The sequence below is a fragment of the Altererythrobacter sp. H2 genome (assembly GCF_035319885.1).
In the GTDB taxonomy this organism is placed as follows: Bacteria; Pseudomonadota; Alphaproteobacteria; order Sphingomonadales; family Sphingomonadaceae; genus 34-65-8.
On the sequence record NZ_CP141285.1, the window covers coordinates 560,390 to 616,982 of the forward strand.

A 56,593-nucleotide genomic window follows, 5' to 3' on the forward strand; every position below is an offset into this window, starting at 1 on the left:
ATCATCAGCGGGTAGTTCCACGGCGCGATGCCGACGCATACGCCAAGCGGGTCGCGCCGCAGCATGGAGGTGAAGCCGGGCCGGTATTCTCCCGCCGGCACCCCGTGGACCGTGCGCGCGGCCCCGGCAAAGAAGCGGAACACATCGATCGTGTTGCCGACATCGACTGCGCGGGCAGTGCCGATCGGCTTGCCGCAATTGCGCATTTCCACGTCGGCAAATTCGCCTGCTCGCTGCTCAAGCCGGTCGGCAATCCGCAGCATCCGCAGCGATCGCTCCTTGGGCGCCATGCGCGACCACACGGGATAGGCCATCTTCGCCGCTGCGACGGCGGCATCGACCTGGTTGCGGCTGGCACTGGCGAGGCTGGCCAGCTCCTCACCCGTTGCCGGGTTGTACGCGACCTCGGGCGCTTCCTCGCCCGCCGACCACTGGCCGGCAATGAACTGTCCCTGCGTGTAAAGCATCCTGCGTTCCCTTGTCAGTCCAGGCCCCGGCTCTTGCCTTTAAGACAGCAACACCACCGGGCTGTCAGCACGCCAATGCATCGATACCCGGTCATTCCATTCGAAGTCTTCCTGGTCGTGCCGCGACAGGTTGGGGCGGGAGACCCTGATGGTCGCCCCGTCGTCCAGCTTGATATCGAACAGGGTTATGTCACCAAGATAGCTCATCCCGGTAATGCGCCCGCGGGCAAAGTTGTGCCCTTCGGGCGCGTCCTGTGCAGCTGATTGCACGGCCTTGCCCTGGCCGGGCACGTGCAGATAGATTTTCTCCGGCCGCAGCGCGACCCACACGTCTGCCCCGTGCGGGCCGGTGACGCCGTGGTTGAGGTAGATCTTGCCCACGCCTGCGCAGTCGACCGCCGCACGATCGGGTTCATCGATGATCAGCTTGCCTTCGAACAGGTTCACCGATCCGACGAAATCGGCCACGAACCGGTTGGCCGGGTATTCGTAGAGGTCCGACGGGGTAGCCAGCTGTGCGATATCGCCCTTGTTGATCACGGCTATGCGGCAGGCCATCGACAACGCCTCGTCCTGGTCGTGGGTCACGGTGACGAAGGTGATTCCGACCTGGTCCTGCAGGTCGGCCAGCTCAAACTGCATCTGCGCCCGCAGCTTGGCGTCGAGCGCGGAGAGCGGTTCATCGAGCAGCAGGACCTTGGGCCGCATCACCAGGCTGCGTGCCAGCGCCACGCGCTGGCGCTGGCCACCCGACATCTGATCCGGCTTGCGCTCCTCGAAACCGCCCAGCTTGACCAGATCGAGCGCTTCGCGCACCCGCTCGTCACGCTCGGCCCGGCCGACCCCGGCGATCTTCAGCCCGTAGGCGACGTTGTCGGCCACCGACATGTGCGGGAACACGGCGTAGCTCTGGAATACCATGTTGACCGGGCGGCGATTGGGCGGGACCCGGGCCATGTCCTGCCCGTCGATCAGGATCTGGCCCTCACTCGGCATTTCGAACCCGGCGATCATTCGCAGCAGGGTGGTCTTGCCGCACCCGGAGGGGCCGAGCAGGACGAAGAATTCCCCCGCCAGAATGTCGAGGCTGACTTTGTCGACCGCGGTGACCTTGCCGAACCGCTTGGAAACGTTGCGGATCTCGATAATCGGGCTTTTGTCGCTCATGAATGGTGGCTCACAGTCAGGTTGCGGGCGCCCTGCACCTTGAGCGCGATGGCGGTGAGGACGACGGTCAGAACGATCAGCAGGGTCGAGGCGGCCTTGACCTCCGGTGTGACCGAGAAACGGACCATCGAATAGACCTTGACCGGGAAGGTGATCGTGTCCGGCCCGGCGGTGAAGAAAGTGATCACGAAATCGTCGAGGCTGAGGGTGAAGGCGAGCAGGGCGCCTGCCACCAGCGCCGGGCGCATGTGCGGCAGCAGCACGTCACGGAAGGCCTGCCACTCGCTCGCCCCGAGGTCTTTCGCGGCCTCTTCCTCTTCCTTGTTGAAGCTCGCAAGCCGCGCCCGCACCACCATGGTCACGAACGGGAAACAGAAGGTGATGTGGGCGATGGTGATGGCCGACAGGTTCAGCGGCCAGACCAGGTTGGACGGCCAGTCGACCCAGGCAAAGAAGATCAGCATCGCGACGCCCAGGCAGATTTCCGGCACGATGATCGGCAAGGAAATGGTGCCATCGACCACCCCCTTCAGCCGGAAGCGGAACCGCCACAGCATGACCGCCGCCATCGCCCCGATGACCAGGCTGAAAGCAGTGGCAAGCGCGGCGATGGTCAGCGAGTTGATCAGCGCCTCGACCAGCGTGTCGTTGTTCAGCGCCTTTTCGTAGTACTTGGTGGTGAAGCCGCGCCACACCACGTTGCGCTTGGAATCGTTGAAGCTGAAGATCATCAGCACCAGCAGCGGCGCGTAAAGGAACACCAGCACGCTGCCGACCCACAGCCGCATCCACAGGGTGCGGGTGTATTCCAGCGGCGCGCGCGGGGTGCGGGTGAGCAGGCCCATCAGCGTGCCTCCCCGCCCTTTGGCCGCCGCAGGCTCTGCAGCGCGATCAGCACGAACATGGCGTAGATCAGCAGGAAACTGAGCGCCGCACCGAACGGCCAGTCATTGGCACGCTTGAACTGGCGTTCGATCACGTTGGCGATCATCTGGCTGTCGGTCCCGCCCATCAGGTCAGGTGTCAGGTAGGCGCCGAGGGCGGGGATCAGGGTGATCATCACCCCGGCGATCACGCCCGGCATGGCCAGCGGCAGGACCACCTTCATCAGGGTGCGCAGGTGCCCCGCGCCGAGATCGAGGCTCGCTTCGATCAGGCTCTTGTCGAGCCGGTCCAGCGCCGAATAGAGCGGCAGGACCATGAACGGCAGGTGGACATAGACCAGCCCCAGCACGACCGCGAAATTGTTGTACAGCAGCTGGACTGGCTCCCACGTGGGCAGCGGCTGGAGACCGACCAGCACCTTCAGCCAGCTCGCCCCGTCCCACAGCCAGCCCAGCGTCTTGTTGGCATAGCCCTGGGTGCCGAGCAGCATCATCAGCGCATAAGTGCGGATCAGGAGGTTGGTCCAGAACGGCAGCATGATCCCGAGCAGGAGCCAGGGGCGCCATTTCTCGGACGCGAAGGTCAGCGCCATGGCGACCGGGAAACCGATGATCAGGCAGATCACGGTCACCAGGGCAGCGACGGCGAAGCTCTTGAGGAAAATCGAGATGTAGAGCCATTCGGTGGCGCGCTTGTAGTTGTCGAGCGTGCCGGAAATCTCGATCTCGGCCAGGCCGACGTTGCTGCCGAAGCTATAGAGCCAGACGAAGCTCATCGGGACGAGGAAGAAAAGCGCCACCCACAGCAGCGGTGTGGCGGAAACCGCCCAGAATGCCTGTCTGTTGTCCTTCCAGTCCTGCTCAGCCACGCGCGCCTCCGCCACCGGGTCGGCATCTGCCGGGCAGAATGCCGACCCGTCCCACGATTACTGTTTCATGTCCCCGACCAGGGACGATCAGGACGCGCGGATGCGGGTGAACGCCTCTTCATAGAGCGGCTGGAGCTCGGGGTTGAACTTGGCATATTCGCACTTCGCCAGCACGTCGGCCGGCGGGAAGATCACCGGGTTGCTGCCATAGTCGGCCGGCATCAGCGCCTTTGCCGCAGTGTTTGGCGTGGGGTAGAGGATCGTCTCGGTGATTTTCTTGCCCGCTTCTGCATCAAGCAGGTAGTTGATGAAGGCGTGTGCGTTCTTCGGGTGCGGGGCATCCGTGGGGATGCACAGATTGTCCGAATTGAGCTGGCTGCCTTCCTTGGGAATGACGAAGCCGATGTCGTCATCCTCGACCATCGCCTGCGCGATGTCGCCGTTGTATTCCAGCACCAGGTCGACATCGCCCTTGAGCAGCAGGTCCTGCCCGTCGTCCTCGTGGAACTTCTTGATGAACGGCTTCTGCTTGACCATCATCGCCTCGATCGTCTTGATATCGTCGGGCGTAAGGTCGTTGACCGACTTGCCGAGGTACTTGGCGTGGAGGCGGAACATGTCGCCGGCCTCGCTCAGCACGGCAATTCGGCCCGCGTATTCGTCGGAATCGAACAGCACCTTCCAGCTGTCAGGCGGGGTCGGTACCTTGGACTTGCGGTAGCCGATGCCCAGCGTCAGCCAGGTGTAGGGAATCGAGTACTTGCGGCCTGGATCGTAATCGACATCGATGAAGGTCGGGTCGATGTTCTTCAGGTTGGGTATCTGGGCCTGATCGAGCTCCATCAGCATCCCGGCCTGGATCATCCGTTCGACGAAGTCATTCGAGGGCACGATCACGTCATAGCCAGGGTTACCGGCGCGGAACTTGGCAAACAGCACGTCATTGCTGTCGAACAGGTCCATCTTGACCGAAATGCCGCTCGCTTCCTTGAAATCGTCGAGCGTGGTTTCGCCGATGTAGGTATCCCAGTTGTAGAAGTTGAGCTCGGCAGCTTCTCCGGTGGAGGCGGTTTCGGCTTCCTTTGTGCAGGCGCCAAGTCCGGTCACGGTGATGCCGATCGCGGCCACGCCCATGCCCTGGAGCAAAGTGCGGCGGCCCAGTTGCCGTCCCAGTCCCCGGCTCAGATCAATCCCGGTCGAATCGAATTTGCTCATGGAAATCCCCCAGATGTTTGCGCAGCCCCGAAGGGCCACCTTGCGGCGGTTGCGTCGAATCCGTCTCCCAGCGCAACATGAAGCACTTCCCCCGCGCTCTAATCCAGCATATATTTCGTACCGGCAGCTATCGGAAAAACCGATGAACATCACTTTCCGCCAGATTCGCTACTTCATCGCGGTGGCGGAGGCGCGCTCGGTTTCGGCAGGCTCGACCGCCGTGGGGATTTCCCAGTCGGCGGTGACCGACGCGATCCGCACGCTGGAGTTCGAAACCGGGGTCAAGCTGTTCTACCGCCACCCCAAGGGCGTGACCCTGACGCGCGAAGGGCACAAGTTCCTGCGCCATGCCCGCTCGATCATCGGCGCGGTGGCGGACCTCGCCGGCGGAGTGGGGCACGAGCAGGCCACCGCGACCGGATCAGTCCGGATCGGGGTGACCCCGGTGGTGACCGGCTATTTCCTGTCCGACATCCTTTCCCGTTTCCGCCGCATGTTCCCGCAGATCACCGTCACGATTGTCGAGGACAAGCGCGACTATATCGAGCACCTGCTGGTTGGCGGCGAGATCGACCTGGCGGTGCTGATCGTCTCCAACCTCGTCCAGACAGCCGCGATCGACTACGAGGTGCTGCTGCGGTCAGACTGCCGCGCATGGCTGGCCCCCTGGCACCCGCTCTCGGAAGTGGACGTGCTGAGCCTGTCCGACCTGGAAAATGAGCCGGTTATCGCCCTTGCGCTCGACGAGATGGAGGGGCTGATCGAGGGTATCTGGTCCAAGTTCAGCCATCCCCCCCAGATCGCCTACCGCACCAGCTCGATGGAGGGGGTGCGCAGCCTGGTCGGCACCGGGGCGGGGATCACCATCCTGCCGCAGCTGGTCTACCGCCCGTGGAGCCTCGACGGCGACCGGATCATCGCCAAGCGCCCGCGCGAGGCGCTGCCGACGGTCGACATCGGCGTCGCCTGGAGGCGGCTCACCCGCCACAGCGAACCGGCAACGCTGTTCATGGAAGCGGTGCAGGAACAGCGGCGGTAAGGGCCGCAGTTTCGCACCGGCCCCTCACGCGTTATGCATATACCACGCGTAGTCGAGCTCGGTCACTTCGCCGAAGAAGCGGGCCATTTCGACCTCTTTCACCGTGCAGTAGTGCGTCACGAACCGGCCGCCGAGATAGTCGCGCATCCGGCCTGAACTCTTGAACGCTTCGATCGCCGCGGCCCAGTGGTTGGGCAGGCGGTAGTCCTCCGGGGCCTGTTCATACCCGTTGCCAACGATGGCCGGGCCGGGGTCGACCTTATGCGTCATGCCGTAATGCATTCCGGCCAGCACGGCGGCCATGGCGAGGTAGGGGTTGGCGTCCGCGCCGCAGATGCGGTGCTCGACATGGCGCGAGGCGGGCGGACCGGCCGGGACGCGCAGCGAAACCGTGCGGTTGTTGACCCCCCAGGTCGGCGCGACCGGGGCGTAGGAATTGGCCTTGAACCGGCGGAAGCTGTTGGCGTTCGGGGCAAACACGCCCATCGATTCGCCCAGCAGCTCCTTCATCCCGCCTATGGCGTGGCGCAGGATCGGCGCGCCCGCCGGGTCCTCGCTGGCAAAGGCATTGGCGCCGCTCTCGTCTGCCATCGAGACATGGAGGTGCATGCCGCTGCCGGCCTGCTCTGCGAACGGCTTGGCCATGAAGCTGGCGATCATGCCGTGGCGCGCGGCCACACCCTTGACCAAGCGCTTGTACATCAGCGCATCGTCCGTCGCGCGCAGGGCGTCGGCCTTGTGCCGCAGGGTCAGCTCGAACTGGCCCGGGGCATATTCGCTGATGGCGGATTCGAGCGGGATGCCCTGCACATCGCACGCGGCATAGAGATCGTCGAAGAACGGCTTGAAGTCCTCCATCTCGCGCAAGGAGTAGACCTCGTTGAACTGCGGCCGTGCCCCGCTGTTCAGCCCGCGCGCGATCTTCGGGCGGCCTTTCCCGGCTTCGAGCAGGAAGAACTCCAGTTCGACCGCCACCACCGGGGTCAGTCCGTCCGCTACCAGCCGGTCGACCACCCGACCGAGCACGTGGCGCGGGTCGAGATCATTGGGAGTCCGGTCCAGTTCGTAGAAACTTGTGGTGAACTGCGCCGCGTGCTCGCCCAGCCAGGGCGCGCGGACCAGCGTGCCCGGCACCGGCAGGCACACCCGGTCGGCATCACCGTCGTCCCACACCAGCCCGGTTTCCTCGCAATCGAGCCCGGTGATATCGACCACCAGCACCGATCCGGGCAGGAACCGCCCGTTCTCGTACACCGCGAGCACCTCGTGCTGGCGCAGCCGCTTGCCGCGCGGCACGCCGGACAGGTTGGTGAAGATCATGTCGATCGCGTCGATATCGGGGTTGGTGGCGAAGAACGCCTTGGCCTCGTCAAGGCTGGCAACATGGCTGGAACTGCGCGGGGAAGTCTGGGTCATCGTGTCAGGGCCTTCAGGCATTGATCGAGGGCTGTTGCCAACCGACCGACCTGGGCGTCGGTGGTGGCGGGGCAGACCAGCATCATGTTGTGGAACGGCGCTATCAGCACGCCGCGGTTGGTCAGGTAAAGATGGATTGCGTGTTCCAGCGCGCCGTGTGTCGCCGCGCGCGCCTCGCTGCCATTGCGGGGCGGGGCATCTGCGCACAGGAATTCGACCCGTGCGCCGACGTGCAGCACCGGCCAGGGCAGGTCATGCGCGCGGATCACTTCCTGCAATTCCTCGGCCAGACGGGCTGCCAGCGGCAACATGTGGTCATAAGCCTCCGGCGTCATCACCTCGGTCAGGCAAGCGCGCATGGCGGCAAGGGCAAGGGCATTGGCCGAGAGGGTGGTGCCGATGCCGGAGTGGCCGGTCTCGCCCGCCGCGCGCGCCGCCTCCATCCGGGCGGCCACTTCAGCGGTGAAGCCATAGACTGCGCAGGGGACGCCCCCGCCGACCGGCTTGCCCAGCACGAACAGGTCCGGCTCCGGCCCGAAGGCGCGGGTATGGCCGCCATGACCGCTGGAGATGGTGTGCGTTTCGTCGAACACCAGCAGCGTGCCGTGGCGGCGGGTCAGATCGCGTACCGCCTCGAGATAGCCGGGGTCGGGCAGGACCATGCCGACATTGGTCATGGCCGGTTCCATCAGCAGTGCGGCAACATCGCCCGGGGCGAGCGCGGCCTCCAGCGCGGCAAGATCGTTGAACTCGATCACGCGGGTGTGCTGGCGTACATCGTAGACCTGCCCCACCAGCGAGCGGCGCAGTTCCGGCACGCCGTCCCTCAGGTCCACGAACACATCATCAACCGCGCCATGGTAGCAGCCGTTGTAGACCAGCAGGGTCTTGCGGCCGGTAATCGCGCGGCACCATCGGATCACCGCGCGATTGGCTTCGCTCGCGGTCGAGGTTACCTGCCAGAACGGCAGGCCGAACCGTTCGGCCAGGGCATCTGCCACGGCCGGCGCATCTTCGGTGCCGAGCATCATGGTCAGGCCCCGGCCCGCCTGTCGGGCAATGGCCCGCGCGACCGGCGGCGGCGAGTGGCCGAACATTGCCCCGGTGTCCCCGAGGCAGAAATCGTCGTAGCGGTGCCCGTCCACGTCCCACAGTTCGGCCCCGGCGGCGCGCTCGGCAAACAGCGGGAAGGGCGTGCCCCAGTCGATCATCCAGTGGAACGGCACGCCCCGATACCAGTGCCGCCCGGCCTGGTGCGCCAGCGATCGCGAGCGCGGGTTGGCGGCGCGGAAGTGGTCCTGCTCAGCGGCCAGCATGGCCCGGATGGCGGCATCGGTAATCACAGGCGGTCCTTCAGCGCATACCACAGCATGCCGGCAACATGGAGCGGGTGGCGCAGCAGGCGCCCTCCAGGGAAAGGCTGGCGGGGCAGGGCTGCCATCAGGTCAAACCGCTCGGCGGTGCCGCGCATCGCCTCCACGATCAGTTCCCCGGCCAGGGTGGTCAGCAATACGCCATGGCCCGAATAACCGTGGGCGTAGAACGTGTTTCCGGTCCGGCCAAACTGCGGCAGCCGGTTGAGCGTGACGCCCACCATGCCGCCCCAGCCGTAGTCAATCGGAACGCCGCGCAGTTGCGGGAAGATCTGCTCCATGAACGGGCGGACGAAGCCGGGAATGCTGGGGGGCGGGGTGGGCGTGTATTTCTCCCCCCCACCGAACAGCAGGCGGTTGTCGGCGGTGAGGCGATAGTAGTTGAGGACGAACCGGCTCTCGGCAATCGAGGCATTCGACAGGATCAGGGCCTGCGCCGCCGCTTCCCCCAGCGGTGCGGTCGCTACGTTGTAATTGGCAATCGGCATCATTGCCGAGCGGAAGGCTGGTTCGATCTGGCCCACGTCGCTGTCACAGGCGAGCACGCCCATGCGGGCGCTGACCGTGCCGCGAGGCGTGGTGACGCGCACCGGGGTGCCGTGGTCCATCGCCGTCGCCGGGCTGCCCTCGAAAATCCGCACGCCCGCTGCCAGCGCGGCGTCAGCCAGCCCGAGAGCGTAGTTGAGCGGATGGAGGTGCCCGCCGCCCGGATCGTAAAGCCCGCCGTGATAGGCCTCGCTCGCCACGTAATGAGGCACATCGGCCCGCTCGACCACGCTCAGGTTCTGGCTCCCGGCAAGGCGTTCCAGAACTTCGCACTCGCGCTTCATCGTGTCGAGGTGCGCCGGTTTCCAGGCCGCGTGGAAATGCCCGTCGCGCAGGTCGCATGCGACGCCGTGGCGGGCGATGCGGGTGCGGACCCGCTTGCTCGCCTCCAGGCCAAGCGCGACCAGCGCCCTGGCCCGATCCTCGCCGAATTCGCTGAGCAGGTCGGCAGCCGACCAGCGCATTCCGGGGATCATCTGCCCGCCATTGCGGCCCGACGCGCCCCAGCCGATCCGCTTCGCTTCCAGCAGCACAACCGAATAGCCCGCCTCCACCGCGCTCAGTGCCGCGGACAGCCCGGTAAACCCGCCGCCGACCACCACCACGTCGGCTGTCACCTCTCCGGCCAGCGCCGGATGGCGCGGGGCGGAGTTGGCGGTGGCCGCGTAATAACTGGGCGCGTGCTCGCTCACCGGCTGGTCACCCGGGGGCTCAGACGCGCAGCAACAGGTGCTCGCGCTCCCACGAGCTGATCACCGACTGATAGGCGAAGAGTTCGGTTTCCTTGATCGCGTAGAACACCTCGAAGAAGTCTTCGCCGATATACTGGCGCACCTGCTTGCACTTGCTGAACCGTTCGAGCGCGCCTTCCAGCGTGCGCGGCAGGGTGCGGGCACGATTGTAGGCATTGCCGGTCATGCTCTTGGGCGGCTGCATCCGCTCGACCATGCCGACATAGCCGCAGATCAGCGATGCGGCGATGGCGAGGTAGGGGTTGGAATCGGCCCCTGGCAGGCGGTTCTCGATCCGCCGGTTGCGGCCATCCGAAATCGGAATGCGCAAGCCGCACGAACGGTTGTCGCTCCCCCACTGGACGTTGATCGGCGCGGCGTTGTCGGGTCGCATGCGGCGAAACGAATTGACGTTGGGCGCGAACATCGGGGTGATCTGCGGAAGCAGGCGCACAAGACCCGCGATGTGGCTGCGGAACAGCGCGCTGTCTCGCCCGTTCTGGGTCGAGAATACGTTGCGCCCGGTCTCCATGTCGAGGATCGACTGGTGGATGTGCATGGCGCTGCCCGGCTGGTCCTGCATCGGCTTGGCCAGGAAAGTGCCATAGACCCCGTGCTCCAGCGCCACCTGGCGGACGATCCGCTTGAACAGCAGGACCTGGTCCGCCAGCTCCAGCGCATCGCCATGGACGAAGTTGACCTCGAGCTGGGCGGCACCGGCTTCGTGGATCATCGTGTCGATGTTGAGCTCGGCTTTCTCGCAGAAATCATAGATATGCTCGATGATGTCTTCGAACTCGCTCAGCGCCTCCAGCCCGAACGGCTGGCTGGCACTTTCCGGACGGCCTGAACGGCCGGCGGGCGGCTGGAGTGGGAAGTCCGAATCGATGTTCTTGGAAACGAGGTAGAATTCCACCTCCGGCGCGATCACCGGCCGCCAGCCGCGTCTGGCGTAAAGCTCGAGCACCCGTTTCAGGATCATCCGGGGGGCGATCTCCACGGCCGCGCCGGTGCGGGTGAAGGCGTCGGCGATCACATAGGCTGTCGGTGTCTGGAAGCCCGGCGCCTCGCGCAGGGTGCTGGGATCGGGCACCAGCATCATGTCCGGGTCGAACGGGGGCACCACGTCGTCGACATCGTCAGGGTATTCGCCGGTCACGGTGACGGAAAACACGCTCACCGGGATACGCAGGGACCGGTCGGTGAGTGATTTGAGGAACTTGTTGGCGGGCAGCACCTTGCCCCGCTGGATCCCGTTCATGTCGGGTACGATGCATTCGACTTCGCTGATGCCGCGCTCGCTGATCCAGGCGGCGATGTCGGTACTCATGATGTCCCTTCCCGTGCGGCCGAGGGCGGGCAATGATGCGCCCGCCGACCGCGCCCTGTCAAAAACGGGCGGCGATGACCTTTCATGATCACCGGCCTGCCCCGGTCATTAAGCCGTCCCGCGAGGCAGCCCCGTCATACCGGGCAGGATATTGTCCGAAAAACCGGGCCCGGCCACCAAGATAAATCGCGACGATTGCCATCGATTTTTCCGATGCCTTGCTGTTCTGCAATCCTGCTGGACGCCCCGTCAGCGCTTACCTAGCCATGGGTGCCAGAGTTCAGAGCGGAAAGCCACCCATGACCGAACCCAACGACCTGTCTGCGTTCTGGATGCCGTTCACCGACAACCGGGGTTTCCGCCAGCATCCCCGCATGTTCGTGGCCGCGCAGGACATGCATTATACGGCTTCGGCCGGGCACACGGTGCTCGACGGCACCGGCGGGCTGTGGTGCGTCAACGCCGGTCACTCCCGCCCGAAAATCGTCGAGGCGATCCGCAAGGCGGCAGGCGAGCTCGATTTCGCACCGACCTTCCAGCTGGCCCACCCGCTCGCGTTCGAGGCGGCATCGCGCCTGGCGATGATCATGCCGGACGGGCTCGACCGCATCTTCTTCTGCAATTCGGGTTCGGAAAGCGTCGACAGCGCGCTGAAGATCGCGCTCGCATACCAGCGGGCCCGCGGGCAGGGCAGTCGCACCCGGCTGATCGGACGCGAGCGTGGCTATCACGGGGTCGGCTTCGGCGGCATTTCGGTGGGCGGGATCGTCGGCAACCGGCGCCAGTTCGGCACGCTGCTGGCGGGTGTGGACCACATGCGGCACACGCATGATCTTGCCCGCAACGCCTTCACCCGGGGCCTGCCCGCACATGGGCCGGAACTGGCTGACGATCTGGAACGGATTGTCGCCCTGCACGGGGCGGACACGATCGCGGCGGTGATCGTGGAGCCGGTGGCGGGTTCTACCGGGGTGCTGATCCCGCCGCAGGGCTATCTCCAGCGCCTGCGCGATATCTGTGACCGGCACGATATCCTGCTGATCTTCGACGAGGTCATCACGGCCTTCGGCCGGGTCGGCGGAGCCACGGCGGCGGAACGGTTCGGGGTCACCCCCGATCTCATCACCATGGCCAAGGGGCTGACCAATGCCGCCGTTCCGATGGGGGCGGTGGCCGTGCGGCGCGAGGTCCACGATACCGTGGTCAACAATGCGCCCGCCGGGATCGAGCTGTTCCATGGCTACACCTACAGCGCCCACCCGCTGGCGGCCGCCGCCGCAATCGCCACGCTTGATCTCTATCGCGAGGAAGGGCTGTTCGAGCGGGCGCTTGAGCTGGAGGACTACTGGGCTGACGGCGTCCACTCGCTCAAGGGCACGCGCCACGTGATCGATTGCCGCAACGTCGGCCTGATCGGCGGGATCGAACTGGAACCGCGGCCCGGCGCGCCGACCGAGCGCGCAATGGAGGTGTTCCACCGCGCTTTCGATAGCGGCCTGCTGATCCGGGTGACGGGTGACATCATCGCCCTGTCCCCGCCGCTGATCCTGGAGAAGGCGCACATCGACGAGATCTTCGGCAAGCTGGCCGAACTCATCGCCAGCGTGGATTAGCGCCTACTCTCCCAGCACTTGCTCCACTGGCACGTAGTCATAGCCCAGATCGCGCGCGACCGCTTCGTAAGTGATCTGCCCCTCATGCACATTGAGCCCGGCTGCCAGGTGCGGGTTGGCCTTCAGCGCCGCCTTCCACCCCATGTTGGCGATCCGCAAGGCGTGCGGCAGGGTCACGTTGTTGAGCGCATAAGTGCTGGTCCGCGCCACCGCGCCCGGCATGTTGGCGACACAGTAGTGCACGATACCGTCCACGACATAAGTCGGGTCGGCATGGGTGGTGGCATGGCTGGTTTCGAAGCAGCCGCCCTGGTCGATGGCAACGTCGACCAGCACCGCGCCGGGTTTCATGGTCGCCAGCATGGCGCGGGTTACCAGCTTGGGTGCGGCGGCGCCGGGCACCAGCACCGCGCCGATCACCAGATCAGCCTCGGCAATGGAATCGGCGATATTGGCGTGGTTGGAAAAGCGCGTCTTGGCGCGGCTTTCGAAATACATGCCCAGCCGTTCGAGCTGTTCCGGATCGCGGTCGAGGATGGTCACATCGGCGCCGAGGCCAACCGCCATCTGCGCCGCGTTCCAGCCGACCACGCCGCCTCCGATGACCACGACCTTGCCCGGCATCACGCCCGGAACGCCGCCCAGCAGCACCCCGCGCCCGCCGTGGGCCTTCTCCAGCGCCGTTGCGCCCGCCTGGACCGACATCCGGCCGGCAACCTGGCTCATCGGCTTCAGCAGCGGCAGGCTGCCGCCAGGGCCGGTGACCGTTTCGTAGGCAATCGCCGTTACGCCGGATTTGACCAGATCGGCGGTCTGCTCGGGGTCCGGAGCGAGGTGGAGGTAGGTATAGAGCACCTGGCCGGGGCGCAGCATGGCCCGCTCGCCCGCCTGCGGTTCCTTGACCTTCACCACCATCTCGCACTCGGCGAACACTTCGGCGGCGGTAGCGCGGATGCTCGCGCCGGCTGCCTGATAGTCGGCATCGGTCACCCCGACCCCCAGCCCGGCCCCGGTCTCGACCCAGACCTCGTGCCCGTTGAGGGAGAGTTCGCGGACGCTTTCAGGTGTCAGCCCGACGCGATATTCGTGGTTCTTGATTTCCTTGACGGTGCCGACGCGCATTGCAGATCTCCCGCAGATTTTCGTGATCGCATGATACCGGGTTTGGCGCGGTAAATCCTTCCGGAGTTGCGAACCGGGCTGCCTTGTGGCAGGAAAAAATCCTCATTTTCTCCCTAATTGCAGGATATTCCGTCATGGATAGGACTGATAAGCGTATCCTGTCCCTGCTGCAGCAGGATTCCACTTGCTCCATTGCCGACCTCGCCGCAGCGGTCGGCGTTTCCAGTTCGGCCTGCCACCGGCGGATCAAGGCCCTGGAACAGCTGGGTATCATTGCCGGATATGCTGCCCGGCTCGATCCGCGTGCGCTCGGTCTCAAGCTGCAGGCCTATGTCGAGATCACGCTGACCAGCCAGAGCGAGGAATCGATGGAGCGGTTCGAGCAGGCGGCAGCCGGGTTCGAGGATATTCTGGAATGCCGGCTGATGTCAGGCGCGGCGGATTACCTGCTGCGGGTCGCCGCGCATGACCTGGAGCATTTCGACCAGATCCACCGGGCCTGCCTTTCCCGCCTGCCGGGGGTATCCTCGATGCGTTCGAGCTTCGTCATCCGCACCACCAAGGGCTGGGCAGGTTATCCGGTCAGGGGTTGATGGCCGGAATAGCAAAGGCCGGACATGGCGGTTCGAAAACCAACATGCCCGGCCCCTGCGACCCGAAAAGCGCGCGAGGCTCTTTTCGAGCGCCTGCCTTTAGGGCCGGGCCATGAACAGGGCCTGTCAGCGACAGGCGGTTCGCGATGGATCAGCTTTGGGGGGCGGCGAGTGGCATATTGTCGATCAGCCGCGTGCCGCCGATCCGCGCCGCAACCAGCAGACGCACCGGGCGCCCCGCCACCTGATCGACCGGGGCCAGCGAGGCGGCATCGGCCAGGCCGGCATAGTCCACCTGATGAAAGCCGGCAGCACCCAGCGTGTGCTTGAGCTCGTCCAGGGCCGGAGCGGCGATCTCGCCCCCCTCAATCCGGGCGATCGCATGGCGCATCGCCCGGGGCAGGCTGGCCGCCGCCGCGCGCTGTTCGGGCGTGAGATACCGGTTGCGGCTGGACATGGCGAGGCCGTCCGCCTCCCGCACCGTCGGCACGCCGAAGATGGCTTCGGGTTGCGGCGCACCAAGGTTGAGATCGCGGGCCATCTGGCGGATCACCGCCAGCTGCTGCCAGTCCTTCTCGCCGAAGAAGGCGAAATCGGGGAGCACCTGGTTGAACAGCTTGCACACCACCGTGGCGACCCCGTCGAAATGGCCCGGCCGGGCCTCCCCGCAGAAATGCATCGAGACTGCGCGCACGCTGATCGAGCTGGCAAAACCTTCGGGATACATTTCGCTGACGGTTGGCGCCCACAGCAGGTCTACCCCTTCCGCTTCCAGCAGGCGCTGGTCCTCGTCCAGGACGCGCGGGTAAGCGTCGAGATCCTCGTTCGGGCCGAACTGGGTCGGGTTGACGAAGATCGAGACCACCACCCGCTCGGCCCGCTTCTTCGCTTCGCGTACCAGAGTAAGATGGCCTTCATGCAGGGCGCCCATGGTCGGCACCAGGGCCAGCCGCGCGCCGCCCCGCCGCAAGTCGGCCACGGCGGTTCTCAACATGTCGAGGCGGGAGACTGTTTGCACGGATTCGGCCCCTCGGATAGAACGCAGGCGGGGCGCTGTTGCACACTGGCACCTCGCTATCAACCAACAGGAAGGCCAGTACCCTTGTCCAGCACCCGCCCCCACCGCATTGTCTTCGCCAACGAGAAGGGCGGCACGGGCAAGTCGACCACGGCGGTCCATGTCGCCGTTGCGCTTGCCTATCGCGGGGCGCGGGTGGCTGCGATCGACCTCGACCCGCGCCAGCGCACCCTGCACCGCTATTTCGAGAACCGGGCAGAGACGGCGCAGCGGCGCGGGATCACGCTTCCGACCGCCCGCTGCGAGGTGTTCCACGGCAGCACCATCGAGGAACTGGACGCGCTGTTTGCCGAACTGAGCGATGATGTCGATTTCATCATCGTCGATACCCCCGGACGGGACGATGTGTTCGCCCGCCACGCCGCGGTAGAGGCCGATACGCTGGTCACTCCGCTCAATGACAGCTTCGTCGATTTTGACCTGATCGGCCAGGTCGATGCCGAAACCTTCAAGGTCCGCCGACTGAGTTTCTATGCCGAACTGATCTGGGAAACCCGCAAGAAACGCGCGCTGGAGCGGCGCCAGGAAATCGACTGGGTGGTGGTGCGCAACCGCACCGGCCACGTCGAAGCGCGCAACATGATCCGCATCGAGAAGGCGCTGGGTGAACTGAGCAAGCGGGCCGGCTTCCGGGTGGCCAGCGGCCTGTCGGAGCGGGTGATCTATCGCGAGCTGTTTCCCTCCGGCCTGACCCTGCTCGACAAGGGGCACCTGGGCGAACTCGGCACCAGCCACCTGGTCGCGCGGCAGGAACTGCGCGGTCTGGTCCAGGGGCTTAACCTGCCCGCCGGGGCGAAGCGCACGTTGGAACTGGAACCCGCCTGATGCGCTTGTTCATCCTGTTGGCACTGGCGTCGCTCGCCTGCCGCTGGATGCTCGGAAAGTGGCCGTGGGAATATCTCAAGGGCACTTCCACCCGCCAGCAGGCCGTGACCCGGGCACGCACTCTGCTGGGTGTCCCGCCCAGTGCTAACCGGAGTGAAATAATCGCCGCGCATCGGCGGCTGGTCGCCATGGTCCACCCGGACCGGGGCGGCACTGCAGAGCAGGTGCACGAGGCGAATGCCGCGCGCGATCTGCTGCTGGCCGCCTTGCCCGACGAAAGCTGAAAGACCTGCCATGAATCATACTTTCCACCCTTCCGTCCTGCGGGAATACGATATTCGCGGCATTATCGGCGAAACCCTGGGGGCCGACGACGCCCGTGCCATCGGGCGCAGCTTCGCCACCCTGCTGCGCCGTGCCGGCGGCAGCCGCGTGGCGGTGGCCTATGACGGGCGGGTCAGCTCGCCGATGCTCGAGCACGCCCTTGTCGAAGGGCTGAACGCCAGCGGGTGCGACGTCGTCCGGATCGGGATGGGCGCCACCCCGATGCTCTATTATGCCGAAGCGTCAGCCGAAGATGTGCATGGCGGCATTCAGATAACCGGCAGCCATAACCCCGCCAATTACAACGGCTTCAAGATGGTATTCCAGGGGCGCCCGTTCTTTGGGGAGGATATCCAGACCCTCGGCCGGATGGCGGCTGCCGGAGACTGGGACAGCGGTACGGGTGCGGTCGAGGATCGCGCTCTGCTGGAAGCCTATGTCGAGCGGATGCTCGAGCCGCTCACCGGGCTGGACCCCGCCAGGCTCGCGGGCCTGCGGATCGGCTGGGACGCAGGCAATGGTGCCGCCGGCCCCGCGCTCGAACTGCTCGCCGCCCGCCTGCCGGGGGAGCATCACCTGCTTTATACCGAAGTCGACGGCCATTTTCCCAATCATCATCCCGATCCCACGGTCGAAGCCAATCTGGCGGACCTGCGTGCGCTGGTCGCGGACAAGAACCTCGACTTCGGCGTGGCTTTCGATGGCGATGGTGACCGGATCGGGGCGATCGACGGGGAAGGCCGGGTAATCTGGGGTGACCAGCTGCTGATGATCTACGCCGAGGACCTGCTCGCCCGGATGCCCGGCGCGACGGTGATTGCCGACGTCAAGGCCAGCCGCGCGCTGTTTGACCACGTCACCGCGCATGGCGGCAAGCCGGTCATGTGGAAGACCGGCCATTCGCTGATTAAGTCCAAAATGAAGGAAACTGGCGCGCCGCTGGCAGGCGAAATGAGCGGCCACGTATTCTTTGCTGACAGCTATTACGGGTATGACGACGCGCTCTACGCCGGGGTCCGGCTGATTGCGGCGGCAGCGCGCCTGGGCCGCTCGGTTACCCAGTTGCGCTCGGCCATGCCGGCCATGCTCAACACGCCCGAACTGCGCTTCCAGGTCGATGAGACCCGCAAGTTTGCCGCGATCGACGAGGTCAGGGCACGGCTGGCTGCCTCGCCCGCCGAGGTCAACGATACCGATGGTGTGCGGGTAACCACCGCCGATGGCTGGTGGTTGCTGCGTGCCTCCAACACGCAGGACGTGCTGGTCGCGCGGGCGGAAAGCGACAGCGAAGCGGGGCTGGCGCGCCTGCTTGAACAGATAGATGAACAGCTTGCCGCAAGCGGCCTCGAACGGGGTCCTCAGGCAGGGCATTGAGAGGGACGGAATGAAAAAGGGGGTCGCACTTCTGGTCGGCGCGATGGCGCTGGCGATCGCACAACCGGCAGCCGCACAGGACCCGGCACCGGATTTCTCCGCGCTCAGGTCCGCAATGGGCGAGATGTTCACGGCCGAGCCACTTACCGCAGAGCAGCAGGCCCGCGTGCCCCAGGCCGAACAGGTCGTCGCGCAGCTGTTTCCCGCCGGTACCTATCGCAAGATGATGGACCAGATGATGGGGCCGATGATGGACGGGATCATGGGTTCCATCCAGAACGTCCCGCTGGCCGACCTCGCCCGTCTCGGCGGAGTGGACGAAAGTGCACTGAGCGCGATGGGCGATGCCCGGCTGGGCGAGCTTTCCGCCATTCTCGATCCCGCTTACGAAGAACGCAACCGCATCATGGGGCAGGTCTCGGTCGATATGGTCACCCGCCTGATGGACCGGATCGAGCCGGGTTACCGCGCAGGGCTCGCGCGGGCATTCGCGACCCGCTTTACCGCAGCGGAGCTGGGCGAACTGCATGGCTTCTTCGGCACGCCGGTCGGCGCGCGTTATGCCGGGGAATCGATGCTGATCTATGCCGATCCCCAGGTCATGTCGGCGATGAATGAAATGATGCCCGCCATGCTCGACATGATGCCGGCAATGATCGAGGAAATGCAGGCCAAGACCGCACATCTGCCTCCGGCCCGCACGGCTGCCGAGCTTGGTGACAGCGAACTGACCCGGCTTGCGGAGTTGCTCGGGGTGCCGGCCGACGATCTGAAGGCGCAGGCCCTCAACTCGTCTGAAGAGCCCGCCAACGCGGCGTGGTAGCGCGGTCCAAACCGCTGGAAAGAGCGGTTTGCGCTGCTAAGAGGCGGAAGCACAGAGCAGGGGTCTTAGCCAGAACATGCTGATCGGGATCGATCTCGGCACCACCAACAGCGCGGTCGCCGTGTGGCGAGACGAGCGGTCGCAGCTCGTGCCCAACGCGCTGGGCGAGCTGCTGACCCCATCGGCGGTGTCGATTGACCGAACCGGCCAGGTCTGGACGGGGGCTGCGGCGCTCGACCGGATGGCCACCCACCCCGAGGAAACCGCCACCAGTTTCAAGCGGATGATGGGCACCGAAGCGACCGTGAAGCTGGGCAAGCGCAGTTTCACCGCCGAGGAGCTTTCGGCGGTGGTGCTGACGTCGCTGGTCGAGGACGTGGAGCAGGCGTTCGGTGAACGCCCGACCGAGGCGGTGATCACTGTCCCCGCCTATTTCAACGAGAAGCAACGCCGCGCCACCCGCCGCGCCGGCGAGATTGCCGGGCTCGAGGTGCGCCGCCTGATCAACGAGCCGACCGCTGCCGCGCTCGCCTATGGCTTGCAGGATCGCGGTGACCGCGAGCCATTCCTGGTGTTCGATCTTGGCGGGGGAACGTTCGATGTCTCGATCGTCGAGATGTTCGACGGGATCGTCGAAGTGCGGGCCTCGGCAGGTGACAACCGGCTCGGCGGGGACGACTTCAACCAGATCATGATCCAGTTGATGGAGCCCTGGCTGGGCGAGGGCGCTGCTGCCGCGCTGGCTCGTCTCTCTCCCGAACGGCGCAAGGCGTTGCTCAATCTGGCGGCGGAGAAGGCCCGCCGTGCGCTGTCGGACCAGGCGGAAGCCGATTTTGCCGTCACCGTCGGCGATGACCGGTTCGCTGCAACGGCAGGCGGCGAAGCATTCGAGGAGGCAGCCCAGGGCCTGATCAAGCGGCTGCGTGACCCGGTCATCCGCAGCTTGCGCGATTCCGGCATCGACCTGAAGAGCCTGTCGGAAATCGTGCTGGTTGGCGGGGCAACGCGGATGCCGGTGGTGCGCAAGGCCCTGACCCGGATGTTCGGCCGGTTCCCCAACCATTCTGTCCATCCTGACCATGCGGTGGCCCTGGGGGCAGCGGTGCAGGCGGGCCTGCTGGCGAAGGACGGCGGGCTCGATGAAATCCGCATCACCGATGTCGCGCCGTTCACACTGGGCGTCGACACTTCCACCCATGACCGCTTCGGCAATCTGCAGACCGGGATCTTCGCCCCGATCATCGAGCGCAACACGCCGGTGCCGGTCAGCCGGATGGAATGGTTCTCGACCATTCGTGACAACCAGCGCGAGGTCGAATTCAACGTCTATCAGGGCGAGGCGCGTGACGTTGCCCAGAACGTCAGGCTTGGCACCACCCGGATTACCGTGCCGGCCAAGCCCGCCGGGCAGGTGGGGATCGAAGTGCGCTTCACCTACGATACCAGCGGGCTGCTGGAAGTCGACGTGACGGTGCCGGAAAGCGGGCTGCACAAGAACCTGGTGATCGTGGACGAGGAGGACGGGCGTACTTCGAAGGACCTCGACGCGAGCCGGAAGGCCTTGCAGGCGCTCAAGGTCCACCCGCGCGACGAGGCCGAGAACGTCGCTGCCATGGCCCGCGCGGGGCGCTGCTACGAGAGCTTTACCGGGCATGTGCGCCAGACCATCGGTGACTGGATCACCGATTTCCAGGGCGTGATCGACAAGCAGGACAAGCGGTTGATTGCCGAGGCGCGCGAGCAGTTGCTGGCCGCGCTCGACCGGCTCGAGGAAAACCCGCCGCTGTGACCGCGTTCAGGGCAGGCTGAGCATGGCGCGCAGGCACTGGCCATGGGACGTGCTCGGCATTGACCCGACCGCGGACAAGGCCGCTATCCGCAGCGCCTATGCGGTGCGGCTGAAGGCAATGGATGTCGACCTCGACATCAGGGGCTTTGCCGACTTGCGCTCGGCCCGCGATGCGGCACTGCGGGAGGCTGCTTATGTCGGGCAGGAAGACCGGGTTGACGATCTCCTGTTCGATGCCGGGCCGGACCTGCGGGAAGACCCCGGCCCTTCCGGCAAGGACAGGGCAACCGACCAGCCGGTCGTCTCCTTCGCTCCGGCTGGCTGGGAAAACACGTTTACCGCCGAAAGCGATGAGGAACTCAGCTGGGACAACGAATTCGGCTATGGCACCGGCGCTTTTGCCAACCCCCACAGCCGGATCGATGCAGGCGACGACCAGGCGTGGGGCAATGGGGGCGATGCAGCGGACGTGCAGCTCGCCCGCCTGCTCTATCCGGGCGGTGCCCACTCGGAGGAAGCCTTCAGCGAGGAAGAATGCACGCAAGCAGAGACCTGTCTCGATACCCTGATCGCTGACGCCCGGGGCGGCGATCTGGGGCGTGAGCAGGCGATCGATGGCTGGCTCGCCGAGCTGCTGGCGGAAAGCTGGCCGCGCTCCGCTCCGCTGCTCGAGCAGGCAGCCGAGGCCTTCGACTGGCTGGCCCAGTCAGGCGAGATCGGTGAACGTCTGGCGCTGCAGTTCCTCAACCCGCGCCTGCGGGGCATGCGCTTCGTGGCCAAGGTCGGGCAGTCGGGCCATCCCTTGCACAAGGCCTGGACCGAATTGATGCGGCCCGGCAAGCGCAGCTTCTTCGACCGTTTCCGGATCAAGCGCGACGAGGTGGAGACATTGCTCGGCGGGATCCGCACCCGCTACCCCGAGGTGGAAAGCCACCTCGATGCCGAGCGGGTCGCCTCATGGGAAAAGCCTGCCCCCAGCTGGATCGTCTGGGTGATCCAGCGGGTCTTCATTTTCATCGTGGTGATCCAGGCGCTGGCCCTGTGCGGGCGGGCGCTGGACGACAACGACCTTCCGCCAGAGGATGTGGACCGGATCGTGGCCGAAGCGTTTGGCCCCGGGCGGACGATGGCTGAGCTTCAGGCTGCCGACCCCAAGCTGGCCGATATCGTCTATGCGACGATTGAAGCGGCGGACGACCCCGAGGAACCCGTCGATGGTGCCGGCCAGCGGGTCGCGGCGCGGCTGCGCGGGCTTGCCGGTATCGCGATGCAGGACGCGCCGAGGCAAGACGTGCTCGCCATCCTTGCCGTGCGGCGGGACCTGTTCGAGGCGGCGGGCGGGGCCGGAACGGAGGCCTGTTCGGAACTGCTCAAGCTCGGCGGACTGCCTTCGGGCGTCACCCTGACCGAGGAGGTGCGCGCGGGGGAGCGGGCGCTGGCCTGGCGACTGGCCCAAGCCGGGCTGCTCAGTGGCAAATGGGAAGCCAGCGAGACCCGCACCATGCCCCTGCCCCCATGGGTCGGGCCGGGCGTTGCCGAGCGGACCGGTGTGTCCGCCGAGCGGATCAACGCGGTGCTGCGCGGGGAAAAGACCGCTGACCTGTGCGCGGTGCGGATTGCGCTGATCGATACCCTGCTGTCCCGCCCGGACGATGCGCCGATAGAGCTCTTGCGGTTCATGTAGCTTGCGGGTGGGGGCCGCGCAGCCCATGTCCCGCAGGATGACCCCAACCGCCATCCCCCCTGAGCTGGGAGCCTGGTTCGCAGGGCGCGGCTGGCGCGTGCGGCGGCACCAGGCGGAGATGCTCGGCGCGAGTGATGCGGGTCAGCACGCCCTGCTGGTGGCGGACACCGGGGCGGGCAAGACGCTGGCCGGGTTCCTGCCGACCCTGGCGGCGTTCTGTCCTTCGCGGTCGGAAGATGACCCTCCGCCCGAAGGGCTGCACACGCTCTATGTCTCGCCCCTGAAAGCACTGGCGCATGACGTGCAGCGCAACCTGCTGACTCCGGTGAGCGAGCTAGGGTTGCCGGTGCGGATCGAGACCCGCAGCGGCGATACCCCGTCTGATCGCAAGAAGCGCCAGCGGGTCAAACCGCCCCACGTTCTGCTGACCACGCCCGAATCGCTCTCGCTCCTGCTGAGCTATCCTGAGAGTGCCGACCTGTTCGCCGGGCTGAAGCGGGTGGTGATCGACGAGGTCCATGCCTTCGCCACCGGCAAGCGCGGTGATCTCCTCGCGCTGTGCCTCGCCCGGTTGCAGGCCCTTGCGCCGCAGCTCCAGCGCGCTGCTCTGTCGGCTACTCTGGCGGATCCGGAGAGCTACCGCGCCTGGCTGGCACCGTGGGGCGAGGTGGATACGGTCACGCTGGTCGAGGCTGAGCCCGGCGCGCCGCCGGTGGTCGAGATCCTGCTGCCTGAGGAAGAGCGGGTGCCGTGGGGCGGCCATGCGGGGCGATGGGCGATCCCGCAGCTCTACGAGGAGATCCGCCGCAACCGGACCACTTTGGTGTTCACCAACACCCGCTTCCTGGCGGAATTCGTGTTCCAGCTGCTGTGGGAGGCGAACGAGGACACCCTACCGATCGGCATCCACCACGGCTCACTGAGCACCGAGGCGCGGCGCAAGGTCGAAGGGGCCATGGCGCGCGGCGAACTGCGCGCGCTGGTCGCCACCGCCAGCCTCGACCTCGGGGTCGACTGGGGCGATATCGACTGCGTGGTGCAGATGGGCGCGCCCAAGGGTTCCAGCCGCCTGCTCCAGCGGATCGGGCGGGCCAACCACCGGCTCGACAGCCCCAGCCGCGCGATCCTGGTGCCCGGCAACCGGTTCGAATTCCTCGAGGCGATGGCGGCGCGTGATGCGGTGGACGAGGGACAGCGCGATGGCGATCCCTTCCGCCCCGGCGGGCTCGATGTGCTGGCGCAGCACGTGATGGCCTGCGCCTGTGCCGGGCCATTCCAGGAGGCGGCACTGCTGGCCGAGGTCCGCTCCAGCCTCGCCTATGCCTGGCTGGACGAGACGGCGTGGGGCCGCATCCTCGGCTTCGTGGCCAATGGTGGCTATGCTTTGCGCGCCTATGACCGCTTCAGGCGGATCGTGCGCGACAAGACGGGCGTCTGGCGCCTGACCCATCCCGAACACGCTGCCCGCCACCGGCTGAATGCCGGGATCATTGTCGATTCGGAGATGCTCACCGTCCGCTTTCGGAACGGCCGGCAACTGGGCAAGGTGGAGGAGCGCTTCGCTGCCTCGTTCTCGCCGGGGGATACCTTCTTTTTCGCCGGGATGAGCCTGGAGGTCGAGCTGGTGCGCGACATGGAGGTGATCGTGCGGGCGGCGAAGAAATCGGCTACGATCCCGTCCTATGGCGGACAGCGGCTGGCGCTGTCGACGCATCTGGCCGGGCGGGTGCAGGAAATGCTGGCGGACCGTGCGGGGTGGGGCCGCTTCCCTGACGACGTGCGCGAATGGCTGGAAGTGCAAGACTGGCGCAGCCGCCTGCCAGCCCCGGGCGAACTTCTGGTCGAGAGCTTCCCCCATCACGGCAAGCACTACAGCGTCTATTATACCTTCGAAGGCTGGAATGCGAACCAGAGCCTGGGGATGCTGATCACCCGCCGGATGGAGGAGCAGGGCCTGCTGCCGGGCGGGTTCGTGGCCAATGACTATTCGCTGGCGGTCTGGTCGCTCAAGCCGGTCTCCGACCCGGTGCCGCTGCTGTCACCGGACATTCTTGCCCACGAATTTGTCGAGTGGGTGACGGAATCGCATCTTCTGCGCCGGGCATTCCGGGAGGTCGCGGTGATTTCCGGCCTGGTCGAGCGGCAGCATCCGGGCAAGCGCAAGTCAGGCAAGCAGGTCACCTTCTCGACCGATCTGATCTACGATGTGCTGCGCAAGTACGAACCGGACCATCTCCTCCTCGAGGCAGCCTGGGCCGACGCGCGTGAGCGGCTGACGGATGTCGGGCGGCTCGCCGATCTGCTCGAACGGGCGGCGGGGCAACTGGTCCATGTCACGCTGGACCGGGTCAGCCCCCTGGCGGTGCCGGTGATGACGATGATCGGGCGCGAAGCCGTGCCGCAGGGTGCGGTGGACGAGGAGCTGCTGCTTGAGGCGGAAACGCTGGGAGCAGAGGCGATGCGGGTCGGACCCGGGGGAGGCGGTCAGCGTGCGGGGAAGTGGCGATAGGACTCACTTTCCATTGCGCCGCACCGGATGGCGCTACTCCGCTGATCGCCGGGGGCACAAAAAAGGGGGCGGATTTCTCCGCCCCCTCCTTGATTGGTGTCGGCTACTTGCCTGAAGGCCGTGCGCCTATTCCTTGCTGAAGGAACGGTACTGTTCGTTGCCGACGAACCCGAACTTGGTCACGCCGGAGACCTTGATGATGTTCAGCACGCGGGCCGACAGATCGTAGCTGGCCTGGGCTTCGGGCTCGAACTGAAGTTCGGGCTCCGGGTTGATGCCCTTGGTCGCGTTGAGGTTGCGGACCAGTTCGCCCGAATCGATCGCCGCGCCGTTCCACAGGATCTGGTTATCCGGCGTCAGGACGATCTTGTTCTTGATCGGGTCGATCATGTCCTCCGGCGGAGGGTTGGGGTTCGGCACGGGCAGGTCGATATCGACCGAGTGGGTCGCGACCGGGATGGTGATGATGAACATGATGAGGAGGACGAGCATGACGTCGATCAACGGCGTCGTGTTCATCTCCATCATCGGCGATCCATCATCCTTGCCGCCTGACATTGCCATGGTGTGTTACTCCTGAAGTTCTTCGGACCGGTTGATCAGTTCGGATCGACCGGGGTCGAGATGAACCCGACGGTGGGATAACCCGCTGCCTGGACGTTGTAGATCGTCCCGGCCACGCAGCGCCACGGGGCATTGACGTCGCCGCGAATGTGGACCTGCGGGATCAGGGCCGGATCGGCCATGAGCGCCTCGGGGCCACCGGCGCGCTGGACAATGCTGTCAAGCCGCTGGAAGGCCTGGTCGTAAAGCTCTTCCGAAGATACCAGCGTGGTGTTGTTGATGTAGACCCGGCATGCCCCTTCCCGCGTGGCGCCGCCAAAGCCCGTCTTCTGGACGGACGCTGTGCGGCCTTCGGCATCGGTGGTGGTGACCGTGATCAGCAGGTTTTCGACCTTGTTCTCCGATTCCGTCGACACCATGACCGGGACCCGAAGGTTCTCGATCTGCTGGATGGCGACCGGAATGGCGATCAGGAAGATGATCAGGAGCACCAGCATCACGTCGACCAGCGGCGTGGTGTTGATGTCCGACATCGGCGTCTCAGCGCCGCCGCCTCCCATCGAAATGGCCATGACTTATCCTATCCTAAGACGTCTGTTCGTATGGTGCGGGCCGGAGCGAGGTGCGTCCGGCCCGCATTTGCTTGGTCAATCAGGCCTTCGGCGCGGTCGAAACGCCGCCGGTGGTGGTTGCCGGCTTGGCAGCAGCAGGCTTCGCAGCCGCGGCAGCCATGGCAGGCTTGACCGAACCCTTGGAGTTGATGTTGGCAAGAATGTCAGTCGAGAAGCCGTTGAGCAGCTCGCCGATGCGCTTGTTGCGCGACTGCAGCCAGTTGTAGGCAAGCACGGCCGGCACGGCGACGAGCAGACCGATCGCGGTCATGATCAGCGCTTCACCAACGGGGCCGGCGACCTTGTCGATCGAGGCCGAACCTTCGATGCCGATGTTGATCAGCGCGCGGTAGATCCCGATAACGGTACCGAGCAGGCCGATGAACGGTGCGGTCGCACCAACCGAAGCGAGGAACGGCAGGCCGCCGGCGAGCTTGGCGTTGATCGAGTCCTGCGAACGCTGGAGCGAGCCGACCATCCAGTCGTGCGCTTCCAGGCTGTCAGTCATCTTGCTGTGCGATTCCTCGGCAGCCAGGCCATCGTCGACCAGCTGGCGCCATGCGCTGTTCTTTTCCAGCTTGTTGCGGCCGTCAGCCAGCGAAGGCGCGCGCCAGAAGTTGGTGCGGACTTCGTTGTACTGCTTGAAGATCTTCTGCTGCTCGAGCAGCTTGGTGATCAGGATGTAGAACGATCCGACCGACATGATAACCAGAACGCCGAAGATCGACCATGCGATCACGCCGCCCTGGTTCATGGCTTCCATGAAGCCGAACGAGTTCTTGGGGGCTTCGCCTGCCGCCGCGGTAAGAATTTCAGTAATCATTGCGAAAGTCCTCTCAAATGAGTCTGGTGTCGAAGAACCCCGCCCGCAGGCGGGATGGAAAGGTTATTGCGGAATCTCCCAGCGGACCGCGCTGGCCCAGCTGCCTGACGTCGGATCACCGTTGCCATCCGTTGCCGGCCGGAAACGGGCGCGGCGCTGGATGAGGCTGCAGGTGGTCGAGTCAAGATCGCTGTGGCCGCTGGAACCGGTGACCTGGCAGCTCGTGACACGGCCGTCCGGGCCGATCTGGACGCTGAACCGGGTCACGCCTTCACGCTCTTCCCGCAGGGCGCGGGAAGGATAGTCATTGGCGTTGGCCCAACTGCCGGGATTGCCCCGGGGCTCGGCGGCCTTGGGTTGCACGCGCGGCGGCGGCGGAGCTGGCGGCGGCCCGGGAGGGGCCGGCGGCGGCACGCGCAGCGCGGGCGGAGCCGGCGGCGGAATGGTCGGCTGCGTCTGGATCGTGGGCGGCGCCGGCGAAATGTTGATCGGCGGCGGCGGAGCCACGATGGGCGGCGGTGCCGTGTTTTCCTGCGGCGGGGGAGGGGGAACCTCCTCCTCGGGCGGCGGTGGTTCTTCGATGTCCACGGTGGTCACCCGCTCGACCACCTTCTGGACTGCGTCATACGCAAGCCCGGTGATCAATGCGTAGCCGAGTGCCACATGGATCAGCGCCACAATGATGATTGCAACAACCTTGTTGCCGCTCATCTGCTGGTCAGCGTAAGCCATTCAGTTGCATCACTCCATCATCAGGTGCCGGAAACCCTTCCGGCGAAACTTTCTTGCCGGCACGGTGTTCCAACCTGCCAAAAAGAAACGTCAGCTGTCCACCCTGTAGTGTCTTCACACCCTGGGACCCGAAGCCGGGCAGGGCTTGCCTGCCCCATCCCAGCCAGCCTGGAAAGTTAATTTTGTGCTGTCCCCAAGCTTGGGCTCGCTTTAGCTTCGATGCCCGAGGGGCGCAAACGCTTTGTCGGTTCAGTACCAATTCACGCCACGGGCGCGATCAGGCACGCCAATCGAAGCCGGTCGCAGATTATCGCAACACATCGTCAGGTCAGAGAAAAACAGTATGAAATCAGGTGTTAAACACGCAATCGGGGCTCTGCTTGCCGGCGCCGCGCTGGCCTCTGCCCCCCTTGCCCTGGCTCAGGATGGGGCAGGCACCGCACCACCAACCTACGCCGACCTGGCTGACCTGGCCGATCCTGCCGACGCGGTCATCCGCGTGCAGATTCGCAAGCAGGCCGAGGTCGAGCCGGAGCGTTCGCCCGGTTTGCGGGAAGGCCATGTCCGGCTTTACATCGAAGCGCGCACGGTTGCCCTGCTCAAGGGTTCGCGCGCGGTCGGCGAATCGCTGCGCTATCTGGTTGACGTGCCGCGCGATGCGAACGGCAAGGCGCCGCGCCTGAAAAAGCGCGAGGTGATCCTGTTCACCCGGCCCAGCAGCGGCCGCGCAGGCGAGATTGCCCTGACCGGCCCCAATGCCCAGATTGACTGGACCCCGGACGTCGAGCAGCGCCTTCGCCCGATCCTGACGAGCCTCTCCGCGCCCGACGCACCGCCCGCCATCGTCACCGTGCGCGAGGCGCTCTCGGTGTCAGGAAACCTGGTGGGCGAATCGGAGACGCAGTTCTTTCTCTCCACGACCTCGCGCGAACCGGTCTCGATCAGTGTGGTCCGCCGGCCCGGCATGGCGCCCAGCTGGGGCGTGGCATGGGACGAGATCGTGGACCAGGCGGCCAGCCCGCCGCAGCCCGAGACACTCGAATGGTACAGGCTTGCCTGCTTCCTGCCCGACGCCCTGCCGCGCGCGGCCAATATCTCGGCTGACGCGAGCGGGCGCAGCCGTGCCGAGACGGATTACCGTTTCATCCGCGCTGAACTGGGGGACTGCCCGCGCAATCGCAACTAGCGCGCGGGCAAGACAAACTGGTTCCCAAGCGGTGCCTGGCCAGTCTAGGGCGAGGCGATGAAACGCTCTTTCCTGACGATGGCTGGCCATGGCTGAGCCACTGCGTATTGCCCTGGCCGGGCTCGGCACTGTCGGTGCCGGAGTCATCCGCCTGCTCGACACCAACGCCGCCCTGATTTCTGCCCGGGCTGGCCGACCGCTGCAGGTGGTTGCCGTCAGTGCACGCAGCCGGGGCCGCCAGCGGGGCGTGGACCTCTCCGCGTTCGCCTGGGTTGATGACATGGCAGAGCTGGCCCGGCGCGACGATGTGGATGTGGTGGTGGAACTCGTCGGCGGGGAAGATGGTCCTGCGCTGGCGCTTGCCCGGGCCGCGATCGGAGCGGGCAAAGGGGTGGTCACGGCCAACAAGGCGATGATCGCGCATCACGGGCTGGAGCTGGCCGAAGCCGCCGAGGCTGCAGGCGTCCCGCTCAAGTTCGAGGCGGCGGTGGCGGGCGGCATTCCGGTGGTCAAGGGCCTGCGTGAAGGGACTGCGGCCAACGCGATCGAGCGGATCTACGGCATTCTCAACGGCACTTCCAATTACATCCTGTCGACCATGGAGGCGACCGGGGCCGACTTCGGCGATACCCTGGCCGAGGCCCAGCGTCTTGGCTATGCGGAGGCTGATCCCACGTTTGACATCGAAGGCACCGATGCCGCCCACAAGCTGGCGATCCTGGCCTCGATCGCGTTCGGCTCGCGGCTCGATTTTGCCGGGGTCGAGTGCGAGGGGATTGCCCGGGTGCGGGCGGCCGACATCGCCCAGGCGGAGCGGCTCGGCTACGTCATCCGGCTGGTCGGGATGGCCGATTGCGAACACGACGAGGCCGATGTGCTGAAGCTGCTGCAACGGGTCAGGCCCTGCCTCGTGCCCAAGGGCCACCCCCTGGCCCATGTGACCGGGGCGACCAATGCCGTGGTCGCGGAAGGCAATTTTTCCGGGCGCCTGCTGTTCCAGGGCGCCGGGGCCGGCGGCGGCCCGACCGCCAGTGCCGTGGTGGCTGACCTGATCGACATCGCCCGGGGCGAAGCCGGTCCGCCGTTCTCGGTCCCCGTGGCCGATCTCGTGCCGATGGAGCCGGCCCAAAGCGGTGGCCGGACAGGCCGGACCTACCTGCGCTTCACCGTGGCGGACCGCCCCGGCGTGCTGGCTGAAATGACCGCCGCGATGCGTGATGCGGGGGTCTCGATCGAAAGCCTGATCCAGGACGGCAGGCCCGAAGAAGGCGGCGAGGTGCTGGTCGCCATGGTCGCCCACGAAGGGCCGGAGCGCAGCATTGCCCATGCGCTGGACCTGCTGGCCGGATCGGACAGCCTGACTGCGCCTCCGCTGGCGATGCAGATCATCGTCTAGTCAGGCTCCGGTTGGGCAGGTTCTGTTAGCGCAGGCTCAGCCAGGGCAGGCTCAGCTAGGGCAGTTTCGGGTTGGGCCGGTGCGCCGGTCTCGTTGCCGACCGGCGGCAAGCCGCGGGCAATCCGGTCCGCATCGCTGCCGGGCGGGGCTTGCGGCAATTCCGCAAAATCGACCGAAATGGCCGGCGGGCGCGGGCATTTCTGCAAACCGGGAATGCACATGCCGCCAACAGTGGCCGGACCACGAAAGATGCCCGGGCCCGCCACGTCGGGCGCTTGCGGATCGCCCTGGAACATCGTTTCGCGGGCGTAATCGTCTTCGGCCTGCTTGTCGGACCGGATGCGGAATTGCGACTGCTCCTGCTCGCGCGCGCAGACCACGATTTCCCCTTCTCCGCCGTCGCCGCAGGCGGGCTCGGGCGCGGCCGGACCGTAGGTGCTGCTGGCCGCAGACAGCGCTTCCTCGGCACTGCCGGGCTGCTGCGCAGCCGCGATTGCGGGAACCAGCACTGCAAGTGGCACGGCTCGGCGCAGATACCACAGGACATTTCTCGACAAGCGCGCACTCCCCGTCTAACCGCGCCTCAAGCAGGCTAAGAGGGCTGAATTCGACATGAACAAACCGACCCGATCATCCGTTCTGGAGCGCGTCCTGGTGCTCGAAATGGTCCGTGTCACCGAGGCAGCTGCCATTGCCGCCTCCAAACTGATCGGGCGCGGGGACGAAAAGGCAGCCGATGCCGCAGCGGTGGAGGCGATGCGCAAGGCCTTCGACGATCTCTATATGGACGGTACCGTGGTGATCGGCGAAGGCGAGCGGGACGAGGCCCCGATGCTGTTCATCGGCGAGAAGGTCGGCGGCGCGCCCGGCAAGGGGCCCAAGATCGACATCGCGCTCGATCCGCTCGAAGGCACCACCATCACCGCCAAAGCCGGGCCGAACGCCATGGCCGTGCTCGCCGCTGCCGAAGAAGGCTGCCTGCTGAACGCGCCTGATACCTATATGGACAAGCTGGCGATCGGCCCGGGCTATCCCGAAGGCATCATCAGCCTCGACAAGAGCGTGACCGAAAACGTCACGGCTGTGGCCGAGGCCAAGGGCGTTGCTCCGTCCGACATTATCGTCTGCGTGCTCGACCGGCCGCGCCATGCCCAGATCATTGCCGAACTGCGCGGCTTGGGCTGCGGCGTGGTGCTGATCGGCGACGGCGACGTGGCCGGGGTGATCGCCACCACCGATCCTGACACCACGATCGACATGTACATGGGCCAGGGGGGCGCGCCGGAAGGCGTGCTGGCCGCCGCGGCGCTGCGCTGCGTCGGCGGGCAGTTCAACGGCCGGCTGGTGTTCCGCAACGAGGACGAAAAGGCGCGCGCGCGCCGCCTGGGCATCACCGACTTCGACCGGATCTACAAGCTGGAAGACCTGGCCCGGGGCGACTGCATCTTCGCCGCCACCGGGGTGACCGCGGGCTCCCTGCTCGACGGGGTCAAGCACCTGCGCGGCGGCAAGATGACCACCGAAAGCGTGGTCATGCGCGCCAGCAGCGGCACCGTGCGCTGGATCAGGGGCGAGCACCGGATCGACTAAAGTCCGGGCCTCGCGCCTGACACCCGCTTGACGAAATTGACACCCTGTCAAGCGGGGTTTCCTGCGTTTTTCCTTTGCATTTGCAATGGCTTGATGCGATTGGTCCGCACTTGACACAGTGTGCCTCCGGGGGGCGGGGGGTAGGCGGTCATCGGCATCGATAAGGCCACGCTGCCACACCGCGCCGATGTAGGAAAGCGTTTCAGCCACCGGGAAGACTGGCCGCGATTTTCCCGGTCGCTCATGGACGAGGTGGGCGCGCTGGCTTGGTCGGCATGCTGATCCACCCACCTTTCCGCAGTTCTGCCCGGCCGTGGCGTGGATGCGACTGCTCGACACGCCACGGGTCACGACTGGAGACGCGGTTTGCGGATGCCCCTTGAGAGGGCCCGGCGCAGAAGCTAGGCGGATGGCAGGGAACAGGGGAAAGCTATGAAAGCGGGAATTCTTGCGGCTGCAGTTGGCGTGTCTGTCATTACGCCGCCGAACGTATTGGCGCAGACAACCGTTATTCACGCAGGTCGCCTGATCGACGTGCCCGGCGAAGCGCCGCGCGGCCCATCGACGATTATCGTAGAAGATGGCCGGATCGTATCGGTGGTTGATGGGCATGCCCAAGTTCCCGACGGCGCCGCGCTCATCGATCTGAGCGATCATACCGTGCTCCCCGGACTGATCGACAGCCATGTGCATCTGACCAGCGATGCCGGTGGGCTGGCGGGGCAGCTGGAGATCGTCACCTTGTCTCCCGCCACGCAGGCCTTCAATGCCCAGGCCAACGGGATGAAGACATTGCGTGCGGGCTTCACCACGGTGCGCAACCTGGGCGACGGCGACGGCGCGGTGTTCGCGCTGCGTGACGCGGTCAATGCCGGCAAGGCGACGGGACCACGGATCATCGATGCAGGCAGCAGCCTGTCGGGCACATCAGGCCACTCCGACGACGCGCTCGGCTATCGTGACGAACTGCGCCCCTTCTTTGCGGGTGCGGGCAATACCTGTGACGGGGCAGAAGACTGTCGCCGCGCTACCCGGCAACAGATCGGGCGTGGCGCCAATGTCATCAAGATGACGATCACCGGCGGGGTCAACAGCCGCATCGGTGCGGGTCTGGGCAGCCAGATGTTCGATGATGAGGCGGCGGCCGTTGTTGCCACCGCGCGGATGTTCGGGCGCAAGGTGGCGGTCCATTCGCACGGTGCCGACGGCACGCTCCAGGCGCTCAAACTCGGAGTCGATTCGATCGAACATGGCACCATGCTGACCGAGGAAGTCATCGCGCTGTGGGCGAAGAGCAAAACCTACTATGTCCCGACCTTGTCGACGGTCAACGGGTACAAGGAAAGGCTGGCGGCTAACGCCGATGCCTACGAGCCTGACGTCCTCGCCAAGATCAGATGGCGGATCGACATCACCGGAAAGACGCTTCAGACGCTCGTTCCGCGCGGCGTCCGTATTGCTTTCGGCACTGACGCGGGAGTGTCGAAGCACGGCCGCAATGGCGACGAATTCGAACTCATGGTCGCACATGGGATGACGCCCGAAAGTGCGTTGATCGCAGCCACGATCAACGCTGCTGACCTGCTTGGCCTGTCTGAAGAGATCGGCACGATCGCGCCCGGCAAAAGCGCCGATATCGTAGCAGTCGCGGGCGATCCTTTGACGGATGTGTCCGTCTACAAGGATGTTCGGTTCGTGATGGCGCGTGGCGAAGTCATCGATCTGGATTAACCGGGCGGTCGGCATCCTGCCGGCGCTGCCGGGTATGGAATTGCCAGCCTCGCTTTCGCGCAACCGAGCAATCCCCACCCTCCACCACCGCCCGTTCTCGCCCCAACCCGTCGACAACCGCCCCTCGCGCGTTGCAATTCCATGACGCCGCGCTAGGCGGGGCGCATCACCAGCGTTCGGGGATTCGCGCACCATGAAGATCATGTCCGGCAATTCGAACCTGCCGCTCGCGCGGGCAGTGGCCGCCTATCTCGAACTGCCGCTGACCGACGTCAGCGTGCGCCGGTTTGCCGACGAGGAAGTGTTCGTGGAAATCCACGAGAACGTGCGCGGCGAGGACGTGTTCGTGATCCAGCCGACCAGCTTTCCCGCCAACGACAACCTGATGGAGCTGCTGATTTGCGTCGATGCGCTGCGGCGCGCCTCGGCCAAGCGGATCACTGCGGTGGTGCCCTACTTCGGCTATGCCCGGCAGGACCGCAAGCCCGGCCCGCGCACGCCGATTTCGGCCAAGCTGGTCGCCAACCTGATCACCGAAGCCGGGGCTGACCGGGTGCTGGCGGTGGACCTGCACGCCGGGCAGATCCAGGGCTTCTTCGATATCCCGACCGACAACCTCTATGCCGCGCCCGTCATGGCGGCGGATATCCAGGCGCGGTATGGCGAGCGAGACCTGATGGTCGTCAGCCCGGACGTCGGCGGCGTGGTCCGCGCCCGGGCGCTGGCCAAGCGGCTCGACAATGCCCCGCTCGCGATCGTCGACAAGCGGCGTGACCGGCCGGGCGAATCGGAAGTGATGAACATCATCGGCGAGGTGCAGGGGCGCCACTGCATCCTGATCGACGATATCGTCGATTCCGGCGGCACCCTGTGCAATGCGGCCGAGGCGTTGCTTGACCAGGGCGCGGCCTCGGTCGCTGCCTATATCACCCACGGCGTGCTGTCGGGCGGGGCGGTGGCGCGGGTCAACGGCTCCAAGCTGACCGAACTGGTCATCACCGACACCATCCGGCCGACCGACGCCGCGCAGGACAGCAGCAAGATCCGCATCCTGACCGTGGCCCCGCTGATCGGCGAGGCGATCCGCCGGATTGCCGACGAAAGCAGCGTCAGCTCGCTGTTCGACTGATTGGTTTCGGTCGTGCGTGGCACGACGCAGACCACCTACTCCGCCTCCCCACCCGGCCACCAACGATACCATCAGGCTATGGTGGCCGGGTGGGGAGGCGGGGCGGGTGGTCTGACAACGCGCGTCAGCGAACCGAAACGTCACTGCCAGGGCCGGCGCGCACCTTCCTCGATCCGTTCGAGCGCTTCCAGCCGCCGGGCCTGCCGCGCTTCCAGCGTCACTCTCATCAGCGGTTGCGGCGTGCGGACGAACTGGACCGGAGTCATCCCGAACATCTCGGTGAAGTCCCGGTTGAGGTGGGATTGGTCGAAATAGCGCAGCGCCAGGTCTTCGGCTTCCGATTGGTCAGCCACCCCGAGCATATTCGCCGCCATGTCCAGCGCCCGGGCGCGGCGCAGCACCTTCTTCGGCGACAGACCGAAATCGCGCTTCACCACCCGCTCAAGCTTGCGCAGGTCGACCCGCAGCTGCTCGGCGCAGGTCCCCACGGCGATGTTCGGGTTTTCAAAGGCGATCCGGTTGAAGTTCGCGCTGATCGGATCGGGGTGGCGGCCACCGGCCCGGTCAATCAGGCGCTCCATGCAATCCTCAAGGACGTCCATCCAGCTATCGACCGAGGCATCGTCGCCGAACCGCGCCATCAGCGCCGGTTCATCCCAGCCGAGGCTGCCGTAGGACAGGACCCTGTCGCAGGTCCCGGCTATGGATGGGGCGCGCAAGGCATGGGCGGCACCGGGCTGCAGTGCCAGACCAACCGTTGCAAAGCTGCCCTTGACGCTGACCGGTCTGCGCCGGGTATGGGGAGTGAAATAGAGGGCCTGCCGGCCGAAGAACTGCGGGCCGTCCTGCGTCTCCGCGTGCCAGTCACCATCGAGCAAGATCCGCAGAACCGGCCCGTCGGCAAATATGCCGCAGGCGATCAGCTGATCGGGCGGAGCAGTGACCCGCATGCCATAGACGTGGGCTACCCACGGGCGCAGGCTTTCACGCGGCTGGCGGTTTATCGAAAGTAGCTGCCCGTCCCGCGTCCGGTCGAATTGGGAGCGGGGAAGGCTCCAGCCTTTTGGAGACTGTTCGATATTCATCGGCTGCTCCTGTTCCGAAGCGCTGTCTATCAGGCACTTGGCCCGGTGCAAGCGCTTGACCGGGGCGGGGCTGCGATGCAGGGCGATGTGATGCCCAGCAGCAACGATATCGCTCTCGCCAACCGTCTGGCCGAAGCCGCCGGGGCGGCCATCCGCCCCCTGTTTCGCGGAGAATGGAGCGAGGAGCAGAAGGCTGACCGTTCGTTCGTGACCGAGGCGGACCGGGCGGCTGAAGCAGCCATGCGCGCCATCCTCGAAGCGGAATGCCCGGGCGACGGCATCCAGGGGGAGGAATACGGCCTGCGCAACGAAAGCGCGGCGCGCCGCTGGGTGCTCGATCCGATTGACGGCACCACCAGCTTCATCGCGGGGCGGCCGATCTTCGGCACGCTGATTGCCCTGATCGAGGACGGCTGGCCGGTGATCGGGGTGATCGACCAGCCGATCCTGGGGGAACGATGGGTCGGCATGGTCGGTCAGGGCACCACTCTCAACGGCAAGCCTGCGCGCACCGCGCCCCGGCGCGAACTGGGCGATGCGGTGCTGGCGACGACTTCGCCGCACCTCTTCACCGGGCCCGAAGTGGACCACTTCATGGCGCTGGCCAAGGCCGTGGCCGAGCGCAAGATCATCTGGGGCGGCGATTGCTACAACTACGGCCTGCTCGCATCGGGCCATGTCGATCTGGTGTGCGAGGCGGGCCTGAAGCTGCATGACTTCGCCGCGCTGGTGCCGGTGGTGGAGGGCGCGGGCGGCACCATGTGTGACTGGAACGGCGAGCCGCTCCATGCCGCAAGCACCGGCGAAGTGCTGGCCATCGGCGATCCGGCCCGGCTGGAGGATGTGCTCGAAGCCATGCACGGTTGACCATGGCGTGACTTCAGCGCGACACGGTTAACCAAATTCCAAGCCGCACGCGGTATTTCCTCCCGGTCGAACTTTGCCCGGGAGCAGCCATGGCGACCAGTGCGCCGATCCAGCCAGGACTTTCCACGCTGACGCCTTCCGGCGCAGGCTGGTCGCGCGTGTCTGCATGGCTGCCGCCATGGATCGTGCTGGCCGTCTCCGCAGTCGAACTGGCGCTGGCCAACCGCAAGTACGGCCTGTTCACCGGCGGTTTCGGCCAGTCGCGGGCGGTGGACAGTCTGCCCGAGCTGGCCCTGTTCCTGACCGGCTATGGGGCCGTGCAGGCCCTGCTGGCGATTGCCGGCTGGGCGCTGGCCTGCCGCCTGGCCCGCGGCAAGCCCGGCTGGGTGGCGGTGTACCTGTTCGCGCTCGTCAATGGCGCCCTGTTCTGCGGGCTGCTGGCGGCGCAATACCAGCTCCATTCCTATTTCAGTGACGCCGTCGGTTTCACCCTGATCAAGCAACTGGGCGGGGGCAGCCTCGTCGATGCAATCAAGTTCGGCCTGAGCGAGATCGGCGTGGCCTTGCTCGGCCTGGCGTTCGCGGCGCTGATGGCATGGGGGCTGTGGCGCATCCTCGGCCGTGTCCTGAGCGGCGCGACCCCGTCCGGCAGGCCGGCTCCGCGCAAGCTGGCATGGAGCGTCGCCGCACTGTTTCTGGTCGCTGCCTTCGCGATTCCCCGGACCGGCTCGGACGCCGCGTTCGGCCTTAACCGGACGCTGGGCTGGCAGGGCGCAACCGGCCTGCTGAACCTCGTCAGCGATGTCGACCGCGACGGTTATGGCCTGTTTGCGATCCAGTATGATCCGGCGCCGTTCGATTCGACCCGCCACCCGCTCGCGCTCGACATTCCCGGCAACGGGATTGACGAGGACGGCTATGGCGGCGACCTGGAACTTGTGCCCCTGCCGGAACCGCTGCCGGCTCAGGTGCTTGCCGGGCGGCGGCCGCATGTCGTGGTCGTGGTGCTGGAATCGGTCCGGTATGACGTGCTGGGAAAGCGGATAAACGGCAAGGTCGTGGCCCCGAACCTTGAAGCCTTGGCGGCAGAAGGAAGCGCCGTCGTGCCCGCCTACAGCCATGTCGGCTTTACCACCGAATCGCTGAAATCGGTGTTCTCCGGCCAACTGGTGCCGCAGACCGGCGACCCGAGCCTGTTCACCGAGCTCAAGCAAAGCGGCTACCGGATCGGCGTCTATTCGGGCCAGCCGGAGGATTTCGGCGATATCTCCGCCACGGTTTCGATGCGCAAATCGGCTGACGTCCACATCGATGCCGAGACCCTGCGCGAGAAGCGCGCCTTCGAATTTGCCGCCAAGGGCTCGCTGCTGGTGGCCGAAGAGCACCTGATGGCGGCGTTCGACCGCACCCTGGGGGCGGGCACATGGGATGCGCCGCATTTCCTCTACTTCAATTTCCAGTCGGCCCATTTCCCCTACCATCACGACGGGGTGGAACTGAGGGTGGTGGAGCGGCCGGTCCGCCGCAACGAGATGAAGGCCGAAAACGCCGCGGCCGTGCAGGCGACATACTGGAACGCGGTAGCCCACGCCGACGCCTGGCTGGGCGAGGTCGTGGCCCGGCTCAAGGCGCGGGGCGTGTGGGACGACACCATCCTGATCGTAACTGGCGATCACGGCGAGGATCTGTTCGAGGATGGGTTCCTGGGGCACGGCCATGTGATCAACACCCGCCAGTATGGCACCATGCTGGTCAGCAACCGCCCGGGCATCCTGCCGGAGGGGCCGGTGTCGATGTCCGACTACCGCGCGATCCTGGTGGCGGCAATGCGCGGCAAGGCACCGCCCCGGCCGCTTGCCCCGTTCCTCTATATCGGCGTGCTTGATAAACCGACCGCAATCGGCCTGGCCGGGCCGGGCAAGGCGCTGACCAGCCTGCGGCTCGACACCGGCGAAGCCTGCTTCGTGGAGCAAGGGCGCTGCAGCCCCTATCCGGACACGGCGGGGCCGGACCGGGCGCGGGTCGATCAGGTGATTGCCCGCTGGGGCAGTGAACGATGGCGCGAACGCCAGCGGCCCTGATGAAGCGCACGCTTGCATTTCGGGGCAAGTTCGCTAATGCGCCCCGCTTCACTGACACGTGATTCATGTGCCTGCCTGGCTGTAAGGGCTGCCAGGGCCGGTTCGAACGTGTCTCTGCCAGGAGATGAAAATGCCCAAGATGAAGACCAAGAGCGGCGTGAAGAAGCGCTTCAAGCTCACTGCCACGGGCAAGGTCAAGCATGGTGTCGCCGGCAAGCGCCACCGCCTGATCAGCCATAACGCGAAGTATATCCGCCAGAACCGCGGCACCTCTGTCCTTTCTGAGAACGATTGGAAAGCGGTGAAAAAGTGGGCCCCTTACGGGCTCGGCTGAACGCGCGAATTTAGGAGAAACGGACTATGCCTCGCATCAAACGCGGCGTCACCACGCGCCAGAAGCACAAGCGGCTGCTCGACCAGGCCAAGGGCTATCGCGGTCGCCGCAAGAACACCATCCGCATCGCCCGCCAGGCGGTCGAAAAGGCCGGGCAATATGCCTACCGCGACCGCAAGGTTAAGAAGCGCTCGTTCCGCGCCCTGTGGATCCAGCGGATCAACGCAGCGGTACGCGCCGAAGGGCTGACCTATTCGCAGTTCATGCACGGCACCAAGCTGGCCGGGATCGAGCTGGACCGCAAGGTCATGGCCGATCTGGCGATGAACGAAGGTTCGGCCTTCAAGGCGATCATCGCGCAGGCCAAGGCCGCGCTGCCCGCCTGAAGAAGACGCATCTGAAAAAGGTTAGGGCGGTTCCTTCGGAGCCGCCCTTTTCTTTTGCCCCGCGTCGGCTTAACCCTGCTGTCGGGTTGCACAAACACGACACGCCTGAGGAGGGCGGACATGGGGCGCTGGTGTGAGGTGAGGGTGCGGTTCCACGAACCGCCGGCCGATTTGCGGCGCTATTTTACCAGTTTCTACCGGGTCGAGTTCGACTGCCCCGACGGGCCGGTCGAAGATGCCCTGCAACCGGAATGGGCCGGCCTGCGGTTCTTTGATAACCCAGTGATCGTCAGCAGCATCGCCGGCGGAGATACGATTGCCGGGACGGATTTCACCGCCATGGGGCCGACCAGCCTGCCGGTCCGCTTCCAGCTTGCGACCTCGCGCATGTGGGGCATCGGGTTGCAGCCGTTGGGCTGGGCGACCTTCATGGATATGCCTGCGCACGAGATGGCCAACCGCGTATGCGACGGTCGGCGCGAGTCCGCGTTTGCCCGGTTTCGCCCGCTCGCCGACCAGCTGACAGCCGATCCGGCCCGCGAAGCCGAAGAGCTGGGCATCATGGCCCGCTTCTTCGCCCAGGAGGCACCTCGCGCAGATGCCGAGGATGAGCGGATCCTGCTGGTGCACCAGCTTCTGATGGATCCCGAGTTGCCCGATGTTGCGGGGCTGGCCGAACGGGCCGGCCTCCATCCGCGCACGCTGGAGCGGTTGTGCCGCAGGGCATTCGGCTTTGCGCCGAAGAAGCTGCTGCGGCGGCAACGCTTCATGCGCAGCCTCGCGCAGTTCATGCTGGACCCCTCGATGAAGTGGATCGGGGCGATCGATGCGCTCTATTTCGACCAGAGCCACTTCGTGCGCGACTGCCGGGAATTCCTCGGTATGTCGCCGAGCGAGTATGCTGCGCTGGACCATCCGATCCTGACCTCGGTCATGCGGGAGCGGATGCGGGTGCGCGGTGCGGCGGTCCAGACGCTGGAAATGCCGCGCTGACCTGCGCGGAGGCTTTGCCTTGGGCGGCGATTGGCGCTAGCGGCCCTCGGCATGCAGGAACTCGAATCCCGGAATGAAGCGGCGCTGGCGGCCATCGCTGCCGCGCAGACGCCTGACGAGCTGGAAGCCATGCGCGTGGAAGCGCTGGGCAAGCAGGGCTGGATCACGCTCGCACTGAAGACCTTGGGCGGGATGTCGCCGGACGAGCGGCAGGTTGCCGGGCCGCGCATCCAGGGCATTCGCGCTGCGGTGTCCGATGCCCTGGCGGCGCGCAAGCAGGTGCTGGAGGACGCCCTGCTGGAACAGCGCCTGGCCAGCGAGACGCTGGACCTGACGCTGCCGGCCCCCGCTGCTCCCAGGGGGAGCGTCCACCCGGTCAGCCAGGTGATGGACGAACTGGCGGAGATTTTCGCCGACCTCGGCTTTTCCGTCGCCACCGGCCCGGAGATCGAGGACGACTGGCACAACTTCACCGCGCTCAACATGGCCGAAACGCACCCGGCGCGGGCGATGCATGACACGTTCTATTTTCCGGATGCGGACAGTGACGGACGCAAGATGCTGCTGCGCACGCATACCTCGCCGGTGCAGATCCGCAGCATGGTGGCGCAAGGCGCGCCGATCCGGATCATCGCGCCCGGCCGGGTCTACCGCTCTGACAGCGACGCGACCCACACCCCGATGTTCCATCAGGTCGAAGGGCTGGTGATCGACCGCGACATCCACCTCGGCCACCTCAAGTGGACGCTGGAAACCTTCCTCAAGGGATTCTTCGAGCGCGACGATATCGTGCTGCGCCTGCGGCCGAGCTACTTCCCCTTCACCGAGCCTTCGGTGGAGGTCGATGTCGGCTGGCAGGACGTCAAGGGGCGCCGGGTGCTGGGCGGCGATGGCGATGCGCCGGGGCACGGCTGGATGGAGCTGCTCGGCTCCGGCATGGTCAACCGCAAGGTAATCGAATTCGCCGGGCTCGACCCGGACGAATGGCAGGGTTTTGCCTTCGGCGTGGGCGTCGACCGGCTCGCCATGCTGAAATACGGGATGGACGACCTGCGCGCCTTCTTCGACGGCGATAACCGCTGGCTGGCGCATTACGGCTTCTCGGCGTTCGACCAGCCAACCCTTTCCGCTGGCGTGGGAGCGCGGGCATGAAGTTCTCGATCGAATGGCTGAAGGACTTCCTCGACACCGACGCTTCGGTGGCCGGGATCGCGGCCGCGCTCAACCGGATCGGGCACGAGGTCGAAGGGATCGAGGACCCGGCCGAGCGGCTGGCGGGGTTCCGCGTGGCCCATGTGCTCACCGCCGCCCGCCATCCTGATGCCGACAAACTGCAGGTGCTGACGGTCGATACCGGTGACGGAGCGCCGCTGCAGGTCGTCTGCGGCGCGCCCAATGCCCGTGCCGGGATGAAGGGCGTGCTTGGCCTGCCCGGTGCTGTCGTGCCCGCCAACGGGATGGAGCTGCGCAAGAGCGCGATTCGCGGAGTCGAATCGAACGGCATGATGTGCTCCACTCGCGAACTGGAGCTGGGCGACGACCACGACGGGATCATCGAACTGCCCGCCGATGCGCCGGTCGGCACGGCCTTTGCCGAATACCACGGCACCTCGCCGGTCATCGACGTGGCGATTACGCCCAACCGGCCCGACTGCATGGGCGTGCTGGGCCTGGCCCGCGATCTGGCGGCGGCTGGTCTGGGAACGCTGAAGCCTCTGGCCGTGCCCGTGATCGATGGGGCCTTCGCCTGCCCGGTGGAAATCCGGACAGACGATCCGGAAGGCTGCCCGGCCTTTTACGGCCGTGTCATTCGCGGCGTGACCAATGGCGCCAGTCCTGACTGGATGCAGCGGCGGCTGAAAGCGGCCGGACAGCGGCCGATCTCGGCTCTGGTCGATGTGACCAACTACCTGATGCTGGCGTTCGGCCGTCCGGCCCACGTCTATGATCTGGCGAAGCTCTCGGGCGCGGTGGTCGCGCGGCGCGCCAAGGCGGGTGAGCAGGTGCTGGCGCTGAACGAGAAGACCTATACCCTCGACCAGAGCATGACCGTGATCGCTGACGGACGGCAGGTTCACGACATCGCCGGGATCATGGGCGGCGAGCATTCCGGGGTAAGCGAGGGCACGACCGACGTCCTGCTCGAAATCGCCTACTTCAACCCGGAAAGTATCGGCGTGACCGGGCGCAAGCTGGGCCTGTCCTCCGACGCGCGCACCCGGTTCGAGCGCGGGGTCGATCCGGCGTTCCTCGATGACGGGCTGGCAATCCTGACCGACCTGATCCTGGGCCTGTGCGGGGGCGAGCCGAGCGCGATCGTGCGGGCGGGCGAGCCGCCGCTGGCGCTCCGGGTGGTGGCATTCGATCCCGCGCTGACCGCCAGCCTCGGCGGAGTCAGCGTGCCCGAGGCGGAACAGCGCCGTATCCTCGACGCACTCGGTTTCAGCGTGGGCGAAGCATGGCAGGTCACCTGCCCGCCGCGCCGCCACGATATCGAAGGCCCGGCCGATCTGGTCGAGGAAGTGGTCCGCATCCACGGGCTCGACAACGTGCAGAGCGTGGCCCTGCCGCGCGCCGACGGCGTCGCCCGCCCCACCGCCACGCCGCTGCAACTGGTGGAGCGCAAGCTGCGCCGGGCCGCTGCCGCGCGGGGGCTGAACGAGGCGGTCACATGGTCCTTCCTGCCGGTGTCCGATGCTGAGCACTTTGCCGATGGCGCGCCGCTGTGGGTGCTGGAAAACCCGATCAGCGAGGACATGAAGGCCATGCGCCCCTCGCTGCTGCCGGGGCTCCTGTCGGCCGCCAAGCGCAATGCTGATCGCGGCGCGGACGGCTCGCGCCTGTTCGAAATCGGGCGGCGCTATTTCCGCAGCGCCAACGGTGCGAGCGACGAGAAACCGACCCTGGGCGTAATCCTGGCCGGTGAGAAAGTGGCGCGTGGCTGGGCGACCGGGAAAGCCGCCGCGTTCGATGCCTTCGATGCCAAGGCCGAGGCGCTCGCGCTGCTCGAAGCGGCAGGCGCGCCGGTCGAGAACCTGATGGTGCAGGGAGAAGCGGGCGGCCAGTTCCATCCCGGCCAGTCCGCCACTCTGCGGCTCGGGCCGAAGAACGTGCTGGCCCGGTTCGGCATGCTCCACCCGGCCACGCTCAAGGCGTTCGACATCGATGGCCCGGTGGCTGCGGTCGAGCTGTTCCTCGATGCCATTCCGGCGCGCAAGGGCGCAGGCTTTGCCCGCCCGGCCTATGCGCCGCCTGCCTTGCAGGCGATCACGCGCGATTTCGCCTTCCTGGTTCCGGCTGCTCTGCCAGCGGGAGACCTGTTGCGTGCAGTACGCGGAGCGGACAAGGCGGCGATTGTCGCCGCCCGGGTGTTCGACCTGTTCACCGGGCAGGGCGTTCCGGAGGGTAGGAAATCGGTCGCACTGGAGGTCACCCTCCAGCCGGGCGACAAGAGCTTCACTGACGCCGAGATCAAGGCTGTGGCCGACAAGGTGGTGGCATCGGCGGCCAAGCTGGGCGGGGAGCTGCGCGGATGAAAACGGCACTGGTAACAGGCGCAACCTCCGGCATCGGCGAAGCGACCGTCCGCACGCTGGTGGCGAGCGGCTGGCGCTGCATTGCTACCGGGCGGCGCAAGGAACGGCTCGACGCGCTGGTCGCCGAACTTGGTGCGGACAAGGTCCACCCGGCGGTGTTCGACGTGCGCGATACCGCCGCGCTCGATGCCGCGCTGGCGGCTTTGCCGGGCGAATTCGCCGGGATCGACCTGCTGGTCAACAATGCGGGCCTCGCTCAGGGGCTCTCACCCGCGCAGGACGCCAATCTCGATGACTGGCAGACCATGATCGACACCAATGTGACGGCCATGGTGATCCTCACCCGCAAGCTGCTGCCCGGCCTGATCGCGCGCAAGGGCGCGATCATCGCCATCGGTTCGGTGGCGGGGAACTACATCTATCCCGGCGGCAACGTCTATGCCGGGTCCAAGGCGTTCGCCAACCACTTCACCTTGGCGCTGCGGGCCGACCTTCATGGCACCGGCGTTCGTGTCACCTCGATCGAGCCCGGCATGGTTGAGACCGAGTTCACCCTGGTGCGGACTGGCAGCCAGAAGGCATCCGACGATCTCTACGCCGGCGTCCACCCCATGACCGGGCAGGACATCGCCGACACGATCCGCTGGATCGCCGAACTGCCCCCGCACCTCAACATCAACCGCATCGAGCTGATGCCGGTCAACCAGGATTTCGCCGGCTTCCGCGTCGCGCGCACGCAACCATGACGTCCAGCACTCGCCGCACCTTCGCGATCATCTCGCACCCTGACGCGGGCAAGACCACGCTCACTGAAAAGCTGCTGCTGCAAGGCGGCGCGATCCATCTTGCGGGCGAGGTCAAGGCGCGCGGGGCGGCGCGGCGGGCACGCAGCGACTGGATGAAGATCGAGCAGCAGCGCGGCATCTCGGTCACGTCGAGCGTGATGACCTTCCAGAAGGACGGGATTGTCTTCAACCTGCTCGACACCCCGGGGCACGAGGACTTCAGCGAGGACACCTACCGCACCCTCACCGCGGTGGATTCGGCGGTGATGGTGATCGACGCGGCCAAGGGCATCGAGCCGCAGACCCGCAAGCTGTTCGAGGTGTGCCGCCTGCGCAGCGTGCCGATCATCACCTTCGTCAACAAGGTCGACCGCGAAGGCCGCGATCCCTTCGAGACGCTGGACGAGGTCGCCGACATGCTCGCGCTCGACGTCAGTCCGCAGATGTGGCCGATCGGCATGGGCGGGGAATTCGAAGGCCTGCTGGACTTTGCCACCGGCACGGTGGCGCGCCCGGAAGGCCCGAGCCGCGAATATCTCGGCACCCGCGATGCGGGCGACGACATCCCCGAACGTTTCGCCGACGAGATCGAGCTGGCGCGCGGCGGTTACCCGGAATTCGATCTCGAGGCTTTCCGCAACGGTGACCTCACCCCTGTTTACTTCGGTTCGGCGCTCAAGAATTTCGGCGTGACCGAGTTGATCGACGCGATTGCCCGCTATGCACCGCCGCCGCGGCCTCAACCGGCGGGGGAGGTTCTGATCGAGCCGAGCCATGACGAAGTGACCGGCTTCATCTTCAAGGTCCAGGCCAACATGGACCCCAACCACCGTGACCGGATTGCCTTCATGCGGCTGGTCTCCGGCACCTTCAAGCGCGGCATGAAGCTGACTCCCTCCGGCCACGGCAAGCCCATTGCGGTCCATTCGCCGATCCTGTTCTTCGCGCAGGACCGCGAACTGGCCGATACGGCCGAGGCGGGCGACATCATCGGCATCCCCAACCACGGCACGCTGCGGGTGGGCGATACGCTGAGCGAGAAGAACCAGCTGCGCTTCACCGGCCTGCCCAACTTCGCGCCGGAAATCCTGCGCCGGGTGGTGCTGAAGGACCCGACCAAGACCAAGCAGCTGCGCAAGGCGCTCGACGACCTGAGCGAAGAGGGCGTGATCCAGGTGTTCTACCCTGAGATCGGCTCGCAGTGGATCGTCGGGGTGGTCGGCCAGCTTCAGCTCGACGTGCTCGTCAGCCGGCTGGAGGCGGAATACAAGGTCGAGGCGATGCTCGAGGCCTCGCCTTTCGCCACCGCGCGCTGGCTCAAGGGAAGCGATGTTGCGCTCAAGGGGTTCACCGATTTCAACCGGCCGAACCTGGCGCGTGACCGCGATGGCGATGCAGTGTTCATGGCCAAGAGCCCGTGGGATGTCGGGTACCAGCAGGAAAAGAACCCTGACCTGGTGTTTTCGGCGACCAAGGAAAGATAAGGGGTTCGCGCAGAGGGCGCAGAGGAGAAGGGAGACGCGGAGGAGTTGCGCCAGCGGCGAAGCCGCCCTCAACTCGGAAGGTCACCCAATCGGCGAGGTATGGGATAGTGATTGAGCCTTCGGCTCCGAGCAACATCTCAGCGCCTCTCTCTGCGCCCTCTGCGTGAACCCCCTTCTTCTTGCGGCACGCGCTACGCCCGCCTAGGCTTTCGCATATGGCCGAATTCTCCGACACCCTGACCGACGCGCATGTCGCGATGATCGGCAAGCAGCCCGTGTTCTTCGTTGCGACCGCCGCTGAAGGCGCGCGGATCAACTTGAGCCCCAAGGGCTACGACGCGTTCCGGGTGCTGGCACCGGACCGGGTCGCGTATCTCGATCTGGGCGGTTCGGGCAACGAAACCAACGCGCACCTCATGGCAGACGGCCGGATCACGCTGATGTTCTGCAATTTCCAGCAGCCGGCCCTGATCCTGCGAATTTACGGTCGCGGCCGCCCGGTGCTGCCGCAGGACCCGGAGTGGGAGCAGTTCGCAGCGCATTTCACCCTCCTGCCCGGCACCCGCCAGATTTTCGACATCGCGGTGGAGAGCGTGCAGACCAGCTGCGGCTGGGGCGTGCCGCTGATGGCATTCGAGCGGGAACGTGAAACGCTGAAAAAGGCCCATCGCCAGTCCAACCCGTCCGAGTGGGCGGCCAGGCATGCGATCCGGCTGGCGAGCATTGACGGCCTGCCGGCGCGGCCGACCGACCGCTATATCGCCGGCGAGGCTGAAGGTCCGGCCTGACGTGCGGCTGAAATTTGCAAGCTACAACATCCACAAGGCGGTGGGGACCGATGGCCGCCGCGATGCTGACCGGATCATCACCGTCCTGCGGGAGATCGATGCGGATGTGATCGCCCTGCAGGAGGCGGATCTGCGGATCGGAGACCGGGCCAGCGTGCTGGAGCGCGCGGCGATTGACGATACGCCGTGGAAACCGGTCGAAGTGGCGCGCCGTCCGCGCAGCCTCGGCTGGCATGGCAATGCCATCCTGGTGCGGCGCGGGATCGAGGTGATCGAGGCCGAGCCGGTGGTTCTGCCGATGCTGGAGCCGCGCGGAGCGGCACGGGCCGATCTTCTGGTGGAGGGCGTGCGGATGCGGGTGGTGGGGACCCACCTCGATCTTTCGGGCCTGCGCCGCCGCGACCAGATCCGCAGCATCCTCGACCATGTGACCTGTTGCGGCCCCGGCTGCCCGACAGTGGTAATGGGCGATTTCAACCAGTGGGGTGTGCGCAGCGGGGCGATGGGTGAATTCGGTTCGGGATGGCATTTGCTGGACACGGGGCGCAGCTTCCCCTCGCGCCAACCGCTCGCGCCGCTCGACCGGATCGTGACGTCGCCGGAATGGACCTGTCATGAAAAAGGGGTGCACCACAGCGCCCGGGCCGCGCAGGCTTCCGATCATCTGCCCGTTGTGGCCGAGCTTGAGCTGCTCAAGTTTTAATCAATGATTACGAACTAGGCAGAAATACAGGCTCTCGCGATGGCTGAAGGGCCTAGAAACCCCTCGAAACCGGTGAATTTCTCATCTGGCACGGCTTTTGCTGCATATGCGAAGCCGGTGCATTCTCCGGCGGCAAAGCAGGGGAGAACGATGAAGTTCATCATCGCGATCATCAAGCCATTCAAGCTCGACGAAGTCCGCGAAGCGCTCGGGACCATCGGCATTGCCGGTATGACCGTGTCGGAAGTGAAGGGCTTCGGGCGACAGAAGGGGCAGACCGAAATCTACCGCGGGGCCGAATATTCCACCAACATGCTGCCCAAGGTGAAGCTGGAAATAGCGGCCAGCGACGACGTGGCCGAGCAAGTGGTCGAAACGATCACCCGGACCGCCAGCACTGACAGCATCGGCGACGGGAAGATCTTCGTGTTCGACCTCGCCTCCGCCACCCGCATCCGCACCGGCGAGACCGGCGACACCGCGCTGTAAGCGCGTGCCTGACATGAGGGACCAATCCATGATCCGAACACTTTCCAAGGTGACCACAAGGGCAGGCGGGGCGCTAGCGGCCTCCCTGCTCGCAGCCACCCCTGCATTCGCGCAGGAAGCGGCCGAGGCCGCTGCCGCCGTTCCCAACCCCGGCAACAATGCCTGGATGATGACCTCCACCCTGCTCGTCCTGCTGATGATCCTGCCCGGACTTGCGCTGTTCTACGGCGGCCTGACCCGGCAGAAGAACATGCTTTCGACCATGACCCAGGTCGGCGCGACCGCCTGCCTTGCCATGCTCATCTGGGTGATGTGGGGCTACTCCCTGTCGTTCGGTGACACCACCTACGAAGGCACGCTCGGCAAGTTCATCAGCGGAGGCAGCTACTTCCTGATTGGCACCGATGCTTCCAGCACGGCGGCCACCTTCACCGATGAAGTCATCAGCAAGTATGTCTTCATCAGCTTCCAGATGACCTTTGCTGCCATCACCGCCGCGCTCATCCTGGGCGCGACGGCGGAGCGGATGAAGTTCAGCGCGGTGATGGCATTTGTGCCGCTGTGGCTGACGATCGTCTACTTCCCGATCGCGCACATGGTCTGGGCCGGTGGCGGGCTGCTGTTCGAAGACGGCGCGCTCGACTTCGCTGGCGGCACCGTGGTCCACATCAACGCCGGTATCTCTGGCCTGGTGCTGGCCTACCTGCTCGGCAAGCGCCGCGGCTATCCCAATGAGCCGATGCCCCCGCACAGCATGACGATGACGTTGATCGGCGCCGGTCTGCTGTGGGTGGGCTGGTTCGGGTTCAACGCCGGCTCGGCGCTGGAAGCCGATGGCTCGGCTGGTCTGGCCATGATCAACACCTTCGTTGCCACTGCCGCCGCTGCGCTCACCTGGATGGTGATCGAACGGATTGCCGGGCACAAGGGCTCCGCGCTCGGCTTTGCCTCGGGCATCATTGCCGGTCTCGTGGCCGTTACCCCGGCCGCCGGCAACTCCGGGCCGTTCGGGGCGATCCTGCTCGGCATCGTGTCGTCGATCGTGTGCTACTACTTCGTCGCCAAGGTGAAGGCCAAGTTCGGCTATGACGATGCGCTCGACGCGTTCGGCATCCACGGCATCGGCGGCATCGTCGGCGCCATCGGTACCGCAGTGGTCTACCAGCCGTTCCTCGGCGGCCCCGGCGATGGCTCGACCCCGATGATCGACCAGCTCGGCGTGCAGTTCTTCAGCGTCGTCGTCACCCTGGCTTGGGCCGGCATCGGCACCCTGATCGCTGCCTACATCGTCAAGCTGACCATCGGCCTCAGGGTTACCGAAGAAGCCGAAGTCGACGGGCTCGACATCTCCGAACACGGGGAACGCGCCTATAACTGATTACCAAGGTTCGGCGGGACCGGGAGATCCTCTCCCCTTCCGGTCCCGCTGCACGATGTTCCTCCTGCGAACACAGCCTAACAAGGGCCGGAGCCAGCCGCTCCGGCCCCTTTTTTGTGTCTGATTGCGCACTCGCTGTTGCGGGTGCTTCCTCGCGGCTGTTCCTCCCGTTAGTCGGGCCGCTGCGGACGCGCGGTCGCGCTTGCGGTCCGCTGGTCGCGGACCGGATCAGTCCAGGCACCGGGGCCTTGTGTTGGGCCTCGGGCCTGGAAGGCCCGCAAGGCCGAACGGCCGCCCGCAGCGACCGAAGGGAGCGAGGATAGCCTGAGGGGCCGGATGGCCCCGCCGGCGCTTGAGGCTAAACAGAAGACGCCTTGATGAAGTCGGCGCAGCGTTCGCCGATCATGATGCTCGGCGCGTTGGTGTTGCCGCTGACGATCCTGGGCATGACCGAGGCATCGGCGATCCACAGCCCCTCAAGTCCCCGCGCCTTGAGCCTCGGATCGACCACCGCCGCCTCGTCGCCGCCCATGCGGCAGGTGCCGACCGGGTGGTAGACCGTGTCCGCGCGGCTGCGGACCAGCTGGTCGAGTTCGTCATCGTCATCGAGGTTGATCGGATGGCGGTCGCGCGGGCCGTATCCGGTCAGCGGCGGGGCATCGACGATCCGGTGCGACAGGCGCACGCCGCCCCGCAGCACGGCCATGTCGCGTTCGTCCTCAAGGAAATTGGGATCGATTCGCGGCGCGGCGGTCGCATCGCCGGAGTTGAGCCGTACCGTCCCCCGGCTCTCCGGGCGCAGCACGCAGGCATGGAGGGAAAATCCGTGGCCCTTGACCTTCTCGCGCCCGTGATCTTCCAGCACGGCAGGAACGAAGTGCCACTGCACGTCAGGCGCCGGAGCATCGGGCATCACGGTCCAGAACCCGCCCGCTTCGGCATAGGGCGTGGTCATGATCCCGGTCCGCTTGCGCCGGTGCTCGATGATCGCTTTCGCCATCCGCACGGTGCCTGCCAGGCTGTCGCCGATGGGAACGGTCGATTCGGTCGCCCAGCCTGAGACGTAATCGATATGATCCTGCAGGTTGCTGCCCACGGCCGGCTTGTCGAGCATGACCTCGATCCCATGCTCTTTCAGGTGCTCGGCCGGGCCGATGCCTGACAGCATCAGCACCTGCGGGCTGTTGAATGCCCCGGCGCTGAGGATCACCCCGCCGCTCGCGTGGACCACTTCGCGCTTGCTGCCGCAGCGGATGGCGACGCCAGTGACCCGGCCCTGCGCGATCACCAGTTTTTCAACCACGGTTCCGGTGCGGATATCGAGGTTGGCGCTGCCGCGCAGCGGCTCGACATAGGCGCGGGAGGCGGACCAGCGCTCGCCCTGGCGCTGAGTCACCTGGTACAGGCCGAAACCCTCCTGCCGCTCTCCGTTGAAGTCGCCATTGCGGGGCAACTGGAGCTGCGCCGCGCTCTCGACAAAGGCCTCGCTTGTCGGATTGGCCCACTTCTGGTCCGAAACGAACAGCGGGCCGCCCGCGCCGTGGAAATCGTCGGCACCGCGCTCGTTCGCTTCGGCCTTGCGGAACCAGGGCAGGACATCGTCATAGGCCCAGCCGGTGCAGCCCAGAGCGGCCCAGTTGTCGTAATCCCACCGGTTGCCGCGAATGTAGACCATGGCGTTGATCGCCGACGATCCGCCCAGCCCCTTGCCGCGCGGCTGGTAGCCGATCCGGCCATTGAGGCCCTTCTGCGGCACCGTTTCGTAGCGGTAGTTGGAGTTCTTGAGGAGAAACGGCATGAAGCCCGGCGTTTTCACCAGCAGGTTGTTGTTGCTGCCGCCCGCTTCCAGCAGGCAGACCCGCCGGGTGCCGTCTTCCGCCAGCCTGCCCGCAACCGCGCTACCGGCACTGCCGCCGCCGATGACGATGTAATCGAACCTGTCCATGACCTCTCCTTTACGGAAAGGTTAGGTGGTCGCGTGCCCGTCCGCAATCGGGTTTTCATCCGCCACCGGTTGCGGCGCCTGCCGTTCGCGCCAGCGGGCGCGGATCATGTCGCTGGTGTCGCGGCTGTCATCGTGCGTCCAGCCCGGCTCGCGCAGCAGGTAGGACAGCTTGTGCCGCCAGGGCGCGCGCCAGATGTCCTGCACCATGCCGATCCATTCGTGGAACACCGCCCACAGCAGGTTGAAGCTGCCGAGCTGGCGGACGATGCCATACCGAATCCGTTCCTCGTCCGGACGCTCTTCCTCGAAGGTGCCGAACATCCGGTCCCACACGATGAATACGCCTGCGTAGTTGCGGTCGAGGTAGCGCGGGTTGGTGGCGTGGTGGACGCGGTGGTGGCTGGGCGTGTTCATCACCGCCTCGAACCAGCGCGGCATCTTGCCGATTGCCTCAGTGTGGATCCAGAACTGGTAGATCAGGTTGAAGCCGCCGCAGATCGCGATCATCACCGGATGAAAGCCCAGCAGCACCAGCGGCAGGGCGAAGGCGAAGCCGAGGGTGAGCGCCCCGGTCCAGGTCTGCCGCAGGGCGGTGGACAGGTTGTAGTGCTGGCTGGAATGGTGGTTGACGTGGCTGGCCCAGAACCAGCGGACGCGATGCCCGGCGCGGTGGACCCAGTAATACTTGAGATCATCGAGCACGAAGCAGGCAATCCAGGCCCACCAGGCCCATCCGATATCGAACAGGCGGAACTGCCACGCCCACAGGAACAGCAGCAGGAAGGCGCCTCCGGTCAGCGCGCCTGCTACCGTGCTGCCCAAGCCAAAGGCGAGGCTGGTCAGCGTGTCGCGCGGTTCGTAGGCTTCGGGCCGGTTCTTCCAGGCCCAGACCATTTCCAGCAGCACCAGCACCACGAAGCCGGGAACCGCATAATCGACAGGAGAGAAATCGGGCACCGGCTCAGGCACCCAGCCGCCGCAGGCTGGCGGCCCATTCCGGCGCGCGCTGGCCCAGGTCAAAGGTGACACTGCCGAACCGGCGGTCACCCGTGCCAAGCGTCAGGTAGCCGTGGTCAAGTCGGACATGGTCATAGCTGTCGAGCAGGCGGGCGGCAAAATGTGCCCCATGCCTGCGGACCAGCAAGACCCGCCCGCGGGCATCGCGCAGCAAGGCGCCCATGCCTGCGCGGTCTATCACGACATCGGAGGCCTCGAACCCGCAGACGGCTTCGTCCGCCAGGGCGCGGGCGTGGCTTTCGTCTGCAATCCGGGTGTCTCCGCCCAGCCCGAGCCTGTGCGCCAGCCAGGCGAGCGCAAGGATGGCCAGCAACGAACCGCCGAACTGGAGCAGCAGAGCGGTGGTGATGGCGGGGTTCATGACCTGCTTACTGACACAGCTGTCAGTCAGCAATCAAGAGCCGGATTGCGCACCGGCATGGAGCATGTCGATCGCGCCGCGCACGGGCGCCACGTCATAGCCTGCCGCCCGGGCAGCGGCGGCGATATCGTCGGGGCTCATGCCCAGTTTGGCCTGGGCAAGCGACCACAGCAGGGTGGAGCGGGTGCCGGACCGGCAATAGGCCAGCACCGGCCCGTCCGTGCTTTGCAGGGCGTCGATCATGGCGTTGACCTGCGGCTCGCCAAATCCGCCACCGCTGACCGGAATGGCGCGATAGGCGATCCCGGCAGCGTGTGCGGCTGCCTCGATCTCGGCCCCGCTTGGCTGGCCGTCATCCTCGCCGTCGGGCCGGTTGTTGATGATGAGGGCGATACCCTGCTCCGCTGCGGCGGCCACATCGCCCGGCGTAATCTGCGGGCTGGCGGACATTGTGTCGGTCAAGTGGCGAAACTGGCTCATGGTATGCTCCTCGGTGCAGCAGCGTCGGACCGGGAGAGCTTTGGCGGCGGCGAACGCTGCTGGCAAGTGGGGGCAGGCGGGGCCAGCGCCCATGCCCAAATGACACAGTTTCCGCGCGCAGGGTCCGATTCCTTCAAATCGTTCGCATGACGCACGATTTTAGGCTAAGGGCGAGTCTTGCAGCATGGGGGGTGCGCCTTGCGTTCTCCCCTGCGACATGTCTGGCGCGACAGCCGTTTGCGCGCCGGGCGTGACAGCGACGTAGGCGGCACGACGAAGGTAAATGCACGTATATGGGTTACGATAAAGGGCGCCGCGGCCGAGGCCGGGACAAGCGCGACGGTTTCGGGGAAGAAGGGTTCGATCCGTTCGGCAGCCCGTCCGGTGGTTTTGCTGGTGACAGTTACGGCGGCGGTCGCGATCGTTTCGGCGGTGGCGGTGATCGCTTCGGCGGTGGCGGCGGCGGTGGCGGCCGTTTCGGCGGCGGTGACCGGGGCCCCGGTGGCGGCGCTCCGCGCGGCCCGGGTGGCGGTGCCGGCGCTGGTGCCGGTGGCGGCTTCAGCCGGATGCCCGCCCAGGTTGTCGGAACCGGCAAAGGTACCGTCAAATTCTTCAATTCGCAGAAGGGCTTCGGCTTCATCGCTCAGGAAGGCGGCGGCGAGGACGTGTTTGTCCATGTCAGCGCGGTCGAGCGGGCTGGCCTTGAAGGTCTGGCCGAAGGGCAGGAGCTGCAGTTCAACCTGGTTGATCGCGGCGGCAAGGTTTCGGCGCAGGACCTGCAAGTGGTCGGCGACGTGATTGCAGTTGAATCGAAGCCGGCAGCGCCGCAGCGCGAGCTGACCGGTGAGCGGGTGACCGGCACGGTCAAGTTCTTCAACGGCACCAAGGGCTTCGGCTTCCTGGTCCGGGATGACGGCCATCCGGACGCTTTCGTACATATCAGCGCCGTCGAACGCTCGGGCCTTGCGGGTCTGAACGAAGGCGAGCGTTACCAGTTCGACCTCGAGGTTGATCGACGAGGCAAGCACTCGGCCGTCAATCTGGAGCGCGCGTCCGATTGATCGCCTCTGCAGCGGGTTCCGTGTGTCGGACCGGCCCGCTCCAGGCACCCAAACGCGGCAGGTGGCGGCTCTGATGGGCCGCCATTTGTCGTTTCAAACCTCCGCCGAATCAGCAGGAACAACCCGATGTCGATCACGCCCCTCATGCCCGTCTATCCCCGCTCCGGGGTGCGCCCGGTTCGTGGCGAGCATTGCCACCTGATTGACGAAGACGGCACCCGCTACCTCGATTTTGCCAGCGGGATTGCGGTCAACCTGCTCGGCCACAGCCACGAAGGCCTGATCGGCGCGATCCAGCATCAGGCCGCCACGCTGATGCACGTGTCGAATCTCTACGGCAGTCCTCAGGGCGAAGCGCTGGCCCAGCGGCTGGTGGATATGACCTTTGCCGACACGGTGTTCTTCACCAATTCCGGCGCGGAGGCGGTCGAATGCGCGATCAAGACGGCGCGGGCCTATCATCAGGCGGGCGGCAACTCCGACCGGTTCGAGCTGATCACGTTCAACAACGCTTTCCACGGGCGCACGATGGCCACCATCAGCGCATCCAACCAGGACAAGATGCACAAGGGCTTCCTGCCGCTGCTGGCTGGGTTCAAGTATGTCGAATTCGACGACCTTGCCGGTGCCGAGGCGGCAATCGGGCCCAATACTGCAGGCTTTCTGGTCGAGCCCATCCAGGGCGAAGGCGGGATCCGCCCTGCCTCGCCCGAATTCCTGCAGGGCCTGCGCGCACTGGCCGACCAGCATGACCTGATGCTGGTGCTGGACGAGGTGCAGTGCGGTGTGGCCCGGACCGGCAAGTTCTACGCCCACGAGCATTACGGGGTGGAGCCTGACATTCTCGCCACGGCCAAGGGGATCGGCGGCGGGTTCCCGCTGGGGGCCTGCCTTGCCACCGAAAAGGCCGCGCGCGGGATGGGATTCGGCACGCACGGATCGACCTACGGCGGCAATCCGCTGGCGATGGCGGCCGGTACGGCGGTGCTCGATGCCGTCGGCAACGATGCGTTTCTTGCCGAAGTAGCTGACAAGGGCGAGCGCATCCGCGCCCGCCTCGAACAGTTCATCGGCAACTATCCCGACCTGTTCGAACTGGTCCGGGGCAAAGGCCTGATGCTCGGCCTCAAGATGAAGGTCGAAAGCCGCCCGTTCTACGTCCACCTGCGCGACAACCACCAGCTGCTGACGGTGGCGGCGGGCGACAACACCCTGCGGATACTGCCGCCGCTGGTGATTGGCGATGCGGAAATCGAGGAGTTCTTCGACAAGCTCTCGGCCGGGACAGCCGATTTCGTGGTTCCTGCCTGATGGGCGGGGCCTTGCGGCATTTCCTCGACCTGTCGGACGCCGGGGTCGATGCGCTGGCGGCGATGCAGAACGATGCCGTGACGCGCAAGGCGGCGCGCATGGGCTGGCCCAAAGGTCGGGCCGACGCCGATGCGCCGCTGGCAGGCCATGTGCTGGGCATGATCTTCGAGAAGAGCTCCACCCGCACCCGGGTCAGTTTCGACATCGCGATGCGGCAGTTGGGCGGTTCTTCGCTGATCCTCGATTCGGGTACCAGCCAGCTGGGGCGGGGCGAGACGATCGCCGATACTGCCCGCGTGCTCAGCCGCATGGTCGATGCGATCATGATCCGCACCGATGACCACTCCAAGGTGGAAGAAATGGCCCGGCACGCCACTGTCCCGGTCATCAACGGTCTGACTGACCGCTCCCACCCCTGCCAGATCGTGGCGGACATTCTGACCATCCTGGAGAACCGCAAGCCCCTGCCGGGCCTGGAAGTGGCCTGGTTCGGTGATGGCAACAACGTGCTGCACTCGATCATCGAAGCGGCAGGCTTGTTCAGGTTCAACGTCCGCGTGGCGACACCGGCGGGGTATGAGCCGGACGCGGGCTTTGTCGCCCAGGCGCGGGCGCTGGGCGCGCGGATCACCTTGACGCAGGACGCGGCCGAAGCTGCCACCGGGGCGGACGTACTGGTTACCGACACCTGGATATCGATGGGGCAGGCCCATGCCGCCGAAAAGCTGGCTGCCATGGAGCCCTATCGTGTCGATGCAGCCCTGATGGCACGCGCGAAAGCCGACGCGATCTTCCTTCACTGCCTCCCGGCCCATGTCGGCGATGAAGTGAGCGAGGAGGTGTTCGAGGGCCGGCAATCGGTCGTGTTCGACGAGGCCGAGAACCGCATCCACGCGCAGAAATCTGTCCTGCTGTGGTGCTTCGGCCGGATCTGACCAGCCCTAACGGGCCGGCCAGGTCTTCCGTTCCGCAGTGC

Annotated in this window: 52 protein-coding genes (1 of these 52 only partly in view); 31 read left to right on the forward strand and 21 right to left on the reverse strand. The window is 66.0% G+C overall.

Annotated elements, in window-relative coordinates:
• The 5 genes from U4960_RS02765 to U4960_RS02785 form a co-directional block, all read right to left on the reverse strand.
• On the reverse strand, window positions 1-467 hold the start of the coding sequence (locus U4960_RS02765; RefSeq protein WP_324262086.1) for a gamma-aminobutyraldehyde dehydrogenase. 964 nt of this gene lie to the left of the window's left edge; 467 of the gene's 1,431 nt are visible here — the first part of the coding sequence; it begins with the start codon at window positions 465-467; its stop codon lies off the left edge, out of view.
• Between the two features lie 39 nt (window positions 468-506).
• Window positions 507-1,634, reverse strand: coding sequence for an ABC transporter ATP-binding protein (locus U4960_RS02770; RefSeq protein ID WP_324262087.1), 1,128 nt, complete (start codon window positions 1,632-1,634; stop codon window positions 507-509).
• Window positions 1,631-2,479 (reverse strand): ABC transporter permease, encoded by an 849-nt coding sequence (locus U4960_RS02775; RefSeq protein WP_324262088.1) that lies wholly within the window; start codon window positions 2,477-2,479, stop codon window positions 1,631-1,633. Before U4960_RS02775 ends, U4960_RS02770 begins: the two co-directional genes overlap by 4 nt.
• The gene (locus U4960_RS02780; RefSeq protein ID WP_324262089.1) at window positions 2,479-3,387 is read right to left on the reverse strand and encodes an ABC transporter permease; all 909 of its coding nucleotides are present in this window, start codon (window positions 3,385-3,387) and stop codon (window positions 2,479-2,481) included. Before U4960_RS02780 ends, U4960_RS02775 begins: the two co-directional genes overlap by 1 nt.
• Window positions 3,388-3,474: 87 nt before the next feature.
• Window positions 3,475-4,602 carry an ABC transporter substrate-binding protein gene (locus U4960_RS02785; protein WP_324262090.1) on the reverse strand — a complete coding sequence of 376 codons (1,128 nt, stop codon included), beginning with the start codon at window positions 4,600-4,602 and terminating at the stop codon, window positions 3,475-3,477.
• 142 nt (window positions 4,603-4,744) lie between these two features.
• On the opposite strand from U4960_RS02785, the gene U4960_RS02790 reads away from it, so the two are divergent.
• On the forward strand, window positions 4,745-5,641 hold the full coding sequence (locus tag U4960_RS02790; RefSeq protein WP_324262091.1) for a LysR family transcriptional regulator: 897 nt from the start codon (window positions 4,745-4,747) through the stop codon (window positions 5,639-5,641).
• Between the two features lie 24 nt (window positions 5,642-5,665).
• Here U4960_RS02790 and U4960_RS02795 read toward each other — a convergent pair whose 3' ends face one another.
• Genes U4960_RS02795 through U4960_RS02810 form a run of 4 tightly spaced genes read right to left on the reverse strand, consistent with a single transcriptional unit; the run spans window position 5,666 to window position 11,037 of the window.
• Window positions 5,666-7,057: a glutamine synthetase family protein gene (locus U4960_RS02795; RefSeq protein ID WP_324262092.1), complete on the reverse strand. Its 1,392-nt coding sequence runs from the start codon at window positions 7,055-7,057 to the stop codon at window positions 5,666-5,668.
• A complete protein-coding gene (locus U4960_RS02800) occupies window positions 7,054-8,400 on the reverse strand; it encodes an aspartate aminotransferase family protein (RefSeq protein WP_324262093.1) in 1,347 nt (448 codons plus the stop codon). The genes U4960_RS02795 and U4960_RS02800 overlap by 4 nt, the downstream gene beginning before the upstream one ends.
• The gene (locus U4960_RS02805; RefSeq protein WP_324262094.1) at window positions 8,397-9,668 is read right to left on the reverse strand and encodes an NAD(P)/FAD-dependent oxidoreductase; all 1,272 of its coding nucleotides are present in this window, start codon (window positions 9,666-9,668) and stop codon (window positions 8,397-8,399) included. Before U4960_RS02805 ends, U4960_RS02800 begins: the two co-directional genes overlap by 4 nt.
• Before the next feature lie 19 nt (window positions 9,669-9,687).
• On the reverse strand, window positions 9,688-11,037 hold the full coding sequence (locus U4960_RS02810) for a glutamine synthetase family protein (protein WP_324262095.1): 1,350 nt from the start codon (window positions 11,035-11,037) through the stop codon (window positions 9,688-9,690).
• A gap of 299 nt (window positions 11,038-11,336) precedes the next feature.
• On the opposite strand from U4960_RS02810, the gene U4960_RS02815 reads away from it, so the two are divergent.
• On the forward strand, window positions 11,337-12,650 hold the full coding sequence (locus U4960_RS02815) for an aspartate aminotransferase family protein (RefSeq protein ID WP_324262096.1): 1,314 nt from the start codon (window positions 11,337-11,339) through the stop codon (window positions 12,648-12,650).
• Between the two features lie 3 nt (window positions 12,651-12,653).
• Here the strand turns inward: U4960_RS02815 and ald are convergent, their stop codons facing one another.
• A complete protein-coding gene (ald, locus tag U4960_RS02820) occupies window positions 12,654-13,772 on the reverse strand; it encodes an alanine dehydrogenase (RefSeq protein ID WP_324262097.1) in 1,119 nt (372 codons plus the stop codon).
• A 134-nt stretch (window positions 13,773-13,906) separates the two neighbouring features.
• Between ald and U4960_RS02825 the strand changes: the two genes are divergently transcribed.
• Window positions 13,907-14,365, forward strand: coding sequence for an Lrp/AsnC family transcriptional regulator (locus U4960_RS02825; RefSeq protein WP_324262098.1), 459 nt, complete (start codon window positions 13,907-13,909; stop codon window positions 14,363-14,365).
• A gap of 151 nt (window positions 14,366-14,516) precedes the next feature.
• Here the strand turns inward: U4960_RS02825 and panC are convergent, their stop codons facing one another.
• Window positions 14,517-15,383 carry a pantoate--beta-alanine ligase gene (gene panC, locus U4960_RS02830; protein WP_324262099.1) on the reverse strand — a complete coding sequence of 289 codons (867 nt, stop codon included), beginning with the start codon at window positions 15,381-15,383 and terminating at the stop codon, window positions 14,517-14,519.
• Window positions 15,384-15,467: 84 nt separating this feature from the next.
• Here panC and U4960_RS02835 point away from each other — a divergent pair, with 84 nt between their 5' ends.
• The 7 genes from U4960_RS02835 (at window position 15,468) to U4960_RS02865 (ending at window position 24,771) form a co-directional block, all read left to right on the forward strand.
• Complete coding sequence (locus U4960_RS02835; protein ID WP_324262100.1) at window positions 15,468-16,268, forward strand: division plane positioning ATPase MipZ; 801 nt, start codon at window positions 15,468-15,470, stop codon at window positions 16,266-16,268.
• Window positions 16,268-16,552: a J domain-containing protein gene (locus U4960_RS02840; protein ID WP_324262101.1), complete on the forward strand. Its 285-nt coding sequence runs from the start codon at window positions 16,268-16,270 to the stop codon at window positions 16,550-16,552. Before U4960_RS02835 ends, U4960_RS02840 begins: the two co-directional genes overlap by 1 nt.
• Before the next feature lie 10 nt (window positions 16,553-16,562).
• Complete coding sequence (pgmG, locus tag U4960_RS02845; protein ID WP_324262102.1) at window positions 16,563-17,966, forward strand: phosphoglucomutase/phosphomannomutase PgmG; 1,404 nt, start codon at window positions 16,563-16,565, stop codon at window positions 17,964-17,966.
• A 10-nt stretch (window positions 17,967-17,976) separates the two neighbouring features.
• Complete coding sequence (locus U4960_RS02850) at window positions 17,977-18,789, forward strand: DUF2059 domain-containing protein (RefSeq protein ID WP_324262103.1); 813 nt, start codon at window positions 17,977-17,979, stop codon at window positions 18,787-18,789.
• A gap of 76 nt (window positions 18,790-18,865) precedes the next feature.
• Window positions 18,866-20,578, forward strand: a complete 1,713-nt coding sequence (locus tag U4960_RS02855; RefSeq protein ID WP_324262104.1) for an Hsp70 family protein — start codon at window positions 18,866-18,868, stop codon at window positions 20,576-20,578.
• Between the two features lie 22 nt (window positions 20,579-20,600).
• A complete protein-coding gene (locus tag U4960_RS02860) occupies window positions 20,601-22,262 on the forward strand; it encodes a hypothetical protein (protein WP_324262105.1) in 1,662 nt (553 codons plus the stop codon).
• A 37-nt stretch (window positions 22,263-22,299) separates the two neighbouring features.
• Window positions 22,300-24,771 (forward strand): ligase-associated DNA damage response DEXH box helicase, encoded by a 2,472-nt coding sequence (locus tag U4960_RS02865; protein WP_324262106.1) that lies wholly within the window; start codon window positions 22,300-22,302, stop codon window positions 24,769-24,771.
• Between the two features lie 126 nt (window positions 24,772-24,897).
• On the opposite strand, the gene U4960_RS02870 is transcribed toward U4960_RS02865, so the two are convergent.
• The 4 genes from U4960_RS02870 to U4960_RS02885 form a co-directional block, all read right to left on the reverse strand.
• Entirely contained in the window at window positions 24,898-25,335 is a 438-nt protein-coding gene (locus U4960_RS02870; protein WP_324262107.1) for an ExbD/TolR family protein, read from the reverse strand.
• Between the two features lie 35 nt (window positions 25,336-25,370).
• On the reverse strand, window positions 25,371-25,907 hold the full coding sequence (locus U4960_RS02875) for an ExbD/TolR family protein (RefSeq protein ID WP_324262108.1): 537 nt from the start codon (window positions 25,905-25,907) through the stop codon (window positions 25,371-25,373).
• 79 nt (window positions 25,908-25,986) lie between these two features.
• A complete protein-coding gene (locus tag U4960_RS02880; protein WP_324262109.1) occupies window positions 25,987-26,769 on the reverse strand; it encodes a MotA/TolQ/ExbB proton channel family protein in 783 nt (260 codons plus the stop codon).
• Window positions 26,770-26,832: 63 nt separating this feature from the next.
• Window positions 26,833-27,501 carry an energy transducer TonB gene (locus tag U4960_RS02885; RefSeq protein WP_324262110.1) on the reverse strand — a complete coding sequence of 223 codons (669 nt, stop codon included), beginning with the start codon at window positions 27,499-27,501 and terminating at the stop codon, window positions 26,833-26,835.
• Between the two features lie 343 nt (window positions 27,502-27,844).
• Here U4960_RS02885 and U4960_RS02890 point away from each other — a divergent pair, with 343 nt between their 5' ends.
• Together U4960_RS02890 and U4960_RS02895 are read left to right on the forward strand one after the other, a co-directional pair.
• The gene (locus tag U4960_RS02890; protein WP_324262111.1) at window positions 27,845-28,687 is read left to right on the forward strand and encodes a hypothetical protein; all 843 of its coding nucleotides are present in this window, start codon (window positions 27,845-27,847) and stop codon (window positions 28,685-28,687) included.
• Between the two features lie 88 nt (window positions 28,688-28,775).
• Window positions 28,776-30,083 carry a homoserine dehydrogenase gene (locus U4960_RS02895; protein ID WP_324262112.1) on the forward strand — a complete coding sequence of 436 codons (1,308 nt, stop codon included), beginning with the start codon at window positions 28,776-28,778 and terminating at the stop codon, window positions 30,081-30,083.
• Here U4960_RS02895 and U4960_RS02900 read toward each other — a convergent pair.
• Window positions 30,080-30,640 carry a hypothetical protein gene (locus tag U4960_RS02900; RefSeq protein WP_324262113.1) on the reverse strand — a complete coding sequence of 187 codons (561 nt, stop codon included), beginning with the start codon at window positions 30,638-30,640 and terminating at the stop codon, window positions 30,080-30,082. The genes U4960_RS02895 and U4960_RS02900 overlap by 4 nt on opposite strands.
• A 55-nt stretch (window positions 30,641-30,695) precedes the next feature.
• Between U4960_RS02900 and glpX the strand changes: the two genes are divergently transcribed.
• The 3 genes from glpX (at window position 30,696) to U4960_RS02915 (ending at window position 34,533) form a co-directional block, all read left to right on the forward strand.
• The gene (gene glpX, locus U4960_RS02905) at window positions 30,696-31,673 is read left to right on the forward strand and encodes a class II fructose-bisphosphatase (protein WP_324262114.1); all 978 of its coding nucleotides are present in this window, start codon (window positions 30,696-30,698) and stop codon (window positions 31,671-31,673) included.
• A gap of 465 nt (window positions 31,674-32,138) precedes the next feature.
• Window positions 32,139-33,404 (forward strand): amidohydrolase family protein, encoded by a 1,266-nt coding sequence (locus U4960_RS02910; RefSeq protein WP_324262115.1) that lies wholly within the window; start codon window positions 32,139-32,141, stop codon window positions 33,402-33,404.
• A 193-nt stretch (window positions 33,405-33,597) separates the two neighbouring features.
• A complete protein-coding gene (locus tag U4960_RS02915) occupies window positions 33,598-34,533 on the forward strand; it encodes a ribose-phosphate pyrophosphokinase (RefSeq protein ID WP_324262116.1) in 936 nt (311 codons plus the stop codon).
• 140 nt (window positions 34,534-34,673) lie between these two features.
• Here the strand turns inward: U4960_RS02915 and U4960_RS02920 are convergent, their stop codons facing one another.
• On the reverse strand, window positions 34,674-35,618 hold the full coding sequence (locus U4960_RS02920; protein ID WP_324262117.1) for an AraC family transcriptional regulator: 945 nt from the start codon (window positions 35,616-35,618) through the stop codon (window positions 34,674-34,676).
• Window positions 35,619-35,708: 90 nt separating this feature from the next.
• Here U4960_RS02920 and U4960_RS02925 point away from each other — a divergent pair, with 90 nt between their 5' ends.
• The 13 genes from U4960_RS02925 (at window position 35,709) to U4960_RS02985 (ending at window position 49,442) form a co-directional block, all read left to right on the forward strand.
• A complete protein-coding gene (locus tag U4960_RS02925; protein WP_324262118.1) occupies window positions 35,709-36,485 on the forward strand; it encodes an inositol monophosphatase family protein in 777 nt (258 codons plus the stop codon).
• 89 nt (window positions 36,486-36,574) lie between these two features.
• Window positions 36,575-38,566, forward strand: coding sequence for a sulfatase-like hydrolase/transferase (locus U4960_RS02930; protein ID WP_324262119.1), 1,992 nt, complete (start codon window positions 36,575-36,577; stop codon window positions 38,564-38,566).
• Between the two features lie 130 nt (window positions 38,567-38,696).
• Window positions 38,697-38,900: a 50S ribosomal protein L35 gene (gene rpmI, locus U4960_RS02935; RefSeq protein ID WP_324262120.1), complete on the forward strand. Its 204-nt coding sequence runs from the start codon at window positions 38,697-38,699 to the stop codon at window positions 38,898-38,900.
• Window positions 38,901-38,926: 26 nt separating this feature from the next.
• A complete protein-coding gene (gene rplT / locus U4960_RS02940) occupies window positions 38,927-39,286 on the forward strand; it encodes a 50S ribosomal protein L20 (RefSeq protein WP_324262121.1) in 360 nt (119 codons plus the stop codon).
• 120 nt (window positions 39,287-39,406) lie between these two features.
• Complete coding sequence (locus tag U4960_RS02945) at window positions 39,407-40,279, forward strand: AraC family transcriptional regulator (RefSeq protein WP_324262122.1); 873 nt, start codon at window positions 39,407-39,409, stop codon at window positions 40,277-40,279.
• 51 nt (window positions 40,280-40,330) lie between these two features.
• Window positions 40,331-41,431 carry a phenylalanine--tRNA ligase subunit alpha gene (gene pheS / locus U4960_RS02950; protein WP_324262123.1) on the forward strand — a complete coding sequence of 367 codons (1,101 nt, stop codon included), beginning with the start codon at window positions 40,331-40,333 and terminating at the stop codon, window positions 41,429-41,431.
• Complete coding sequence (gene pheT, locus U4960_RS02955) at window positions 41,428-43,815, forward strand: phenylalanine--tRNA ligase subunit beta (RefSeq protein WP_324262124.1); 2,388 nt, start codon at window positions 41,428-41,430, stop codon at window positions 43,813-43,815. Before pheS ends, pheT begins: the two co-directional genes overlap by 4 nt.
• Window positions 43,812-44,561, forward strand: coding sequence for an SDR family NAD(P)-dependent oxidoreductase (locus tag U4960_RS02960; RefSeq protein ID WP_324262125.1), 750 nt, complete (start codon window positions 43,812-43,814; stop codon window positions 44,559-44,561). Before pheT ends, U4960_RS02960 begins: the two co-directional genes overlap by 4 nt.
• Window positions 44,558-46,084 (forward strand): peptide chain release factor 3, encoded by a 1,527-nt coding sequence (locus tag U4960_RS02965; protein ID WP_324262126.1) that lies wholly within the window; start codon window positions 44,558-44,560, stop codon window positions 46,082-46,084. Before U4960_RS02960 ends, U4960_RS02965 begins: the two co-directional genes overlap by 4 nt.
• Before the next feature lie 215 nt (window positions 46,085-46,299).
• Window positions 46,300-46,872, forward strand: a complete 573-nt coding sequence (locus tag U4960_RS02970; protein ID WP_324262127.1) for a pyridoxamine 5'-phosphate oxidase family protein — start codon at window positions 46,300-46,302, stop codon at window positions 46,870-46,872.
• 1 nt (window position 46,873) lies between these two features.
• The gene (locus U4960_RS02975; RefSeq protein ID WP_324262128.1) at window positions 46,874-47,575 is read left to right on the forward strand and encodes an endonuclease/exonuclease/phosphatase family protein; all 702 of its coding nucleotides are present in this window, start codon (window positions 46,874-46,876) and stop codon (window positions 47,573-47,575) included.
• 150 nt (window positions 47,576-47,725) lie between these two features.
• Window positions 47,726-48,064, forward strand: coding sequence for a P-II family nitrogen regulator (locus U4960_RS02980; protein ID WP_324262129.1), 339 nt, complete (start codon window positions 47,726-47,728; stop codon window positions 48,062-48,064).
• Window positions 48,065-48,092: 28 nt separating this feature from the next.
• Window positions 48,093-49,442: an ammonium transporter gene (locus U4960_RS02985; protein ID WP_324262130.1), complete on the forward strand. Its 1,350-nt coding sequence runs from the start codon at window positions 48,093-48,095 to the stop codon at window positions 49,440-49,442.
• Window positions 49,443-49,800: 358 nt separating this feature from the next.
• Here U4960_RS02985 and U4960_RS02990 read toward each other — a convergent pair whose 3' ends face one another.
• From U4960_RS02990 to U4960_RS03005, 4 genes are read right to left on the reverse strand one after another with little or no spacing between them, the layout of a single operon-like run.
• Window positions 49,801-51,387 (reverse strand): GMC family oxidoreductase, encoded by a 1,587-nt coding sequence (locus tag U4960_RS02990; RefSeq protein WP_324262131.1) that lies wholly within the window; start codon window positions 51,385-51,387, stop codon window positions 49,801-49,803.
• A 21-nt stretch (window positions 51,388-51,408) separates the two neighbouring features.
• On the reverse strand, window positions 51,409-52,344 hold the full coding sequence (locus U4960_RS02995; RefSeq protein WP_324263161.1) for a sterol desaturase family protein: 936 nt from the start codon (window positions 52,342-52,344) through the stop codon (window positions 51,409-51,411).
• Window positions 52,345-52,348: 4 nt separating this feature from the next.
• The gene (locus U4960_RS03000; protein ID WP_324262132.1) at window positions 52,349-52,765 is read right to left on the reverse strand and encodes a hypothetical protein; all 417 of its coding nucleotides are present in this window, start codon (window positions 52,763-52,765) and stop codon (window positions 52,349-52,351) included.
• A gap of 33 nt (window positions 52,766-52,798) precedes the next feature.
• Window positions 52,799-53,245 (reverse strand): TIGR01244 family sulfur transferase, encoded by a 447-nt coding sequence (locus tag U4960_RS03005; protein ID WP_324262133.1) that lies wholly within the window; start codon window positions 53,243-53,245, stop codon window positions 52,799-52,801.
• A 293-nt stretch (window positions 53,246-53,538) separates the two neighbouring features.
• Here U4960_RS03005 and U4960_RS03010 point away from each other — a divergent pair, with 293 nt between their 5' ends.
• The 3 genes from U4960_RS03010 (at window position 53,539) to argF (ending at window position 56,552) form a co-directional block, all read left to right on the forward strand.
• Window positions 53,539-54,306, forward strand: coding sequence for a cold-shock protein (locus U4960_RS03010; RefSeq protein ID WP_324262134.1), 768 nt, complete (start codon window positions 53,539-53,541; stop codon window positions 54,304-54,306).
• A gap of 126 nt (window positions 54,307-54,432) precedes the next feature.
• A complete protein-coding gene (locus tag U4960_RS03015; protein WP_324262135.1) occupies window positions 54,433-55,617 on the forward strand; it encodes an aspartate aminotransferase family protein in 1,185 nt (394 codons plus the stop codon).
• Complete coding sequence (argF, locus tag U4960_RS03020) at window positions 55,617-56,552, forward strand: ornithine carbamoyltransferase (protein WP_324262136.1); 936 nt, start codon at window positions 55,617-55,619, stop codon at window positions 56,550-56,552. Before U4960_RS03015 ends, argF begins: the two co-directional genes overlap by 1 nt.
• The last annotated feature ends 41 nt before the right edge of the window (window positions 56,553-56,593 follow it).

What these genes read in the sequence shown, in the direction of transcription:
- U4960_RS02770 (WP_324262087.1), bottom strand. Translation starts at nt 1,634, where the DNA reads ATGAGCGACAAAAGCCCGATTATCGAGATCCGCAACGTTTCCAAGCGG.
- U4960_RS02775 (WP_324262088.1), bottom strand. Translation starts at nt 2,479, where the DNA reads ATGGGCCTGCTCACCCGCACCCCGCGCGCGCCGCTGGAATACACCCGC.
- U4960_RS02785 (WP_324262090.1), bottom strand. Translation starts at nt 4,602, where the DNA reads ATGAGCAAATTCGATTCGACCGGGATTGATCTGAGCCGGGGACTGGGA.
- U4960_RS02790 (WP_324262091.1), top strand. Translation starts at nt 4,745, where the DNA reads ATGAACATCACTTTCCGCCAGATTCGCTACTTCATCGCGGTGGCGGAG.
- U4960_RS02795 (WP_324262092.1), bottom strand. Translation starts at nt 7,057, where the DNA reads ATGACCCAGACTTCCCCGCGCAGTTCCAGCCATGTTGCCAGCCTTGAC.
- U4960_RS02810 (WP_324262095.1), bottom strand. Translation starts at nt 11,037, where the DNA reads ATGAGTACCGACATCGCCGCCTGGATCAGCGAGCGCGGCATCAGCGAA.
- U4960_RS02815 (WP_324262096.1), top strand. Translation starts at nt 11,337, where the DNA reads ATGACCGAACCCAACGACCTGTCTGCGTTCTGGATGCCGTTCACCGAC.
- ald (WP_324262097.1), bottom strand. Translation starts at nt 13,772, where the DNA reads ATGCGCGTCGGCACCGTCAAGGAAATCAAGAACCACGAATATCGCGTC.
- U4960_RS02825 (WP_324262098.1), top strand. Translation starts at nt 13,907, where the DNA reads ATGGATAGGACTGATAAGCGTATCCTGTCCCTGCTGCAGCAGGATTCC.
- U4960_RS02840 (WP_324262101.1), top strand. Translation starts at nt 16,268, where the DNA reads ATGCGCTTGTTCATCCTGTTGGCACTGGCGTCGCTCGCCTGCCGCTGG.
- pgmG (WP_324262102.1), top strand. Translation starts at nt 16,563, where the DNA reads ATGAATCATACTTTCCACCCTTCCGTCCTGCGGGAATACGATATTCGC.
- U4960_RS02850 (WP_324262103.1), top strand. Translation starts at nt 17,977, where the DNA reads ATGAAAAAGGGGGTCGCACTTCTGGTCGGCGCGATGGCGCTGGCGATC.
- U4960_RS02855 (WP_324262104.1), top strand. Translation starts at nt 18,866, where the DNA reads ATGCTGATCGGGATCGATCTCGGCACCACCAACAGCGCGGTCGCCGTG.
- U4960_RS02860 (WP_324262105.1), top strand. Translation starts at nt 20,601, where the DNA reads ATGGCGCGCAGGCACTGGCCATGGGACGTGCTCGGCATTGACCCGACC.
- U4960_RS02865 (WP_324262106.1), top strand. Translation starts at nt 22,300, where the DNA reads ATGACCCCAACCGCCATCCCCCCTGAGCTGGGAGCCTGGTTCGCAGGG.
- U4960_RS02870 (WP_324262107.1), bottom strand. Translation starts at nt 25,335, where the DNA reads ATGGCAATGTCAGGCGGCAAGGATGATGGATCGCCGATGATGGAGATG.
- U4960_RS02875 (WP_324262108.1), bottom strand. Translation starts at nt 25,907, where the DNA reads ATGGCCATTTCGATGGGAGGCGGCGGCGCTGAGACGCCGATGTCGGAC.
- U4960_RS02880 (WP_324262109.1), bottom strand. Translation starts at nt 26,769, where the DNA reads ATGATTACTGAAATTCTTACCGCGGCGGCAGGCGAAGCCCCCAAGAAC.
- U4960_RS02885 (WP_324262110.1), bottom strand. Translation starts at nt 27,501, where the DNA reads ATGGCTTACGCTGACCAGCAGATGAGCGGCAACAAGGTTGTTGCAATC.
- U4960_RS02890 (WP_324262111.1), top strand. Translation starts at nt 27,845, where the DNA reads ATGAAATCAGGTGTTAAACACGCAATCGGGGCTCTGCTTGCCGGCGCC.
- U4960_RS02895 (WP_324262112.1), top strand. Translation starts at nt 28,776, where the DNA reads ATGGCTGAGCCACTGCGTATTGCCCTGGCCGGGCTCGGCACTGTCGGT.
- glpX (WP_324262114.1), top strand. Translation starts at nt 30,696, where the DNA reads ATGAACAAACCGACCCGATCATCCGTTCTGGAGCGCGTCCTGGTGCTC.
- U4960_RS02915 (WP_324262116.1), top strand. Translation starts at nt 33,598, where the DNA reads ATGAAGATCATGTCCGGCAATTCGAACCTGCCGCTCGCGCGGGCAGTG.
- U4960_RS02920 (WP_324262117.1), bottom strand. Translation starts at nt 35,618, where the DNA reads ATGAATATCGAACAGTCTCCAAAAGGCTGGAGCCTTCCCCGCTCCCAA.
- U4960_RS02925 (WP_324262118.1), top strand. Translation starts at nt 35,709, where the DNA reads ATGCCCAGCAGCAACGATATCGCTCTCGCCAACCGTCTGGCCGAAGCC.
- U4960_RS02930 (WP_324262119.1), top strand. Translation starts at nt 36,575, where the DNA reads ATGGCGACCAGTGCGCCGATCCAGCCAGGACTTTCCACGCTGACGCCT.
- rpmI (WP_324262120.1), top strand. Translation starts at nt 38,697, where the DNA reads ATGCCCAAGATGAAGACCAAGAGCGGCGTGAAGAAGCGCTTCAAGCTC.
- rplT (WP_324262121.1), top strand. Translation starts at nt 38,927, where the DNA reads ATGCCTCGCATCAAACGCGGCGTCACCACGCGCCAGAAGCACAAGCGG.
- U4960_RS02945 (WP_324262122.1), top strand. Translation starts at nt 39,407, where the DNA reads ATGGGGCGCTGGTGTGAGGTGAGGGTGCGGTTCCACGAACCGCCGGCC.
- pheS (WP_324262123.1), top strand. Translation starts at nt 40,331, where the DNA reads ATGCAGGAACTCGAATCCCGGAATGAAGCGGCGCTGGCGGCCATCGCT.
- pheT (WP_324262124.1), top strand. Translation starts at nt 41,428, where the DNA reads ATGAAGTTCTCGATCGAATGGCTGAAGGACTTCCTCGACACCGACGCT.
- U4960_RS02960 (WP_324262125.1), top strand. Translation starts at nt 43,812, where the DNA reads ATGAAAACGGCACTGGTAACAGGCGCAACCTCCGGCATCGGCGAAGCG.
- U4960_RS02965 (WP_324262126.1), top strand. Translation starts at nt 44,558, where the DNA reads ATGACGTCCAGCACTCGCCGCACCTTCGCGATCATCTCGCACCCTGAC.
- U4960_RS02970 (WP_324262127.1), top strand. Translation starts at nt 46,300, where the DNA reads ATGGCCGAATTCTCCGACACCCTGACCGACGCGCATGTCGCGATGATC.
- U4960_RS02980 (WP_324262129.1), top strand. Translation starts at nt 47,726, where the DNA reads ATGAAGTTCATCATCGCGATCATCAAGCCATTCAAGCTCGACGAAGTC.
- U4960_RS02985 (WP_324262130.1), top strand. Translation starts at nt 48,093, where the DNA reads ATGATCCGAACACTTTCCAAGGTGACCACAAGGGCAGGCGGGGCGCTA.
- U4960_RS02990 (WP_324262131.1), bottom strand. Translation starts at nt 51,387, where the DNA reads ATGGACAGGTTCGATTACATCGTCATCGGCGGCGGCAGTGCCGGTAGC.
- U4960_RS03000 (WP_324262132.1), bottom strand. Translation starts at nt 52,765, where the DNA reads ATGAACCCCGCCATCACCACCGCTCTGCTGCTCCAGTTCGGCGGTTCG.
- U4960_RS03005 (WP_324262133.1), bottom strand. Translation starts at nt 53,245, where the DNA reads ATGAGCCAGTTTCGCCACTTGACCGACACAATGTCCGCCAGCCCGCAG.
- U4960_RS03010 (WP_324262134.1), top strand. Translation starts at nt 53,539, where the DNA reads ATGGGTTACGATAAAGGGCGCCGCGGCCGAGGCCGGGACAAGCGCGAC.
- U4960_RS03015 (WP_324262135.1), top strand. Translation starts at nt 54,433, where the DNA reads ATGTCGATCACGCCCCTCATGCCCGTCTATCCCCGCTCCGGGGTGCGC.
- argF (WP_324262136.1), top strand. Translation starts at nt 55,617, where the DNA reads ATGGGCGGGGCCTTGCGGCATTTCCTCGACCTGTCGGACGCCGGGGTC.